At 61.8% G+C, this 55,197-nt stretch carries 55 protein-coding genes, 2 tRNA genes and 3 rRNA genes (2 of these 60 running past the window's edge); 25 read left to right on the top strand and 35 right to left on the bottom strand.

Annotated elements, in window-relative coordinates:
• The 4 genes in view from algC to C7A17_RS11790 are tightly spaced (at most 26 nt apart) and all read left to right on the top strand, a layout consistent with a single transcriptional unit that may run on beyond the window.
• Window positions 1-1,304 carry the 3' portion of a phosphomannomutase/phosphoglucomutase gene (gene algC / locus C7A17_RS26915; protein ID WP_199796448.1) on the top strand. 91 nt of this gene lie to the left of the window's left edge, so the window shows 1,304 of its 1,395 coding nt (coding positions 92-1,395); its start codon lies off the left edge, out of view; it ends in the stop codon at window positions 1,302-1,304.
• Window positions 1,305-1,330: 26 nt separating this feature from the next.
• A complete protein-coding gene (gene argB / locus C7A17_RS11800; protein ID WP_106738213.1) occupies window positions 1,331-2,236 on the top strand; it encodes an acetylglutamate kinase in 906 nt (301 codons plus the stop codon).
• A 25-nt stretch (window positions 2,237-2,261) separates the two neighbouring features.
• A complete protein-coding gene (locus C7A17_RS11795; protein WP_106738212.1) occupies window positions 2,262-2,450 on the top strand; it encodes a hypothetical protein in 189 nt (62 codons plus the stop codon).
• Window positions 2,447-2,896, top strand: a complete 450-nt coding sequence (locus C7A17_RS11790) for an acyl-CoA thioesterase (RefSeq protein WP_106738211.1) — start codon at window positions 2,447-2,449, stop codon at window positions 2,894-2,896. Before C7A17_RS11795 ends, C7A17_RS11790 begins: the two co-directional genes overlap by 4 nt.
• A 95-nt stretch (window positions 2,897-2,991) precedes the next feature.
• Here the strand turns inward: C7A17_RS11790 and C7A17_RS11785 are convergent, their stop codons facing one another.
• Complete coding sequence (locus tag C7A17_RS11785) at window positions 2,992-3,582, bottom strand: DUF4124 domain-containing protein (protein ID WP_106738210.1); 591 nt, start codon at window positions 3,580-3,582, stop codon at window positions 2,992-2,994.
• A gap of 20 nt (window positions 3,583-3,602) precedes the next feature.
• Complete coding sequence (gene pyrE, locus C7A17_RS11780; RefSeq protein WP_013717752.1) at window positions 3,603-4,244, bottom strand: orotate phosphoribosyltransferase; 642 nt, start codon at window positions 4,242-4,244, stop codon at window positions 3,603-3,605.
• A gap of 80 nt (window positions 4,245-4,324) precedes the next feature.
• Here pyrE and C7A17_RS11775 point away from each other — a divergent pair, with 80 nt between their 5' ends.
• A complete protein-coding gene (locus C7A17_RS11775; RefSeq protein ID WP_106738209.1) occupies window positions 4,325-5,104 on the top strand; it encodes an exodeoxyribonuclease III in 780 nt (259 codons plus the stop codon).
• 52 nt (window positions 5,105-5,156) lie between these two features.
• Here C7A17_RS11775 and C7A17_RS11770 read toward each other — a convergent pair whose 3' ends face one another.
• The 3 genes from C7A17_RS11770 to rph are packed head-to-tail and all read right to left on the bottom strand — an operon-like array spanning window position 5,157 to window position 7,020.
• Window positions 5,157-5,843 (bottom strand): tetratricopeptide repeat protein, encoded by a 687-nt coding sequence (locus C7A17_RS11770; protein ID WP_106738208.1) that lies wholly within the window; start codon window positions 5,841-5,843, stop codon window positions 5,157-5,159.
• Between the two features lie 58 nt (window positions 5,844-5,901).
• Window positions 5,902-6,273 (bottom strand): DUF4870 domain-containing protein, encoded by a 372-nt coding sequence (locus C7A17_RS11765; protein ID WP_106738207.1) that lies wholly within the window; start codon window positions 6,271-6,273, stop codon window positions 5,902-5,904.
• Between the two features lie 27 nt (window positions 6,274-6,300).
• Window positions 6,301-7,020, bottom strand: coding sequence for a ribonuclease PH (rph, locus tag C7A17_RS11760; RefSeq protein ID WP_106738206.1), 720 nt, complete (start codon window positions 7,018-7,020; stop codon window positions 6,301-6,303).
• 139 nt (window positions 7,021-7,159) lie between these two features.
• Between rph and C7A17_RS11755 the strand changes: the two genes are divergently transcribed.
• The 6 genes from C7A17_RS11755 (at window position 7,160) to C7A17_RS11730 (ending at window position 12,608) form a co-directional block, all read left to right on the top strand.
• Complete coding sequence (locus C7A17_RS11755; protein WP_106738205.1) at window positions 7,160-8,023, top strand: YicC/YloC family endoribonuclease; 864 nt, start codon at window positions 7,160-7,162, stop codon at window positions 8,021-8,023.
• Window positions 8,024-8,076: 53 nt separating this feature from the next.
• Window positions 8,077-8,697: a guanylate kinase gene (gene gmk, locus C7A17_RS11750; protein ID WP_106738204.1), complete on the top strand. Its 621-nt coding sequence runs from the start codon at window positions 8,077-8,079 to the stop codon at window positions 8,695-8,697.
• 94 nt (window positions 8,698-8,791) lie between these two features.
• Complete coding sequence (rpoZ, locus tag C7A17_RS11745; protein WP_003242550.1) at window positions 8,792-9,055, top strand: DNA-directed RNA polymerase subunit omega; 264 nt, start codon at window positions 8,792-8,794, stop codon at window positions 9,053-9,055.
• 63 nt (window positions 9,056-9,118) lie between these two features.
• Window positions 9,119-11,230 (top strand): bifunctional GTP diphosphokinase/guanosine-3',5'-bis pyrophosphate 3'-pyrophosphohydrolase, encoded by a 2,112-nt coding sequence (gene spoT / locus C7A17_RS11740; RefSeq protein ID WP_106738203.1) that lies wholly within the window; start codon window positions 9,119-9,121, stop codon window positions 11,228-11,230.
• 68 nt (window positions 11,231-11,298) lie between these two features.
• On the top strand, window positions 11,299-11,679 hold the full coding sequence (locus tag C7A17_RS11735) for a RidA family protein (protein ID WP_013717760.1): 381 nt from the start codon (window positions 11,299-11,301) through the stop codon (window positions 11,677-11,679).
• Window positions 11,680-11,876: 197 nt separating this feature from the next.
• On the top strand, window positions 11,877-12,608 hold the full coding sequence (locus C7A17_RS11730; protein ID WP_106738202.1) for a hypothetical protein: 732 nt from the start codon (window positions 11,877-11,879) through the stop codon (window positions 12,606-12,608).
• Between the two features lie 17 nt (window positions 12,609-12,625).
• Here C7A17_RS11730 and C7A17_RS11725 read toward each other — a convergent pair whose 3' ends face one another.
• Complete coding sequence (locus C7A17_RS11725) at window positions 12,626-13,243, bottom strand: LysE family translocator (protein WP_106738201.1); 618 nt, start codon at window positions 13,241-13,243, stop codon at window positions 12,626-12,628.
• Window positions 13,244-13,318: 75 nt separating this feature from the next.
• On the opposite strand from C7A17_RS11725, the gene C7A17_RS11720 reads away from it, so the two are divergent.
• Complete coding sequence (locus C7A17_RS11720; RefSeq protein ID WP_106738200.1) at window positions 13,319-13,894, top strand: AAA family ATPase; 576 nt, start codon at window positions 13,319-13,321, stop codon at window positions 13,892-13,894.
• Here C7A17_RS11720 and C7A17_RS11715 read toward each other — a convergent pair.
• Together C7A17_RS11715 and C7A17_RS11710 are read right to left on the bottom strand one after the other, a co-directional pair.
• Window positions 13,857-14,657, bottom strand: coding sequence for a helix-turn-helix transcriptional regulator (locus C7A17_RS11715; protein ID WP_106738199.1), 801 nt, complete (start codon window positions 14,655-14,657; stop codon window positions 13,857-13,859). The two genes, C7A17_RS11720 and C7A17_RS11715, sit on opposite strands and share 38 nt — an antisense overlap.
• Window positions 14,658-14,669: 12 nt before the next feature.
• Entirely contained in the window at window positions 14,670-15,527 is an 858-nt protein-coding gene (locus tag C7A17_RS11710; RefSeq protein ID WP_106738198.1) for an NAD-dependent epimerase/dehydratase family protein, read from the bottom strand.
• A 198-nt stretch (window positions 15,528-15,725) separates the two neighbouring features.
• Here C7A17_RS11710 and exbB point away from each other — a divergent pair, with 198 nt between their 5' ends.
• The 6 genes from exbB (at window position 15,726) to C7A17_RS11680 (ending at window position 22,417) form a co-directional block, all read left to right on the top strand.
• On the top strand, window positions 15,726-16,661 hold the full coding sequence (gene exbB, locus C7A17_RS11705; protein WP_106738197.1) for a tonB-system energizer ExbB: 936 nt from the start codon (window positions 15,726-15,728) through the stop codon (window positions 16,659-16,661).
• 3 nt (window positions 16,662-16,664) lie between these two features.
• Window positions 16,665-17,084: a TonB system transport protein ExbD gene (exbD, locus tag C7A17_RS11700; RefSeq protein ID WP_106738196.1), complete on the top strand. Its 420-nt coding sequence runs from the start codon at window positions 16,665-16,667 to the stop codon at window positions 17,082-17,084.
• Window positions 17,084-17,821 carry an energy transducer TonB gene (locus C7A17_RS11695; protein ID WP_106738195.1) on the top strand — a complete coding sequence of 246 codons (738 nt, stop codon included), beginning with the start codon at window positions 17,084-17,086 and terminating at the stop codon, window positions 17,819-17,821. The genes exbD and C7A17_RS11695 overlap by 1 nt, the downstream gene beginning before the upstream one ends.
• An 87-nt stretch (window positions 17,822-17,908) precedes the next feature.
• A complete protein-coding gene (locus C7A17_RS11690; RefSeq protein WP_106738194.1) occupies window positions 17,909-18,835 on the top strand; it encodes a hydrogen peroxide-inducible genes activator in 927 nt (308 codons plus the stop codon).
• Window positions 18,836-18,843: 8 nt separating this feature from the next.
• Entirely contained in the window at window positions 18,844-20,919 is a 2,076-nt protein-coding gene (gene recG / locus C7A17_RS11685; protein WP_106738193.1) for an ATP-dependent DNA helicase RecG, read from the top strand.
• Window positions 20,920-21,010: 91 nt separating this feature from the next.
• Window positions 21,011-22,417 carry an aminoacyl-tRNA deacylase and HDOD domain-containing protein gene (locus tag C7A17_RS11680; protein ID WP_106738192.1) on the top strand — a complete coding sequence of 469 codons (1,407 nt, stop codon included), beginning with the start codon at window positions 21,011-21,013 and terminating at the stop codon, window positions 22,415-22,417.
• A 143-nt stretch (window positions 22,418-22,560) separates the two neighbouring features.
• Here the strand turns inward: C7A17_RS11680 and C7A17_RS11675 are convergent, their stop codons facing one another.
• From C7A17_RS11675 to C7A17_RS11585, 19 genes are all read right to left on the bottom strand, one after another.
• Window positions 22,561-23,316, bottom strand: a complete 756-nt coding sequence (locus C7A17_RS11675) for a hypothetical protein (protein ID WP_199796422.1) — start codon at window positions 23,314-23,316, stop codon at window positions 22,561-22,563.
• Between the two features lie 81 nt (window positions 23,317-23,397).
• A complete protein-coding gene (locus tag C7A17_RS11670) occupies window positions 23,398-23,796 on the bottom strand; it encodes a helicase (protein WP_106738190.1) in 399 nt (132 codons plus the stop codon).
• Window positions 23,797-24,005: 209 nt separating this feature from the next.
• On the bottom strand, window positions 24,006-24,278 hold the full coding sequence (locus C7A17_RS11665; protein ID WP_003242571.1) for an HU family DNA-binding protein: 273 nt from the start codon (window positions 24,276-24,278) through the stop codon (window positions 24,006-24,008).
• A gap of 188 nt (window positions 24,279-24,466) precedes the next feature.
• Window positions 24,467-25,615: an NAD(P)/FAD-dependent oxidoreductase gene (locus tag C7A17_RS11660; RefSeq protein ID WP_106738189.1), complete on the bottom strand. Its 1,149-nt coding sequence runs from the start codon at window positions 25,613-25,615 to the stop codon at window positions 24,467-24,469.
• Between the two features lie 386 nt (window positions 25,616-26,001).
• Window positions 26,002-26,757, bottom strand: coding sequence for an outer membrane beta-barrel protein (locus C7A17_RS11655; protein WP_106738188.1), 756 nt, complete (start codon window positions 26,755-26,757; stop codon window positions 26,002-26,004).
• Window positions 26,758-26,993: 236 nt separating this feature from the next.
• A complete protein-coding gene (locus C7A17_RS11650; protein WP_106738187.1) occupies window positions 26,994-28,334 on the bottom strand; it encodes a hemolysin family protein in 1,341 nt (446 codons plus the stop codon).
• A gap of 333 nt (window positions 28,335-28,667) precedes the next feature.
• Complete coding sequence (gene phoR, locus C7A17_RS11645; protein ID WP_106738186.1) at window positions 28,668-29,987, bottom strand: phosphate regulon sensor histidine kinase PhoR; 1,320 nt, start codon at window positions 29,985-29,987, stop codon at window positions 28,668-28,670.
• A 42-nt stretch (window positions 29,988-30,029) separates the two neighbouring features.
• A complete protein-coding gene (gene phoB / locus C7A17_RS11640; RefSeq protein WP_106738185.1) occupies window positions 30,030-30,719 on the bottom strand; it encodes a phosphate regulon transcriptional regulator PhoB in 690 nt (229 codons plus the stop codon).
• Window positions 30,720-30,805: 86 nt separating this feature from the next.
• Window positions 30,806-31,699, bottom strand: coding sequence for a 4-hydroxybenzoate octaprenyltransferase (ubiA, locus tag C7A17_RS11635; RefSeq protein ID WP_106738184.1), 894 nt, complete (start codon window positions 31,697-31,699; stop codon window positions 30,806-30,808).
• A 164-nt stretch (window positions 31,700-31,863) separates the two neighbouring features.
• On the bottom strand, window positions 31,864-32,415 hold the full coding sequence (locus tag C7A17_RS11630; protein ID WP_106742880.1) for a chorismate--pyruvate lyase family protein: 552 nt from the start codon (window positions 32,413-32,415) through the stop codon (window positions 31,864-31,866).
• A 78-nt stretch (window positions 32,416-32,493) separates the two neighbouring features.
• The gene (flgN, locus tag C7A17_RS11625; RefSeq protein WP_106738183.1) at window positions 32,494-32,940 is read right to left on the bottom strand and encodes a flagellar export chaperone FlgN; all 447 of its coding nucleotides are present in this window, start codon (window positions 32,938-32,940) and stop codon (window positions 32,494-32,496) included.
• A complete protein-coding gene (flgM, locus tag C7A17_RS11620; protein WP_106738182.1) occupies window positions 32,937-33,218 on the bottom strand; it encodes a flagellar biosynthesis anti-sigma factor FlgM in 282 nt (93 codons plus the stop codon). Before flgM ends, flgN begins: the two co-directional genes overlap by 4 nt.
• Window positions 33,219-33,427: 209 nt before the next feature.
• A complete protein-coding gene (locus tag C7A17_RS11615) occupies window positions 33,428-33,853 on the bottom strand; it encodes a flagellar FliJ family protein (protein ID WP_106738181.1) in 426 nt (141 codons plus the stop codon).
• Window positions 33,850-35,166, bottom strand: coding sequence for a flagellar protein export ATPase FliI (fliI, locus tag C7A17_RS11610; protein ID WP_106738180.1), 1,317 nt, complete (start codon window positions 35,164-35,166; stop codon window positions 33,850-33,852). Before fliI ends, C7A17_RS11615 begins: the two co-directional genes overlap by 4 nt.
• A gap of 6 nt (window positions 35,167-35,172) precedes the next feature.
• Window positions 35,173-35,865 carry a flagellar assembly protein FliH gene (gene fliH / locus C7A17_RS11605; protein WP_106738179.1) on the bottom strand — a complete coding sequence of 231 codons (693 nt, stop codon included), beginning with the start codon at window positions 35,863-35,865 and terminating at the stop codon, window positions 35,173-35,175.
• 1 nt (window position 35,866) lies between these two features.
• On the bottom strand, window positions 35,867-36,931 hold the full coding sequence (locus tag C7A17_RS11600; RefSeq protein ID WP_106738178.1) for a FliG C-terminal domain-containing protein: 1,065 nt from the start codon (window positions 36,929-36,931) through the stop codon (window positions 35,867-35,869).
• Window positions 36,906-38,591 carry a flagellar basal-body MS-ring/collar protein FliF gene (gene fliF, locus C7A17_RS11595; RefSeq protein ID WP_106738177.1) on the bottom strand — a complete coding sequence of 562 codons (1,686 nt, stop codon included), beginning with the start codon at window positions 38,589-38,591 and terminating at the stop codon, window positions 36,906-36,908. The genes C7A17_RS11600 and fliF overlap by 26 nt, the downstream gene beginning before the upstream one ends.
• Before the next feature lie 20 nt (window positions 38,592-38,611).
• Window positions 38,612-38,947: a flagellar hook-basal body complex protein FliE gene (gene fliE, locus C7A17_RS11590; RefSeq protein ID WP_106738176.1), complete on the bottom strand. Its 336-nt coding sequence runs from the start codon at window positions 38,945-38,947 to the stop codon at window positions 38,612-38,614.
• A 22-nt stretch (window positions 38,948-38,969) separates the two neighbouring features.
• Entirely contained in the window at window positions 38,970-40,379 is a 1,410-nt protein-coding gene (locus C7A17_RS11585) for a sigma-54 dependent transcriptional regulator (RefSeq protein WP_106738175.1), read from the bottom strand.
• A 476-nt stretch (window positions 40,380-40,855) separates the two neighbouring features.
• On the opposite strand from C7A17_RS11585, the gene C7A17_RS11580 reads away from it, so the two are divergent.
• The 7 genes from C7A17_RS11580 to flhA are packed head-to-tail and all read left to right on the top strand — an operon-like array spanning window position 40,856 to window position 47,126.
• A complete protein-coding gene (locus tag C7A17_RS11580) occupies window positions 40,856-41,695 on the top strand; it encodes a FliM/FliN family flagellar motor switch protein (RefSeq protein ID WP_106738174.1) in 840 nt (279 codons plus the stop codon).
• Window positions 41,692-42,063 (top strand): flagellar motor switch protein FliN, encoded by a 372-nt coding sequence (fliN, locus tag C7A17_RS11575; RefSeq protein ID WP_106738173.1) that lies wholly within the window; start codon window positions 41,692-41,694, stop codon window positions 42,061-42,063. Before C7A17_RS11580 ends, fliN begins: the two co-directional genes overlap by 4 nt.
• Window positions 42,060-42,815, top strand: coding sequence for a flagellar type III secretion system pore protein FliP (gene fliP, locus C7A17_RS11570; RefSeq protein ID WP_106738172.1), 756 nt, complete (start codon window positions 42,060-42,062; stop codon window positions 42,813-42,815). Before fliN ends, fliP begins: the two co-directional genes overlap by 4 nt.
• A 13-nt stretch (window positions 42,816-42,828) precedes the next feature.
• On the top strand, window positions 42,829-43,101 hold the full coding sequence (locus tag C7A17_RS11565) for a flagellar biosynthetic protein FliQ (protein ID WP_106738171.1): 273 nt from the start codon (window positions 42,829-42,831) through the stop codon (window positions 43,099-43,101).
• Between the two features lie 4 nt (window positions 43,102-43,105).
• Window positions 43,106-43,900 carry a flagellar biosynthetic protein FliR gene (fliR, locus tag C7A17_RS11560; protein WP_106738170.1) on the top strand — a complete coding sequence of 265 codons (795 nt, stop codon included), beginning with the start codon at window positions 43,106-43,108 and terminating at the stop codon, window positions 43,898-43,900.
• On the top strand, window positions 43,893-45,026 hold the full coding sequence (gene flhB, locus C7A17_RS11555; RefSeq protein WP_106738169.1) for a flagellar biosynthesis protein FlhB: 1,134 nt from the start codon (window positions 43,893-43,895) through the stop codon (window positions 45,024-45,026). The genes fliR and flhB overlap by 8 nt, the downstream gene beginning before the upstream one ends.
• Window positions 45,027-45,029: 3 nt before the next feature.
• Window positions 45,030-47,126 (top strand): flagellar biosynthesis protein FlhA, encoded by a 2,097-nt coding sequence (flhA, locus tag C7A17_RS11550; protein ID WP_106738168.1) that lies wholly within the window; start codon window positions 45,030-45,032, stop codon window positions 47,124-47,126.
• Between the two features lie 54 nt (window positions 47,127-47,180).
• Here the strand turns inward: flhA and C7A17_RS11545 are convergent, their stop codons facing one another.
• The 8 genes from C7A17_RS11545 to C7A17_RS11510 all read right to left on the bottom strand — a co-directional run.
• Window positions 47,181-47,522, bottom strand: a complete 342-nt coding sequence (locus tag C7A17_RS11545; protein WP_106738167.1) for a PilZ domain-containing protein — start codon at window positions 47,520-47,522, stop codon at window positions 47,181-47,183.
• A 512-nt stretch (window positions 47,523-48,034) separates the two neighbouring features.
• Window positions 48,035-48,150: ribosomal RNA gene (gene rrf, locus C7A17_RS11540) — 5S ribosomal RNA — on the bottom strand.
• Window positions 48,151-48,291: 141 nt separating this feature from the next.
• Window positions 48,292-51,186 (bottom strand): 23S ribosomal RNA (locus C7A17_RS11535).
• 253 nt (window positions 51,187-51,439) lie between these two features.
• Window positions 51,440-51,515, bottom strand: a tRNA-Ala gene (locus C7A17_RS11530).
• Between the two features lie 20 nt (window positions 51,516-51,535).
• Window positions 51,536-51,612: transfer RNA gene (locus tag C7A17_RS11525), tRNA-Ile, on the bottom strand.
• A gap of 85 nt (window positions 51,613-51,697) precedes the next feature.
• Window positions 51,698-53,234 (bottom strand): 16S ribosomal RNA (locus C7A17_RS11520).
• The 16S, 23S and 5S rRNA genes sit together here with 2 tRNA genes alongside, the layout of an rRNA operon.
• Window positions 53,235-53,756: 522 nt before the next feature.
• Window positions 53,757-54,980 (bottom strand): CaiB/BaiF CoA transferase family protein, encoded by a 1,224-nt coding sequence (locus C7A17_RS11515; RefSeq protein ID WP_106738166.1) that lies wholly within the window; start codon window positions 54,978-54,980, stop codon window positions 53,757-53,759.
• A gap of 58 nt (window positions 54,981-55,038) precedes the next feature.
• A protein-coding gene (locus tag C7A17_RS11510; RefSeq protein WP_106738165.1) for an acyl-CoA dehydrogenase crosses the window boundary here: on the bottom strand, window positions 55,039-55,197 show its end. 1,020 nt of this gene lie beyond the right edge of the window; only the last 159 of its 1,179 coding nucleotides appear in the window; its start codon lies off the right edge, out of view; its stop codon occupies window positions 55,039-55,041.

The raw sequence follows: 55,197 nt of genomic DNA, 5'->3' as shown, positions 1-55,197 counted from the left end.
AGTATGCCTACTGGATCGGCCGTGCCATCGGCTCGCAGAGCCTGGCTCAGGGCGAACCCAAGGTCATCGTCGGCCGTGATGGCCGCCTGTCCGGCCCCGAACTGCTGCAACAGCTGGTACAAGGCCTGCTCGACTGCGGCTGCGAAGTCACCGATATCGGTATGGTGCCGACCCCGGTGGTGTACTTCGCTGCCAACGTGCTGGAAGGCCGCTCGGCGGTCATGCTCACCGGCAGTCACAACCCGCCGGACTACAACGGATTCAAGATCATCATCGCCGGCGACACCCTGGCCAACGAACAGATCCTCGCGCTGAAGACGCGCCTGGATAACAACGACCTGGCCAGCGGCGTTGGCAGCGTGCAGCAGGTCGACGTCCTGCAACGCTACTTCAAGACCATCCGTGACGACATCGCCCTGGCCAAACCGCTGCGCGTGGTAGTCGACTGCGGCAACGGCGCCGCCGGCGTGATCGCCCCGCAACTGATCGAAGCCCTGGGCTGCAGTGTGATTCCATTGTTCTGCGAAGTGGACGGCACCTTCCCCAACCACCACCCGGATCCGGGCAAACCGGAGAACCTGGTCGACCTGATCGCCCGCGTCAAATCCGAGAACGCCGACCTGGGCCTGGCCTTCGACGGCGACGGCGACCGCGTCGGCGTGGTGACCAACACCGGCAACATCGTCTACCCCGACCGCCTGCTGATGCTGTTCGCCAAGGACGTGGTCTCGCGCAACCCCGGCGCCGACATCATCTTCGACGTCAAATGCACCCGTCGCCTGACCCCGCTGATCAGCGGCTACGGCGGTCGCCCGGTGATGTGGAAGACCGGTCACTCGCTGATCAAGAAGAAGATGAAGGAAACCGGTGCCCTGCTGGCTGGCGAAATGAGCGGCCACATCTTCTTCAAGGAGCGCTGGTACGGTTTCGACGACGGCATCTACAGCGCGGCCCGTCTGCTGGAAATCCTCAGCCTTGAAAAGCGCAACGCCGAGCAGGTGTTCAGCGCCTTCCCCAACGACATTTCCACGCCGGAAATCAACATCAAGGTCACCGAGCAAACCAAGTTCGGCATGATCGAACGCCTGCAGCGCGAGGGCCAGTGGGGCGAGGCGAACATCACCAGCATCGACGGTGTACGCGTCGACTATCCCAAGGGCTGGGGCCTGATCCGCGCCTCCAACACCACGCCGGTGCTGGTGCTGCGCTTCGAAGCCGAAACCCAGGAAGAGCTGGAGCGCATCCAGGATGTGTTCCGCGCGCAACTGCTCAAGATCGTCCCCGACCTGCAACTGCCCTTTTGACCGATTTGTTCCAGGAGCCCCCCTGCATGACCCTCGAGCGTGACGCCGCCGCACAGGTTGCCAAGGTACTGTCCGAAGCCCTGCCCTACATTCGCCGCTTCGTCGGCAAGACCCTGGTGATCAAGTACGGCGGCAACGCCATGGAAAGCGAGGAGCTCAAGCAGGGCTTCGCCCGCGACATCGTGCTGATGAAGGCTGTCGGCATCAACCCGGTGGTGGTGCACGGCGGCGGCCCGCAGATCGGTGATCTGCTCAAGCGCCTGAGCATCGAGAGCCACTTCATCGACGGCATGCGCGTCACCGATACCGCCACCATGGACGTGGTGGAAATGGTTCTCGGCGGTCAGGTCAACAAGAGCATCGTCAATCTGATCAACCAGCATGGCGGCAGCGCCATTGGCCTGACCGGCAAGGACGCTGGCCTGATCCGCGCGAAGAAGCTCAAAGTCAGCCGCCAGACGCCGGAGATGACCCAGCCGGAAATCATCGACATCGGTCATGTCGGCGAGGTCACCGGAGTCAACACCGACCTGCTCAACATGCTGGTCAAGGGCGACTTCATCCCGGTCATCGCGCCCATCGGCGTCGGCCCGGACGGTGAGTCCTACAACATCAACGCAGATCTGGTGGCCGGCAAGGTGGCCGAGGCGCTGAAAGCCGAGAAGCTGATGCTGCTGACCAACATCGCCGGCCTGATGAACAAGCAGGGCGACGTGCTCACCGGCCTGAACACCGAACAGGTCAACGAGCTGATCGCCGACGGCACCATCTATGGCGGCATGCTGCCGAAGATCAAATGCGCCCTGGAAGCGGTGCAGGGTGGCGTGACCAGCTCGCACATCATCGATGGCCGTGTGCCCAATGCGGTGTTGCTGGAAATCTTCACCGATATCGGCAACGGCACCATGATCAGCAATCGCAAGCGCCCTTGAACAGCGGCCGCTACGCGGCCTTCTGATGACCCTCTCCCTCTGGGAGAGGGTATTGCAAGCGCACCGTCAAAGCAGTGCGCACGGCGCACCCTACGAGATGACGCCGGCCATCGAGCACGTTTATCGCAGGCCATCCGCGCGCCAACTCGGACTTGCCGCAATCCTGCCCAACACGCACGCCCGCCAGGCAACCTTCATCGAGGAAAGCCCATGAGCAGCCTGCCCGAGGCCAGCCAGTTCACCTTCTTTCACGCCTTGCGTGTGCGCTGGGCCGAAGTCGATCCGCAGAGCATCGTCTTCAACGGCCACTATCTGACCTACGCCGACGTTGCCATCACCGAGTACTTCCGCGCGCTGGGCGTCGCCTATCCGGGCGATCTGGCACAGGACGGCGGCGACTTCTTCGCCATTCGCACCCTGCTCGAATACCGTGCGCCAGCGCGCTTCGACGACCTGTTGCAGATCGGTATCCGCAGCGCGCGCCTGGGCCGCTCGAGCCTGACGTTCGCCCACGGCATCTGGCGCAACGGCGAATTGCTGACCAGTAGCGAGATCGTCTACGTGCACGCTGACGGCGCAACACGCAGCAGCGCACCGCTGCCGCAGTGGCTCAGGGAAAAGATCCTGGGGTTCGAAGGGACGACACCGGACGGCGCGTAAGCCGGACTCGCGAAGCAGTACACCGTGAAATGGCGGTGGACACCGAACCGGCGGGCTGTTCGCTACGCTACGAGCGGCCGGCGTCCCGGTACGCCCTATTGCTCGCCGAACAACTCAGCCAGGCGCGCGCGATCCGCGGCAAAACCGGCCTCGGCCTGAGTGCGTGCTTCTTTATAACGGGCGATATCACGCAGCAGGCGCTGCTGCTCGTCCTTGAGGTTGTTGATCTGCGCCAGCAGCTGTTCCGGCACCTGGCGCCCGGCACGCTCGTGATCGGCGGCCTGGCTCTGCAGGTTGGCCTGCTGGGTGCGCACCGACTGCAGGTTGCCACGCGCGACGCTGGTGACGCTGTCGAGCTCGGCCAGCTTGCGTTCGCGGGCGCGGTCGACATCATCGAGGTTGGTGTACAGGCGCAGCAGTTGGGCATCGCTGCTGGCGCGGGCCTTGTCCGCCTGCATACGAGCGAATTCTTCCGGCGTCGGCGCAGGCGGAATCACCCGCACCACACGGCCCTGATCGTTGAGCACCTCGTAACCCTTGCCGATGAACTCAGGCGGCACGCCCTGGCGACTGAGCACCGTCACACCCTTGTCGTCGACGTAGCGATACAGTTCGGCAGCCACTCCAGACAACGGCAGCAGCAGGCTACAGAGCAGCGTACAGCGGGTCAGGAGCGGTGCAGGCATAGGACTACCTTGTGCTAGGGCTAGATTCCGTACTCGGCACGATAGGCTTCGACGGCCGGCAGATATTGCTTCAGTTCAGCATCCCCTGCCAGATATTCCAGTACCTGTTCGAGTGACACGATGCTCACTACCGGCATGCCGAAATCGCGCTCGACTTCCTGAATGGCGGACAGCTCGCCCTGACCACGCTCCTGGCGGTTCAGCGCAATCAGTGTGCCGGCAGCCTGGGCGCCCTGGCCCTGGATGATCTGCATGACCTCACGAATCGCGGTGCCGGCAGTGATCACGTCATCGACGATCAGTACGCGGCCCTTGAGCGGCGCACCGACCAGGGTGCCACCTTCGCCATGATCCTTGGCTTCCTTGCGGTTGAAGCACCAGGGCAGATCACGCTGATGATGCTCGGCCAGCGCCACTGCAGTGGTCGCCGCCAGCGGAATGCCTTTGTAGGCCGGGCCGAACAGCACGTCGAAGTCGATGCCGCTATCGACGATGGCAGCCGCATAGAAGCGCCCCAGTTGCGCCAGTGCCAGACCACTGTCGAACAGACCGGCATTGAAGAAGTAGGGGCTGGTACGCCCGGACTTGAGGGTGAACTGGCCGAAACGCAGAACCCCGCGCTCGATGGCAAAACGGATGAAATCACGCTGGTACGCTTGCATGAAAAGTCTCGGGCGGCACGGATTTAGCTAATTGAGGTGAGCTCGGGTATCATACATGCATGTGTTTTTGGGGGCCATTTATGCGGATCATCAGTGTGAACGTGAATGGTATTCAGGCTGCGGCCGAGCGAGGTTTGCTCAGCTGGTTACAAGCCCAGAATGCCGACGTGATCTGCCTGCAGGACACCCGCGCCTCCGCCTTTGAACTGGACGACCAAGCCTTCCAACTGGATGGCTATTTCCTCTATGCATGCGATGCAGAAGTACCCAGCCAAGGCGGCGTGGCACTTTACTCGCGGTTGCAACCCAAGGCGGTAATCAGCAGCCTCGGCTTTGAAATGGCCGACCGCTACGGGCGCTACCTGCAGGCCGATTTCGACAAGGTAAGTATTGCCAGTCTGCTCCTGCCATCGGGCCGGGACGGTGACGAGAGCTTGAATCAGAAATTCAAGTTCATGGACGACTTCACCCACTATCTGGACAAGCAACGGCGCAAACGACGCGAGTACATCTACTGCGGCTCGCTGCACGTGGCACACCAGAAGATGGACGTGAAGAACTGGCGCGACTGCCAGCAATCACCCGGCTTCCTGGCACCTGAGCGCGCCTGGATGGATGAGGTGGTCGGCAACATGGGCTATGTCGACGCCCTGCGCGAAGTCAGCCGCGAAGGCGACCAGTTCAGTTGGTGGCCGGATAACGAGCAGGCGGAAATGCTCAACCTGGGCTACCGCTTCGACTACCAGTTGCTCACTCCGGGCATGCGCCGCAGCGTTCGCAGCGCCCGCCTGCCGCGTCAGCCGCGCTTCTCCCAGCATGCGCCGCTGATCGTCGACTACGACTGGATTCTCAGCGTCTGATCGACACCCATGAAAAAGCCGGCATTTCGCCGGCTTTTTTGTATCCGCCGCGTCACTCTTGCATCTGAGCCAAACCCGCCTCCGCTTGCGCCAGCAGGTGCTGCACATGCTCGTCGTCGGCGTAACGCTGGTTCAAGTCGAGCAGATGGGTTCTGGCCTGCTCGTACTCCTGCAAGGCAAGCAGGTTCCGCACGAGGACGATCTCGGTGATGCGCCCCGGTTCGATCTCGTAGGCAGCCTGGTTGTAGATCAGCGCCTTGCGGTAGTCGACGTACTGCTCGCCGTTATCCCCGAGATAAACCAGCCCCAGCACATTGTTGGCCGCCAGATTGCGCGGCGCCAGGGCGATCGCCTGCTCCAGCCGCACCACCGCCTCAGGCACCTTGCCCAACATCAGCTCGGCATCCGCCATGTTCACCAGATAGTCGTAGGAACCCTCGGGATAGAACGCTGCAGCCTTGGCGGCGTATTCACCGGAACGCGGATAGTCACCCAGCTCGTAGTAACCCAGCGAGATATAGCGCAAGGCATAGGCCTTCTGCGCATCGCTCGCCGCCGGGCTCGCCACCAGCTTCTCGAACTTGGCGATCGCCTGCTCGGACTGCCCATCATCGTGGAGGCGCTCGGCTTCGACCCTCAGCACCTGCAACTGCGCCTGCTCGGCAAGGCCACCAGCGGCCTCGCCGCATCCGCCAATGGCCATGCACAGCAACGCGGCGAGCAGAACCCGTACATTCATTGTCTTTCACCTTCCCTGTTCAGATCAGAGGGCCGTAGACCCTCTCGATGTACATGTCCTACTTCACCAGCCGCCAACTGAATGGGTAGCGATAATTCTGCCCTTCGTTGGCCTTGATCCCGGCAATGATGGTCAGAACCAGCGCAGCCAGCCCCAACAGCATCAGTAGCGGGAAGCCAATCACCACCACCATCAGGATGAAGCAGACGACGGCGGCCAGCGCCACGCTGATCTGAAAGTTCAACGCTTCCTTGCCCTGCGCGTCGACGAAGGGATCCAGATCCTTCTTGATCTGCCACACGATCAGCGGGCCGAGCAGATTGCCGAAGGGGAACACCAGCCCAAGAAAGGCGGCGAAGTGACAGAACATCGCCCACTGACGCGCCTCATGGCTGGGCGTCGGAACCGGGTTTTGCATATCGTCGTTCATGCGGGTGCTCCTTGCGCGGTTTAAGGCTCAGTCGACCAGAGCGGCCTTCTGCAGTTCAAAGATCTCGTTCATGCCCTTCTGCGCCAGGGCCAGCATGGCGTTGAACTCATCAGGCTGGAACGGTGCGCCTTCGGCGGTGCCCTGCACTTCGATGAAGCCGCCGGCATTGGTCATCACCACGTTGAGGTCGGTCTCGGCGGTAGAGTCTTCCAGGTAATCCAGATCCAGCACCGGCTCGCCCTGGTAGATGCCGACCGACACCGCCGCGATCATCTGCTTGAGCGGCTCGCCCTTCAATGCGCCACGCTTCTTCAGCACTTTCAGGGCATCGATCAGCGCCACCATGGCGCCAGTGATCGAAGCGGTGCGAGTGCCACCGTCAGCCTGGATCACGTCACAATCGACGTACAGGGTGTTCTCGCCCAGCTTGCTCATGTCCAGTGCCGCGCGCAGCGAACGGCCGATCAGGCGCTGAATCTCCAGGGTACGGCCACCCTGCTTGCCACGGCTGGCTTCGCGCTGGTTACGCTCGCCGGTGGCGCGCGGCAGCATGCCGTACTCAGCGGTCAGCCAACCCTGGCCCTGGCCCTTGAGGAAGCGCGGCACGCCCGACTCGACGCTGACGGTGCAAATCACCTTGGTATCGCCGAACTCCACCAGCACCGAGCCCTCGGCGTGCTTGGTGTAGTTGCGGGTGATGCGAATCGAGCGCAACTGATCGGCGGCGCGGCCACTGGGACGTTTCATCGAGCGATACCTACTTCATTAAGTGAAAACAGTCCGCATTATAGGGGCGGGGCGGCTGCGGCGACATGCCGAATTGGGTAGGGTCGGTTCACTGCGCTACAATCCTGCGTTTTTCGAGCCGACTTCCGCGAGGTATCCCATGGTTCACAGCATGACGGCCTTTGCCCGCAACGAGCAGGCAACCGCCCACGGCACCCTGAGCTGGGAACTGCGCTCGGTCAATCATCGCTACCTGGAGCCGCACCTGCGCCTGCCGGAAGCCTTCCGCGACCTCGAAGGCGCCGTACGCGAAGCCCTGCGCCAGGGCCTGTCGCGCGGCAAGGTGGAATGCACCCTGCGCTTCGCCGAAGAAAGTGCCGGCAAGCCACTACAAGTCGACAGCGAGCGCGCGCGCCAACTGATCACTGCGGCCGAGCAGGTCGCTGCACTGATTCAGCAGCCAGCACCCCTCAACCCGCTGGAAGTGCTGGCCTGGCCCGGCGTGCTGGTCGCCGACTCGGCTGATCCACAGGCGCTGAATGCCGCCGCACTGAAGCTGTTCGATCAGGCGCTGGACGAACTCAAGGCCGGCCGCGCCCGTGAAGGCGCGGAGCTGGCCAAGCTGCTCAACGAGCGCCTCGACAGCATCCTCGACGAAGTCGCTGCCCTGCGCCAACTGGTGCCGCAGATGCTCGCCGGGCAACGCCAGAAGATCGAAACCCGCTTTGCCGAGATGCAGGCCGAACTCGACCCGCAACGCCTGGAGCAGGAGCTGGTTCTGCTCGCGCAGAAGAGCGACGTGGCCGAAGAGCTGGATCGTCTCAGCACTCACGTCAGCGAAGTGCGTCGCGTGCTCAAGGCCGGCGGCGCCGCCGGTCGGCGCCTGGACTTCCTGATGCAGGAACTCAACCGCGAAGCCAACACCCTCGGCTCCAAGGCCTTCGACCCGCGTAGCACGCAGGCCGCCGTCAACCTGAAAGTGTTGATCGAGCAGATGCGCGAGCAGGTTCAGAATATCGAGTAATGCCAGCCAGACGGCTGCTATCTTTCGTCCACCGCTTTTCCAGGATCGTTTTCATGGCCACCACGACCGGCACCCTCTATATCGTTTCCGCACCCTCCGGCGCCGGCAAGACCAGCCTGGTCAAAGCCCTGATCGACAGCGAACCGCAGATTCGCGTCTCGGTCTCGCATACCACCCGCGCCATGCGCCCGGGCGAGGTGGATGGGGTCAACTACCACTTCGTCGATCATGCGCAGTTCAACGCCATGCTCGAACGCAGCGAATTCCTTGAGCACGCTCAGGTCTTCGACAACCTTTACGGCACCTCGCAGAAGTGGCTCGAGCAGACGCTGGCCGAAGGCTTCGACCTGATCCTCGAGATCGACTGGCAAGGCGCGCAGCAGGTGCGCAAGCTGATGCCACAGGCCAAGTCGATCTTCATCCTGCCGCCGACCCAGGAGGCGCTGCGCCATCGCCTGACCAACCGCGGCCAGGACAGCGGCGAGATCATCGAGCGGCGCATGCGCGAAGCGGTCAGCGAAATGAGCCACTACGTCGAGTACGACTACCTGGTGATCAACGACGACTTCAACCATGCCCTGAGCGACCTCAAGGCGATCTTCCGTAGCAACCAGTTGTCGCAAACTCAGCAACAGCAGCGCCATGCCGGCCTGCTCAGCGAACTGCTGGCGTAAAACAGCGCTTCCATTGTCGCTGGTGATTTTTTAGACTATTCAGTCCGCTCGCCCGCTCGGGCCAAGCTTATCCGCACAAGTTACGAGGAACACCATGGCTCGCGTTACCGTCGAAGATTGCCTGGACAACGTTGATAACCGCTTCGAACTGGTCATGCTCGCGACCAAGCGTTCGCGCCAGCTGGCCACCGGCGGCAAAGAGCCGAAAGTGGCTTGGGAAAACGACAAGCCCACCGTAGTAGCCCTGCGCGAAATCGCCGCTGGCCTGGTGGACTATGAAGTCGTCGCCCAGGAAGACATCGTCGAAGAAGAACCGCTGTTCGCTGCCTTCGAGGAAGAGGCCAACGAGCCTCTGTAAGTCGATGATGCCGGGTCGAAGTCGCACGGCGCAGGGCCACAGCTGCCAACGGGGGAACCACCCATGGCTGGCATAGACGCTCTCGCCGACCGACTTTCGGCCTACCTCGGCCATGACCAGGTCAACCTGGTTCGCCGAGCCTACTTCTACGCCGAACAGGCGCATGATGGCCAACGCCGCCGCAGTGGCGAAGCCTACGTGACCCATCCGCTGGCCGTGGCCAGCATCCTCGCCGAAATGCACATGGATCATCAGAGCCTGATGGCTGCCATGCTGCACGACGTCATCGAAGACACCGGCATCGCCAAGGAAGCGCTCAACGCGCAGTTCGGCGAAACCGTGGCCGAACTGGTCGACGGGGTCAGCAAACTGACCCAGATGAACTTCGAGACCAAGGCCGAGGCGCAGGCCGAGAACTTCCAGAAGATGGCCATGGCCATGGCCCGCGACATCCGCGTGATTCTGGTCAAGCTCGCCGACCGTCTGCACAACATGCGCACCCTCGATGCCATGCCGCACGAGAAGAGCCGGCGCATCGCCAAGGAAACCCTGGAAATCTACGCCCCCATCGCCAACCGGCTGGGCATGCACAACATGCGCGTGGAGTTCGAAGACCTGGGCTTCAAGGCCATGCACCCGATGCGCTCCGAGCGCATTCGCGCCGCAGTGCGCCGCGCCCGGGGCAACCGCAAGGAAATCGTCGCCAAGATCGAAGAATCGATCCAGATGTGCCTGCAACGCGAGGGCATGGAAGGCGAAGTGATCGGCCGCGAGAAACACCTCTACAGCATCTACCAGAAGATGCGCGGCAAACGTAAGGCGTTCAACGAGATCATGGACGTCTACGCCTTCCGCATCATCGTCGACAAGGTCGACACCTGCTACCGCGTACTCGGCGCCGTGCACAACCTGTACAAGCCACTGCCCGGGCGCTTCAAGGATTACATCGCGATTCCCAAGGCCAACGGCTACCAGTCGCTGCACACCACGCTGTTCGGCATGCACGGCGTGCCCATCGAGATCCAGATCCGCACCCGCGAGATGGAAGAGATGGCCAACAACGGCATCGCCGCACACTGGCTGTACAAGTCCAACGAGGACGAAGTACCGAAGGGCAACCACGCCCGCGCGCGGCAATGGGTCAAGGGTGTGCTGGAACTGCAGCAACGCGCCGGCAACTCGCTGGAATTCATCGAGAGCGTGAAGATCGACCTGTTCCCGGACGAGGTCTACGTGTTCACGCCCAAGGGCCGCATCATGGAGCTGCCCAAAGGCTCCACCGCGGTCGATTTCGCCTACGCGGTGCACACCGACGTCGGCAACACCTGCATCGCCTGCCGCATCAACCGCCGCCTGGCGCCGCTGTCGCAGGCTCTGGAAAGCGGCTCGACGGTGGAAATCGTCACCGCACCGGGCGCCCGCCCCAATCCGGCCTGGCTCAATTTCGTGGTCACTGGCAAGGCGCGTACGCACATCCGCCACGCCCTCAAGCAGCAACGCCGCTCCGAATCCATCAACCTCGGCGAGCGCCTGTTGAACAAGGTGCTGGCCAGCTTCGACACGCACCTGGAAAAGATTTCCCCCGAGCGCATTCAGGCAGTGCTGAGCGAATACCGCCAGGAAGTCATCGAAGATCTGCTCGAAGACATTGGCCTGGGCAACCGCATGGCCTACGTCGTGGCCCGCCGCCTACTGGCCGAGAGTGGCGACGACACCCTGCCAAGCAGCGAAGGGCCACTGGCGATTCGCGGCACCGAAGGCCTGGTGCTGAGCTACGCCAAATGCTGCACACCGATTCCCGGCGACCCCATCGTTGGCTACCTGTCGGCCGGCAAGGGCATGGTGGTACACATGGAAAGCTGCCGGAACATCGTCGACATCCGCCACAACCCGGAAAAATGCATCCAGCTCAACTGGGCCAAGGACGTTACCGGCGAATTCAACGTCGAACTGCGCGTCGAGCTGGAACACCAGCGCGGCCTGATCGCGCTGCTGGCCAGCAGCGTCAATGCCGCCGATGGCAACATCGAGAAGATCAGCATGGACGAACGCGACGGCCGTATCAGCGTGGTGCAACTGGTGGTCAGCGTGCATGACCGCGTGCACCTGGCTCGCGTGATCAAGAAACTGCGCGCACTCAAGGGCGTGATGCGTATCACCCGAGTACGCGCCTGACACAATTCCCCTATTTCCAGTCTGTAGGCTGGGTGCTCGACCCAGTCAGTTCTCACAAGGAGCGATTCATGAGCAAGACCGTCATCACCAGCGACAAGGCCCCCGCCGCCATCGGCACCTACTCCCAGGCGATCAAGGCCGGCAACACCGTCTACATGTCCGGTCAAATTCCGCTGGATCCGGTGAGCATGGAGCTGGTCGAGGGTTTCGAAGCGCAGACCGTGCAGGTGTTCGAGAACCTCAAGGCCGTCGCCGAAGCCGCCGGCGGTTCGTTCAAGGATATCGTCAAGCTGAACATCTTCCTCACCGATCTCTCGCACTTCGCCAAGGTCAACGAGGTCATGGGCCGCTACTTCGAACAGCCCTACCCGGCGCGCGCCGCCATCGGCGTTGCCGCCCTGCCGCGTGGCGCGCAGGTGGAAATGGACGCCATCCTGGTCATCGAGTAAGAGCCTGCTCACGATCTCGCGAGCTAAAGCCAGGCAAGGCGAAATCAGGCGAAAAACGCTCGGAGTCGCGTTCGACTTTACGAGCTGTAAGCCTGGTTTCAACGCAGCATGGCCGACGCGCAGCAGATCGTGAACAGGTTCTAAGCCGTTCGGGCGGGGCACTGCCCCGCTCTCCCTCCTCCAGCATGGAGATCGCCATGCGTCTGCTTCCTCTGCTGCTATGCGGCGCCTTGCTCACTGGCTGCGCCAGCACGCCGAACAATGACCCGAGTGGTACCTGGATCAACCAGGCAGCCATCGATGCCGCTGTGGAAAGCGGTCGCCTGCGCGAAGCACTGACCGCCTATGGGCCGAACCTGGAGTGGCAGGTCGATCCGCAGCGCCAGCAGGCCGACTACAGCAACGGCTTCGAGCTGGCCGAAGGGCGTCTGCAAGCGCTCGACGAAGGTCGCTGGCAAGTCACCTTCTACGGCGACTACAAGGAGCAATTGCAACTGCAAGGCGCAAAGCTGACTCAGGTTGCCAGCGATTACTGGCCTGAGCAGCAATTCGTCCGCGTGCCCCAGACAGGAGAGAAGCTGCCGCTGGGCAGCAGTTTCGAACAGGCGCTGTACCGCAGTTACCTGGGCGGTGACTGGCTGATCGAAGAAGGCCTCGGCCAGGGCGGCCTGGTGCGCTTCGCACCCACTGGCGAGGTGCAGGGCCTACCGGGCGCCGAACGCTATGCGCTGTGCCTGGCCGGCGACTGCGCCGCCATGAGCGGCGAGCATGACAGCCTGTGGCTGCAGCTGGGCGATCAAGGCCAACCCTGGCTGTTCGTCCACGAGGGCAACCAGCTACGCATCTTCGAAGCGCAGAATCGCGCTCAGTTCGACGAGATGCCCCAATATCAGCCAGGCCCGCAGCGCTGGCTGCTGAAACGTCGTTGAGACGAGCCTGAAAAGGCTCACCAGGCGCCGAGCAACAGCCACAAGCCCAGGGCCAGTAGCAGCGCACCGCAGCCACGATCCAGCCAGCGCACCCGACGCTGCAGCCAGGTGCGCCAGCGCGGCTGATCGAGCAGGCGCACCAGGGCCAGATCCCAGCACAGCACCACCAGGGTCATCCACGCCATCACCAGCCCCAATCCCCAGCCCGGCATCGCCGCCTCACGCAACACGCCGAACAGACCCGCATAGAACAGCGGCAACTTGGGATTGAGGCTGCTGGCCAGCACTCCCTGGCGTAGCCCCTGCCACCTACTTCCCAGCAGAACCTGATCGCCCTGCGGCAGCGCCAGATCGCGCCGGGAGGCCAGCGCCTGTGCGCCGACCCAGACAAAGTAAAGCCCGCCAAGCCCCTGCACTCCATGCCACAGCCAGCCACCTTCACCCGGCAGCAAACCCAATACGAACAGCACCAGCAACATGCTCAGCAGATTGGCCAGGGCGATCCCCCAGGCACAGCCATCCGCCTGGCGTCGCCCCTTGGCCAGCGCAGTGCGAATCAACAAAAAGAAATCCGGCCCCGGCGAGAGCAGGGCTGCGAAATGGGTACCGGCCACCAGCAGAAACAACGCGAACATGACACCTCCGTTTGGCGGAGGCAGTGTCGGCAAGGCGGGAGCCGGTGTATTGGAAAAAACTCAGAGGTACCAGTCATGCAACTTCCGCCATTCCACGTACTGACCGGCGGCCCCGGCAGCGGCAAAAGCAGTTTGCTGACGGCATTGGCACAAGCCGGCCACAACGTCGTCGAAGAGACCGGGCGGGCAATCATCCGCGATCAACAGGCCATCGACGGCCATGGCCTGCCCTGGCGAGAACCGCAGTTGTTCGCCGAACTGATGCTGGCCTGGGAACTGCGCGCCCATCGTCAGGCACTGGCACTGAGGGAGCCGGTATTCTTCGATCGCAGCCTGATGGACGTGATCGGCTACCTGCGCCTGAGCGGCCTTCCGGTAGCCCGCCACCTGCTGCGAGCGGCACGTCAGCTACGTTACCAACCGCAGGTGTTCCTGCTGCCGCACTGGCCACAGATCTACTGCAATGATGCCGAGCGCCGCCAGGATGCTGCCGAGGCCGAGCGAACCGCCGAGGTGATGCGGGAGGTCTATGCGGACTTCGGCTACCAGCTCATCGACGTGCCACCGGCCAGCCTGGAGCAACGCCGCGATTTTGTCCTGCAGCACTGCGGCCTCACTCCTCGGCCAAGGAGCGGAAACGCCCCGGCGTGACACCGGTGAAGCGGCGAAACACGCCACTGAAGTGAGCCTGGTCGTAGAACCCCAGATCCAGTGCCACCTCGGTGAGGGCTCGCCCCTCCAGCAGCCTGCGCTTGGCTTCACGTACCCTGCATTGCAGCAGATAGGTGTGCGGCGGCACGCCATAGGCGCGGCGGAAGGCCTCGATCAGGTGGCGCGGGTGGCGCTGTACCAGAGCGGCCAGGTGCTCCAGGCTGACGGCCTCGGCGTAATGCGCCTCCAGGTAGTCGCGCAGCTGGACCGTGACACCGCCGTCGCGCGCCGTTGGACGTGCCTCGCGCAAGCCGCCGTGACGCACGAACACCAGCTCCAGCAGTGCCAGCAGTTCACTCTCCAGCGCCAGCGCATCGCCCCCTTCGAACTGGCCGGCCAGACGCGCCAATCCCGCCGCCACACGCCCGTCATCGTGAGGATTGAGGGTACGAAAGCCACTGGGCAGGCTCTTGCGCCCAAGCAGAGCAGGCAATCGCGACTCCTCGACGTAGAGCATGCGGTAGATCAGCCGCGGCGACTCGGCGTGCCCGGTGTGCGGCTCCTCGGGATTCATCAGCGACAGGGTTCCCGCTGGCAGCGCATGGCGCTGACCGCGGCACTGGTAGCCGCCCACCCCCTGCACGATCGCCCCAACGGCAAACGCATCGTGACTGTGACGGCCGAACGGCTGACCGGAAAAATCGGCGTGGAACAGCTCGATTCCCGGTAGCCAGGGCTTGGCCAGAAGGCGATTGGCATCCATTGGTAGCGCGACTCAGCGATCCGCCAGGATCGCCGTGTAGCCCTCGCGATAGCTGGGATACTTCGGCGCCCAGCCCAACGCACGGGCGCGGATATTGCGACAACGCTTGCTGCCGGCGCGGCGTACCCGCTGCTCGTCACTCCAGTGAGTGACGCCCAACTGTCCGCGCAGCCAGCCCACCACCTCGTGCAGGGGCGCCGGCTCGTCGTCGACGCCCAGGTAGCAATCGGCCAGAACCTCGCCTCGTGCATCGGCCTGCAACAGGGCTGCCAGCAAGCCGGCGGCATCATCGACGTGAATACGGTTGCCGTAGAGTGGCGGCTCCTCGCTGACCCGGTAACCTGCCTGCACCTGCCCCAGCAACCACTCGCGCCCTGGGCCGTAGAGGCCGGTCAAACGCACCGTGGTTGCCGGTAACCCACTGTCCAGAGCCACACGTTCAGCCTCACGCATGATGACCGCCGAATAGCTCTGCGCCTCGGCAGGCGAGTCTTCGTCGATCCATTCCCCCTCCTGCTGGCCATAAACGCCGCTGCTGGAAGTGAACAACAGGCGCTTCGGGCGCTGCCCGTGCTGCGCCAGCCAGCCCAGTACACGCTGCAAGCCCTCGACGTATGCCGCCCGATAACCGGCCTCGTCATGCTGCGTCGCGGCCGCGGCGTAAACCACATAATCCACCTCCCCCACAGGCCAGGCCGCCGGACAGGCATCGGTCTGCAGATCACCAGCCAGGGGCAGAATCCCTTCAGGCAAGGCGCTGGTGTTACGCCGCAGGCCATGCACCGTCCAGCCCAGTCGATGCATCTGCAGGGCAAGGCGGCTACCGACATCGCCGCAACCGGCGACCAGAAGTGTTGGAGAGGCTGTCATGGAAGACTCCGGCAAGACTCAGGAATGGGCACGACCAATTATCGCCAACCACAGCGACGAACAGGGATCGGATTAGCGGCGTGACTCGAAAAATAGTTATATGTTACATTCTCAAACAATAATGAATCTCAACAGTTACCAGGGTGATGCCTCCGCATCGCCCTACCGGCACATTTCCCTCTATTTCAGGACCGTCTCATGAAGTCCGTAATCCGCGATGTCTCTCCCCTGCGCCTGCTGGCCACCCTGCTGCTCGGCCTGACCCTGGCCACTTCCGCAGTCGCCGATGAAGCCACCCCCACCGCTACCGCCACGCCGCCGACAACCAGTGAGGCCAGCAGCGACGCCACCGCTGCCCCGGCGGAGCAGGCCGAAATCGCCCCAGCGCCGCCCGAGACCGCGCTCGAAGAAGCCGAAATGAGCGAAGTCCTGGCCGGCCATGACTTGTCTCCCTGGGGCATGTATCAGAGCGCCGATGTGGTGGTGAAGTCGGTCATGATCGGCCTGCTGCTGGCCTCGGTTCTGACCTGGACCATCTGGCTGGCCAAGAGCATCGAACTGTTCGTCGCCAAGCGCCGCCTGCGTCGCGAAATGCCGATTCTGAAGGCCGCGCGCACGCTCAAGGATGCCGGCAACAGCATGGATGGCGAAGCGTGCATTTCCCATCGCCTGGTTCAGGACGCCCTCGAAGAAGTGAAGCTGACCGGAAGCGTGCGTGAAGCCGACGGCCTCAAGGAACGCGTCAGCTTCCGTCTCGAACGCATGGTCGCGGCCAGCGGCCGGCAGATGAGCCAGGGCACCGGCATGCTCGCCACCATCGGCTCTACTGCGCCCTTCGTCGGCCTGTTCGGTACCGTCTGGGGCATCATGAACAGCTTCATCGGTATCGCCAAATCGCAGACCACCAACCTCGCCGTCGTCGCTCCAGGCATTGCAGAAGCCCTGCTGGCCACTGCCCTGGGTCTGGTCGCGGCGATTCCTGCCGTGATCATCTACAACGTCTTCGCCCGCTCCATTACCGGCTACAAGGCACAGGTAGCGGACGCTTCGGCGCAGGTGCTGCTGCTGGTCAGCCGTGACCTCGACCACCTGCCAACTGAGCGTCAGGCTCCGCACATGGTCAAGGTGGGGTAAGCCATGGGCATCCATCTGCACGATAGCGATGAGCTGCAGGAAAGCCACGAGATCAACGTCACGCCCTTCATCGACGTGATGCTGGTGCTGCTGATCATCTTCATGGTCGCCGCACCATTGGCAACGGTGGACATCAAGGTGGATCTGCCCGCCTCCACCGCCAAGCCTGCGCCGCGCCCGGACAAGCCGATCTACGTCAGCATCAAGGAAGACCTCAGCCTGTACCTGGACAACGACGCGATCAGCGACGAACAGCTCGGCGCCACCCTGGACAAGCTGACCCAGTCCGACAAGGACAAGACCATCTTCGTCCGTGGCGACAAGAAGGTCGAGTACGGCCGCCTGATGGAAGTCATGGATGCCCTGCGCAGCGCGGGCTATCTGAAAGTCGGCCTGGTAGGTCTGGAGACGGTCGGGAACTGATGGCCAACGTACGCAAGTTGTCCGGCTGGGGCATCAGTCTGCTGGTGATCCTCGGCCTGCATGTGGCAATCGGACTCTGGGCGATGTACTGGACGGTCAAGGCAGAACCGCTGGAACTGCCGCCTGCCGCCATGATGATCGAACTGGAACCGCTGCCAGCACCGGCGCCTGCCCCGGCACCTCCGCCGCCCCCGCAGGTGCAGCCGGAACCGGAGCCATTGCCCAAGCTGGCCGAAGCGCCCAAGGCGAAGATCGCCCTGCCGCCCAAACCCAAGCCGCAGCCCAAACCCCAGCCGCCCAAGCCAAAACCGCCTGAGCCGGTTCCGCCCAAGCCGCAGGAAACCGAGAGCGTCAAGGAAAGCGTTGCCCCGGCCAATGAAACGCCCAGCGAGAACAAGCCGGCTGCACCGCAACTGGCCGCGCCCAGTGTTCCCAGCGCCGCCGAACGCACCTGGCAGAGCGAGTTGTTCAATCATCTGGCGCGCTACAAGCGCTACCCGGAAGATGCACGCCGCCGTGGCCTGAAGGGCACCAACCGACTGCGCTTCGTGATCGACGGCAACGGCATGGTGCTGTCCTACGAACTGGTGGGCAAGACCGGCAGCGCATCGCTGGATCGCGCCACGCTGCAAACCATCCGCCGCGCCCAGCCGCTGCCCAAGCCGCCCGCTGAGTTGCTGAAGAACGGCACGCTGGAAATCGTCGCGCCTTTTGTCTACTCGCTGGAACAACGCTGAAAACAAGTGCCCTCGGTGTAGAGCCGCGGGCGCTTGGTTCCATTGACTACACCCGCTATGCTTGTGGCAGTTCAATGGAAAAAGACTATGACCCTCACCGAACTGCGTTACATCGTCACCCTTGCCCAGGAGCAGCATTTCGGCCGCGCCGCCGAACGCTGCCACGTCAGCCAACCGACCCTCTCCGTCGGCGTGAAGAAGCTGGAGGACGAGCTCGGCGTACTGATCTTCGAACGCAGCAAGAGCGCGGTACGCCTGACTCCGGTCGGCGAGGGCATCGTCACCCAGGCACAGAAGGTGTTGGAGCAGGCTCAGGGCATCCGTGAGCTGGCCCAGGCCGGCAAGAATCAGTTGGCTGCGCCACTGAAGATCGGCGCCATTTACACCGTCGGCCCCTACCTGTTCCCGCACCTGATTCCGCAGTTGCACCGGGTCGCACCGGACATGCCGCTGTACATCGAGGAAAACTTCACCCACATCCTGCGCGACAAGCTGCGCACCGGTGAACTGGACGCGATCATCATCGCGCTGCCCTTCCAGGAAGCCGATGTACTGACCAAGCCGTTGTATGACGAGCCGTTCTACGCCCTGCTGCCGACCGGCCATCCCTGGGCGACGATGGAAACCATCGATACCAAGCTGCTCAACGACAAGAGCCTGCTGTTGCTCGGTGAAGGCCACTGCTTCCGCGATCAGGTGCTGGAAGCCTGCCCCACCCTGCGCAAGGGCGGCGACGACCACGGCAAACACACCACCGTAGAGTCCAGCTCGCTGGAAACCATCCGCCACATGGTCGCTTCCGGCCTTGGCGTGTCGATCCTGCCGTTCTCGGCGGTGGACAGCCACCACTACGCACCCGGCGTGATCGAAGTACGTCCGCTCAGCGCACCGGTGCCCTTCCGCACCGTGGCCATAGCCTGGCGCGCCAGCTTCCCGCGGCCCAACGCCATCGAAGTGCTGGCCGACTCCATTCGCTTGTGCTCGGTGGCCCGTCCCCAGGCCAAGAGCGCCTGAGAGCAAGCGTGACCGAACTGGCCAGCGTTCCCGTTACCACGCTCAAGGGCGTGGGCGCGGCGCTGGCTGAAAAACTGGCCAAGGTCGGCCTGGAGAACCTGCAGGACGTCCTCTTCCATCTGCCCCTGCGCTACCAGGATCGCACGCGTATCACACCCATCGGCGCCCTGCGACCAGGCCAGGATGCAGTGGTCGAAGGCACGGTCGCCGGTGCCGACGTCGTCATGGGCCGGCGACGCAGCCTGCTGGTGCGCCTGCAGGATGGCAGCGGCACGCTGAGCCTGCGTTTCTTCCACTTCAGCCAGGCGCAGAAGGAAGGGCTCAAACGCGGCACCGCGTTGCGCTGTTATGGCGAAATACGCCCTGGCGCCACTGGCCTGGAAATCTACCACCCGGAATACCGCGCGCAGAGCGGCGACGAACCGGCACCGGTGGAGCAGAGCCTGACGCCCATCTATCCGACCACCGAAGGGCTGACCCAGCAGCGCCTGCGCCAACTCAGCCAGCAGGCGTTGGCGCGCCTCGGGCCACACAGCCTGCCGGACTGGCTGCCGAGCGAACTGGCCCGCGACTATCGCCTGGCCCCACTGGACGAAGCGATTCGCTACCTGCATCGGCCACCGCCGGATGCCGATGTCGAAGAACTCGCCGAAGGCCGCCACTGGGCTCAGCATCGTCTGGCTTTCGAAGAACTGCTGACGCACCAGTTGTCCCTGCAACGCCTGCGTGAGCAGGTGCGCCGGCAGCAGGCACCGGCCCTTCCTGCGGCAAAGAAACTGCCGCAGCTGTATCTGCAGAACCTCGGCTTTGCTCCCACTGGTGCGCAGCAACGGGTCGGCGCCGAGATCGCCTACGACCTGGCGCAAAGCGAACCCATGCTGCGCCTGGTACAAGGCGATGTCGGTGCCGGTAAGACGGTGGTCGCCGCCCTGGCCGCCCTGCAGGCACTGGAAGCGGGCTATCAGGTGGCGCTGATGGCGCCGACCGAAATCCTCGCCGAGCAGCATTTCCTCAACTTCAGCAAATGGCTGGCACCGCTCGGCCTGGACGTCGCCTGGCTGGCCGGTAAGCTCAAGGGCAAAGCACGCGCGTCGGCACTGGAACAGATCGCTGGCGGCTGCCCGATGGTGGTCGGCACCCATGCGCTGTTTCAGGACGAGGTGAGGTTCAAGCGCCTGGCACTGGTGATCATCGACGAGCAGCACCGCTTCGGCGTCCAGCAGCGCCTGGCCCTGCGCCAGAAGGGCATCGACGGCCGCCTCTGCCCGCACCAGTTGATCATGACCGCCACGCCCATCCCGCGCACCCTGGCGATGAGCGCCTACGCCGACCTGGATACCTCGATCCTCGACGAGCTGCCCCCCGGCCGCACGCCGGTGAATACCCTGGTGATCGCCGACAGCCGCCGCGATGAGGTGGTCGAGCGTGTGCGCAATGCCTGCCAGCAGGGCCGCCAGGCCTACTGGGTGTGCACGCTGATCGAAGAATCCGAGGAACTCACCTGCCAGGCGGCGGAGACCAGCTTCGAGGAGCTCTCGGCGGCACTCGGCGAGCTGCGCGTCGGCCTGATTCACGGACGCATGAAGCCGGCCGAAAAGGCCGCGGTGATGGACGAATTCAAGCAAGGCCACCTGCAATTGCTGGTGGCCACCACGGTGATCGAAGTCGGCGTCGACGTGCCCAATGCCAGCCTGATGATCATCGAGAACCCCGAGCGTCTGGGCCTGGCGCAGTTGCACCAGCTACGCGGGCGCGTCGGCCGGGGCAGTGCAGCCAGCCATTGCGTGCTGCTCTACCACGCGCCGCTGTCGCAGCTGGGACGCGAGCGCCTGGCGATCATGCGTGAGACCACCGATGGTTTCGTCATCGCCGAGAAGGATCTGGAACTGCGCGGCCCGGGCGAAATGCTCGGCACCCGTCAAACCGGCCTGCTGCAATTCAAGGTGGCGGATCTGATGCGTGACGCCGATCTGCTGCCAGCCGTTCGCGATGCGGCGCAGGCACTTTTGGAACATTGGCCACAACATGTGGCTCCATTATTGGAACGCTGGTTGCGTCACGGCCAGCAATACGGTCAAGTGTGAACCTGGTCACAGGACAACTGCCGCCACGAACCTTTGCGCAACTGCCCGCTGGTTATACTCCGAAACAGATGCGCCAACGCCGGATACCGATATGACTGAAGCCGCCCTCGCCCCCAACGACAACCCGCAGGCCCCTGCCGTGATCGTGCAACTGCTGGAGAAACTCGCCGTGCCCTACCAGGTACGCGCGGAGCGACCGGGCCTGCCGAACGAGACGCGCCTGCAAGCCGTGCTGGTGGATGACGCTGTCGGCGCCCTGCTGGTGCTCTACCCACGCAGCCACCTGCTGGATCTTTCGCGTCTGGCGGAGCTCACCGGGCGTCAGCTCACTGCGGTCAAGCCGGAGCGCCTCGAACGCATGCTCGGCAAGCACAACCTGGCCGCCCTGCCGGGCCTGCCGCCGCTGACCAGCTCGCCCTGCCTGTATGAAGAACGCCTGCTGCAAGTGCCGAAGCTACTGATCGAGTCCGGCCAGCCGGGCGTTCTACTGGAGATTCCTACCGAGGCCTTCAAGGGGCTGCTGAGCAAAGCCAGCGCCGCACGCTTCGGCGAACCGGTCAGCGCTATCCGCCTGAACCTTGACCGCCCCGATGACGACCGCGCGGAAATCACCCAGGCGGTACAGGCCTTCACCGCGCGCCGTATCCAGCAGCGACTGGAAGAAACCATCGAGATTCCGCCACTGCCGGAAACCGCGCAGAAGATCATCAAGCTGCGCGTCGACCCCAATGCCACGGTGGACGACATCACTGGCGTGGTCGAAACCGACCCGGCACTGGCCGCGCAGGTGGTCAGTTGGGCTGCCTCACCCTACTACGCCGCCCCCGGCAAGATTCGTTCGGTCGAGGATGCCATCGTCCGTGTGCTGGGCTTCGATCTGGTGATCAACCTGGCACTTGGCCTCGCCCTGGGCAAAACCCTCAGCCTACCCAAAGATCAGCCACAACAGGCCACACCCTATTGGCAGCAAGCGATCTACACCGCCGCCGTGATCGAAGGCCTGACTCGCGCCATGCCGCGCGCGCAGCGCCCGGAAGCGGGCCTGACCTACCTGGCCGGGTTGCTGCACAACTTTGGCTATCTGGTGCTGGCTCACGTCTTCCCGCCGCATTTCTCGCTGATCTGCCGCCACCTGGAGGTCAACCCGCACCTGTCGCACAGCCATATCGAGCAGCATCTGCTGGGCATCACTCGCGAACAGATCGGTGCCTGGCTGATGCGCCACTGGGACATGCCCGAGGAGCTTTCCAGCGCTCTGCGCTTCCAGCAGGATCCGAGCTATGCCGGTGACAACGCCGCTTTCCCCAACCTGGTGTGCCTGGCCGTCAGCCTGCTGCGCAATCGCGGTATCGGCGCCGGCCCGCAAGGCGAGGTCGACGATGAACTGTTCGAAGCCCTGGGCCTGAGCCGGGAAAAGGCCGAAGACGCGGTGAACAAGGTGCTTAGCGCCGAAGTCGCCCTGCGCGAGCTGGCCGCACAGTTCCAGCACCCACACTGAACGACCAACCCGGGCTGAACCCGCCCTACGGCTGCCCCCATGCCGTCGTAGGGCGTGCTCACGAAGCAGTACGCCGCTGAATGGAGTGGCACAGCAGAACGGCTGTTCGCTCGCACTACGAACGATCGGCGTTCCGATCCGCCCTACGGCTTGCTCACTGCCTTGCGCAGTTGTTCACGGCGCTCGCCGAACAGCTGCGGCACAACCTCGATACTGGCGCTGAGCAGTTGGCTGACGCTGGCATGCTCGTACAGCGTCGCATACTCGGCCAATTGGTCGCTGGGCATCTGCCGATAGGCATACAGCATGAACGACTCGACCGCCTGGGCGCTGGACTGGCGGATGGCTTGCGCCTGCTCTTGGGTACGGGCCTGTAACTCGGCCTCATCGAGGTTCTCACCACGCGCCCTTAGTGCCAGCAGCGCTTGGGTCTTGCCCACCTCATAACGCAGCAGGCTGGCCAGGGCCGTGGTTTGCGCCGCCGCGTCGAGACGCTTGACCAGCTCCAGACGCACGCCACGGGGCGGCTGCTCGCTCAAGCGCTGGCGATATTCGGCCAGCCCTTCGGGTTGCTCACCCACTGCGCGCTCGGCGGAAGTGAACCGCTGCGCCAACGGGCTGTCGAGACGCTCACGTATTTCCGCCAGCTGTTCGGCCTCGAAGCGCGCGCTCACACGCTCAGCCAGATCCAGACAAAACGCCTCACCTGCAAATAGCTGGGCGAGGCGCTTCTGCTCAACTTCCTCCTGGCCGCGCTGCAACAGCGGCAGGCTCTGCTCGCAGAGCAGATGAATCCCGGCAAGTTCGAATAACGGCAACAGGGCTTTCGGCTCTGCAGGCTCGGCACGCACCGAGGCGGCCGCCAGCAGCGATAAGAGGGACAACAGGAAAAGACGCATGGCCGGGCTTTCCACAAGAACGTGTGGGGAGCCTAACCAAAGCGAGGCGTGGCGGCCAGTCGTGCCACGCTCACAGGTGAATCAGGCGGCCTTTTTCGGCGCCTCGGCCTTCTTCTTTTTCGGCATCAGGTACTTCGTCAGACCCTGGAACCACATGACCAGCGCCGGGTTGCCCTGGATCTGGATGTCCTTGTTCTGGATACCCTGCATGAAGGCCAACTGCTTGTTCTTCGCGGTCATGGTGGCGAAGCCGTAAGCTGCATCCTTGAAGCCAATGGCGAACGCCGGCTCGCTGGCCACACCGCGCTTGCTGCTGACACGCTGGCCAGAGACGATGAAATGACGGGCGACCTTGCCGTCGAGGGTGTGCAGCTGGAACACCATGTCGCGGCCTTCGAGCTGCTGACGAAACGCAGGGTTTTCACGGCTGGCTTTGGCCATCAGACGGCCCAGCATCCATAGGAGAAAACGGAATTTCATGCACAGGCCCTCGTGATCGAAGATGATGGCCGCGCATTGTAGTGGTTTTCTAGCAAGACTACAGCCTGCCAAAAGCATGGCCGTGGGATTGAAAATGCGGCGCGCTGTACATAACGAAGGCTGCGCTCGTCAGGGAGCATGCAATCCGGGCGACGCAAGATACCTTAACGGGTGGGAAGCCCGGAGCCGAACGGCTCCGGGCAACGGGCTCAGTTGACCGCGTCTTTCAGGGACTTGCCCGGTTTGAAGGCGACGGTGTTGCTGGCCTTGATCTTCACCGGTTGACCGGTTTGCGGGTTCTTGCCAGTACGGGCACCACGGTGGCGCTGGACGAAAGTACCGAAGCCCACCAGGGTCACACTGTCCTTGCGGTTCAGTGCACCGGTGATTTCTTCCAGTACGGCGTTGAGTACACGATTGGCCTGATCCTTGGTCAGATCAGCCTTTTCGGCGATGGCGGCGGCGAGTTCCGGTTTACGCATAGATGCCTCTTTGACGGTTTTTTGTTGTTGTGTCCGTGCTGTTCTTCCAGAACAGCGCCCAAGGCGCCGCAACAGCTCTGCGCTGCGGCAGACCCAAGGGAGAATGGCATGCCGCATCGCACTGCGCCAGTCTCGTCCGACAGTTTAACCAGGCAATTTCGTGGCGTATCCGACAGAACGACGGGCAATCATGCCAGCAGGGGCGGTAATTCCTTGTTCAGGGCCAGTTTCTCCTGCACGGCCGTACCGGTCAGGGCGTAGCCCAGCAGCGCCCCGGACGCGTCACGGCAGAGCGCCTTGATGTCACCGGCAGCCCCCTCGACAGTCCACTCACCCTGGCTGCCACGCGGCGGCGGCGATACCACCAACGGACAAACCGGGGTCTTCACCGTAACCGGCATTGGCCCGTAGCTCACGGCAGTGGGCTCACCGGCCAGGGTCTTGGCCAGGGCACGGGCGCACGCCATCAGCGGCATCACGTAGAGCAGATTGAGGCCATCGACCTCGGCGCAGTCGCCCAGCGCATAGATATTGGCGTGGGAAGTGCGCAGCTCACGGTCGACCATCACGCCACGGTTGACGTCAAGCCCGGCAGCAGCGGCCAGGTCGATGCGCGGACGCAGGCCAACGGCCGAGACCACGGCGTCGCAATCGACCTGGCAGCCGTCGGACAGCAGGGCCTGCAGGGCATCGCCCTGATGATTGAGGTTGGCCAGCACAGGGCCCAGATGGAAACGTACACCGAGACCTTCAAGACCAGCCTGCACGGCGGCGGCGGCGGCCGGATGCAACAGCCCAGGCATCACCTGTTCGCAAGGTGCCAGCACTTCGACCTGGTAACCGCCCGCGGTCAGGTCATTGGCGAATTCGCAGCCGATCAGGCCGGCACCGAGGATCAGCACCCGACGCTTGCCAGCCGCAGCAGCGCGGAAGCGAGCGTAGTCCTCCAGGTCGTTGATCGGGAAGATCGCGTCCTGGGCATCGCCTTCCACCGGCACGCGGATGGGCTCGGCGCCCCAGGCCAGCACCAGATCGCGGTAGGCCACGGCTTCCTCACCGATCCACAGACGCTTGTGACCGGGGTCGATGCCAGTGATACGGGTGTGGGTGCGAATCTCTGCGTTGAGCTGCTCGGCCATGGCGCCAGCCTCGGCCATGGCCAGACCATCGGCGTCCTTGTTCTTGCCGAAGCCAGTGGAAAGCATTGGCTTGGAATAAGAGCGTCCATCATCGGCGGTGATCAGCAGCAGAGGCGTCAGGGTGTCGAGCTTGCGCCACTCCTTGGCCAGGTTGTAACCGGCCAGGCCGGTACCGATGATCACGACAGGTGCACTCATGCGCTCTTTCCTCGCAATGAAAAACGATACGACGGCCCACAGGCCGCCTCCCGAGATGGCGGGATGACACCCTACTGGATCGGGCAAGCGCTGGCCAGATGACGTTCAGTCGGCCAGTCGGAGGTTGGGGAAAGAGGGAATTGGCGGGGCTATCGATAAAGGCAAACCGCCTGGCGAGCCAGGCGGTCTACGAGGCGCTTAGAACCTGTTTTACGATCTCGCGAGCTAGAGCGATACAACACCGATAGCGGCCCCGCAAAAACAAGCGAGGAACGGTCGGAGTCGCGGGCGACTGTACTTTTGTACATGAGCATTTCGACCGGGCTGGCGCTCCAGCTTGTTTTTAACGCAGTAGCGCCGACGCGCAGCAGATCGTAAACAGGTTCTTAGAACGCCAGACCAACGCGCAGGCCTACTTGCTCCTGCTTGAGCTTGCTGCGCTCGGCGATGGCACTGTTGCTATCGAGTTCATAGCGCGTCTGGGTGTAATACAGACTGGTGCTGATCGGCAGGTTGTTGATGCCCTTGTTCCACAGCATGGTCAGTTCGCCGTAAGGATTGACCTTGTCTTTCAGATCCACCGAGTCGCTGTCACCGTCGATCTTCAGGCGCGCTTCGGAGTTGATCGAATAGCGCGCTCCCACCTCCAGACGCAGGGTGTAATCCGGGGTCAGGTAGTTGTAACCGAGCCCGGCCTTGGCGAACGGCGATTTGCTGGTCAGCTTGACGTTACTGTCGAAGGGACCGACGTCATCCTGCTCGATGCGTCCCCAGTCGTAACCACCACCGATGATCACGTCGACGTAGTTGTTGGTGCTCAATGCGGCACGCAGACCGAGGTCGATGTCGGCGCGCGCGGACTTGTATTCCACATCGTCCTTGTCTCGGTACTGGCCCTCGATACCGGCCTGATAGATGAAGCCTTCCTGCCCCGTCAGCTTGTTGCCGAAGTGGTAGAACAGACCGCCCTGGTTGAGACGCTCCTTGTCGCTCTCGTCGTCCACGGTCAGCTTGTACTGGTTGTGCGAGGCGATCACACCAAACGTCGAGATCGGGTCGGTGACCGAGTCTGCATAGGCTTGGGAAGCGCCCGCCAGGCACAGGGCGAGAGTGGTTTTTGGGATTATTCTGGTCAGTTGCATGGCTTTATCCTTGGCAATTGGGGGTGGATAACGCCGTTCACCAAAATGGTGCGACGCAGGTTCCTAGACTGCGTCTACCCCGCGCGATTCGGTAAAACCGATGAACGGTCTCGAAACTGAACGAGGGCTGAATAAGGCTGCGTTTGGCGAGAAAATCCTGACCGATCGGTCACCTCAAGCCATCGGCTCGTGCACAGGCGGCCGAGTCGTTGCGAGCTCGGCCGCTGACGGGCTCATCAGGTGATCCTGAGTACCTTGGCCAGGACGACCTTCGGACCTTTCATCTTCTTGACGATGATGCGCAAGCCATCGGTCTCCAGCACCTCATCTTCCTCGGGCATGCGCTTGAGGCTGTCATAGATCAGCCCCGCCAGAGTTTCGGCCTCGATGTGATCGAGATCGATACCGAGCAGGCGCTCGATCTTCGCCAGCGGTGTATCGCCGCGTACCAGCAGCTTGCCTGGCTGGTACGCGAGAATGCCGCGCTCGGCCTTTCTGTGTTCATCCTGAATATCGCCGACCAGGGCCTCGAGTACGTCTTCCATGGTCAGGTAGCCGATCACCTTGCCATCGGCCTCTTCGACCAGGGCGAAGTGCGAGCCACCCTGACGGAACTGCTCGAGCAGCTGGGTCAACGGCATGTGCCGGTTGACCCGCTCCAGCGGATGCATCAATTCGCCGAGCTTGATCGCCGAAGGCAGCATCTCCAGCAGCGACAGGTGCAGCAGCAGATCCTTGATATGCAGCACGCCGACGAACTCGCCAATGCTCTCGTCGAAGATCGGGTAGCGGCTGTACTTGTGCCGGCGGAAAACGGCGAATACTTCATCAAGGCTGGCATTGAGTTCGAGGAACACCAGATCCTCGCGGGAATTAGCCCAGTCCACCACCTCCAGCTCGCTCAGCTCCACGGCCGATGCCAGCACGCGCATGTCCTGATCGTTGTCGGCACTGGCGCGGCTGGAATGCAGGATCAGCTTCAGTTCTTCACGGCTGTAATGGTGCTCATGGTGCGGCCCCGGCTCGCCTTGACCGGCGATGCGCAGGATGGCATTGGCGCTGGCGTTGAGCACGAAGATCGCCGGATACATCAGCCAGTAGAAGGCGTACAGCGGCACAGCCGTCCACAGCGAAAGCAGCTCGGGCTTACGGATCGCCCAGGACTTGGGCGCCAGCTCACCAATGACGATGTGTAGGTAAGAGATGATCGAGAACGCGGTGAAGAAGGCGATGCCATGGATCAGCTTCGGCGATTCGATGCCGATGGCCGCGAGCAGCGGCGTGAGCAGTTCGGCGAAAGCCGGTTCACCCACCCAGCCAAGGCCCAGAGACGCCAGGGTGATGCCCAGCTGGCAGGCGGACAGATAGGCGTCCATCTGGTTGTGTACGGTACGCAGGATGCGCCCACGCCAGCCATGTGCTTCGGCCAGGCCGTCGACCTTGGTGGCGCGCAGACGAACGATGGCGAACTCGGCGGCCACGAAGAAGCCGTTGAGCAGTACCAGAAAAAGGGCGAACAACATGAGGCCGATATCGGCCCAAAAGACGGAAGCGGAAAGACTCGTGGAGGGATCCATGAACGTGTGAGATAGCCAATGACCGACTAAGGTTGGGGGCTGCGCGCCGCGATTGCAAGCAGGCAGAACCTGCTCAAAGTTTCGCGAGCTAGAGTCATGCAAGGCGCAACGACCAACGGGAGTAACAGCCGAAGGCTGGCCCGAAGGGAGAGCGCCAGCGAATCAAACAGGCGAGGACGCGGAGTTTACGAGCTGTAAATGAGCAGTACTCGCTTCGCTCGCCCTTCGGGCCGCGCTGAAGCGCGTTAGCCGCAAGCGGCTTCCGACCGGGCTGGCGCTCCAGACTGTTTTTAACGCAGCAGGGCCGACGCACAGCAAACTTTGGGGAGGTTCTCAACGAGCGCGCTGAACTACCTGGGCCGGGGCGAAATGGCAGGTGAAGGTACTACCGCGCCCCAACTCGCTGACGATCCCCAGATGACCACGGTGGCGCAGCAGGACGTGCTTGACGATGGCCAGCCCCAATCCGGTGCCACCAGTGTTGCTGGCGCGACTGGAATCGACTCGATAGAAACGCTCGGTCAGACGCGGCAGGTGCTTGGCTTCGATACCGATTCCGCTGTCCTGCACCGACAGGTGTGCCCCCTCCTCGTTGCCCCACCAGCGGATGTGGATCTCGCCGCCAGCCGGGGTGTATTTCACCGCATTGAACACCAGGTTGGAGAAGGCGCTGCGCAGCTCAGCCTCGCTGCCTTTGAGCTTGAGATGCGAATCCGCCTCCAGGGTGATGCGGTGATCCTGGGCAGCGGACAGCGCCTGAGCATCGTTCTTGATCGACAGCAGCATCAAATCGACCGCGACCGGCTGGTTGTCCGAGGGATAGTCTGTCGCCTCCAGCTTGGCCAGCAGCAGCAGGTCGTTGAGCAGCGTCTGCATACGCGCGCCTTGCTGCTGCATCTGCTGCAGCGGTCGCAACCAGCGCGGGTTGACCGCCTCGACGTTGTCCAGCAGCGTCTCCAGGTAGCCGGAGATCACCGTCAACGGCGTACGCAGCTCGTGGGAGACGTTGGCGACGAAGTCCTTGCGCATCTGCTCCAGCTGATGGAGCCGGGTGACATCACGCACCAGCAACAGGTGCTCACGATTGCCGTACTGGGTGATGTGCACCTGCAGCCGGCGGCGATCGCTGACTGGCGAAGGAATTTCCAGGGCATCGGCATAATTGCCGCGCTCGAAGTAATCCTTGAAACGCGGATCGCGAACCAGGTTGGCAATCGGCTGGCCGCTGTCCTGCGGCGTTTTCAGCCCGAGCAAGGTTTCCGCCGCGCGATTCCACCACTCCAGATTGCCCTGGCTGTCGAGCATCACCACGGCATCCTTGAGCGCCGCGGTCGACTCCTGCACCCGGTCTATGACGGCCTGCAGACGTCCGCGGGCCTTCTGATTGCGTCGCTGCAGGTGGTAGATGCTGTCGAACACCTCGCCCCACAGCCCGTAGCCGTCCGGCGGCGGCTCATCCGGCCGGTGTTCGCGCAACCATTTGTGCAGACGCAACAGTTGACTGAGCGTCCAGCCGAGATGGACAGCCAGGCCGGCGGCCAAGGCCCAGCCGTATTCACCACTCACGAAGCCGAGCAGCAGGCAGGCACCGATCAACAGCAGCAGACGGCGCACGACGGCGCCACGCCAGTCTTGGTTCACGATGCAGCGCATCCTTGTATGAAGAGTGAGTGCGCAGAAACGCCGCGCCAGCGATCAACCTTTGGTGGAGAAACGATACCCAGTGCCGCGTACGGTTTGCACCAGATTTTCGTAGGCATCACCCAACGCCTTGCGCAGACGACGGATGTGCACGTCGACCGTGCGTTCCTCGACATAGACATTGCCGCCCCAGACCTGGTCGAGCAACTGGCCACGGGTATAGGCGCGTTCCTGGTGGGTCATGAAGAATTGCAGCAGGCGGTATTCGGTAGGCCCCATCTCGGCCGGCTTGCCGTCGATGGTGACGCGATGGCTGACCGGGTCGAGCAGCAGGCCACCGACCTCGATCGGCGCCTCGCTGTCGCTGGGGCCGGCACGGCGCAGCACGGCCTTCAGACGCGCCACCAGCTCGCGCGGGGAGAACGGCTTGGTGATGTAGTCATCAGCACCGACTTCCAGCCCCTGGATCTTGTTGTCCTCTTCACCCTTGGCGGTGAGCATGATGATCGGGATATCACTGGTCAGCTCATCACGCTTGAGGCGGCGCGCCAGCTCGATACCACTGGTGCCGGGCAACATCCAGTCGAGCAGGATCAGATCGGGCTTGCGATCCACGATCACGGCATGGGCCTGCTGGGTATTCTCCGCTTCCAGGCACTCGTACCCGGCCATCTCCAGGGCCACCGCGATCATCTCGCGGATCGGTGCTTCGTCATCGACGATCAGGATGTTCTTGCCAACCATGGGCCTGCGCCTCTGTTCATTTAGCTGTCGTGCGCCGCATTAGATAACGGAATTATTGCAGCGATATGACAGGCGCGCGGCAGCGATCAAGCAGCCAGGGCGTAATCCAGCACGATGCCGACGAATATCGCCAATCCCGCCCAGTGGTTATGCAGGAAGGCGTTGAAGCACACCATCGGCTCGCGCCGGCGGGTCACGTGGAACTCCCAGGCGAAACAGGCCGCCGCGACCAGCAGGCCGAGGTTGAAGTACAGCCCCAGCTCGAAGCGCGCGCCAGCCAGCAGCAGGCACAGCAACGTCAGGCCCTGCAGGATGGCGATGATCAGGCGGTCGGCATCGCCAAAGAGGATGGCGGTGGATTTCACCCCGATCTTCAGGTCGTCCTCACGATCAGCCATGGCGTAGTAGGTATCGTAGGCCACCGTCCACAGCAGGTTGGCGATGTACAGCAGCCAGGCTTCAGGTGGCAGGCTGCCGGTTTCGGCGGTAAAGGCCATCGGCATGCCCCAGGAGAATGCCGCCCCGAGCACCACCTGTGGGTAGAAGGTGTAGCGCTTCATGAAGGGGTAGCAGGCGGCCAGGGCCAGGCCGCCGAACGACAGCCAGACGGTGGTGGCGTTGGTGAACAACACCAGCACGAAGCTCATCGCCACCAGCACGGCGAACAGCACCAGCGCCTCGCGCGGCTTGACCTTGCCACTGGCCAGCGGGCGCAACTGGGTACGGCTGACGTGACCGTCGAAGTTGCGGTCGGCGTAGTCGTTGATCACGCAACCGGCGGCGCGCATCAGGATCACGCCAACGACGAAGATGAACAGGTTTTTCACACTCGGCACACCTTCGGCGGCCACCCACAGCGCCCACAACGTCGGCCAGAGCAGCAGGTAGATACCGATGGGTTTGTCCAGCCGCATCAGCTGGATGAAATCCCAGGCGCGAGGGTGCAGGCGGGTGGTCGATTGCAGCAGGCGGGTGTACATCGAAGCGTCTCCGTGCAGGTTGCGCGGATTATACGAGGAAGCGGGTGTGGGAGGCGCTTTAGCGGCGATGCTCACCGCCGCAGGCGGTTCAGCGCCTATGGCGTACTTGCGAAGCAGTACACCATAGGCCCAACAGACAACAGGTATAGCCTGAGTAGCGAACTCTAGGCCTCGGTGCCTGCCGCCAGCCAGAAGGCCGGCAGAAATACCTCGGCCACCAGTACGCCGAGGGCGCCACGGCTGAAGCAGGAACGGCGGCCCCACAGGCGCTCTTCACGTACCTCGGCCGGCAGCCAGGCGGCAGGATAACGACAGACCTGCAGCTCACCACGGTCGAAAGCGCGGTCGCTGAACAACAACTCGCCCAGCGAACGACTACCCAGCTCCGCCAGGTTCAACCCGGAGCCCTCCAACGCACTGCGCGCGGCGACGCTACGGGCGAATACCCAGGGCTGGTCATGCCCACGCAGGTACACCTCGCGCACCCAGCCCTGGCTGCCATCGGCAACACCGAGCGCGGCGCACTCGTCACTGCGCAGGCGCTGCCAGCCCTCGACCAGCGGGGTGACGGAAAAACCGTCATGGGACAGTGCGGTCAATCGACGGGTCAACGAATCCTCGTTGAACAACCACTCGCGCACATCGGCAGCCGGTTGCGGATGCAACTGGGCACAGGTCAGCCAGCGGGGTGGATGAGCGAGAGCAGCGTGGGGCACGGCAGAAATCACCACAGATCGAAAGCGCGCGAGTCTAGCACGGCGCAACCGCTGGATTGGATCAGGGCACCCGGCGGGTCAGTACGGCTGCGGGGCGTAGAGCTGGGCAGAGCCTGGCTCGCCGAGCAATTGCTCGAGAATCTCGTGATGCATGGCCAGCAGTTTGCCGTTGCGCTCGTTGAGGCGCTTGCACTGACCGGCCAACTGACCGAGCTGCTGCCAGGTAAGCTGGAGATGATCACGCTGGGCCTGGGGGAAGCGCTGTAGCAGTTTTTCCATGGCGCTGTGGCCACTTCCCAGCTGAAAGGCCGCCAGCACCTTGCTGCGCCGTTCGGCGCGAACGCGGGCCTGGTCGACCAGTGGCACGATCTGCTCGTTGAGCAGGTCGATCTGCTGGCTGTCGCGGCGTAGCAACTGCTGATACAACTCCTGCATGAAACCACGCAGCGCCAGGTAGCCGGCGCAGTCCTGCTGCAAATCCTGTTCGATCACCTGGAGCAGCTGTTGCTCACGTGCCGTGGTCACGCATCGCTTCCGCTGTGGTAGGTCAGCATGCTGCCGGCCAGGGCCTGCGGATCGCTGATCAACTCGCCACGGGCCAACGCAGCCTTGAGCGTCGCGACCTTGTCCAGGTCGACTTCGGGCAGGCTGCGCAGGGTCGACTGCAGTTGCTCCAGACGCGGTTCGTCGCTGGCGGCGCTACGCGCAGTGCCGGCATGCGGCTGCGGACGCGCACTCTGTACCGGCGCCGGGGCGTCGCTGGGCAGGTTGAGGCTGGGCTTGAGATGCCTGCTGATTTCCATGATTCGAATCCAACTCGTGGTGTTATGGCCAATAAGCGACCGCCCCAGGCCAGTACTTAAATCCCATGCGGAAAAAACCTGCCGCCTGGCCAAACTGCCGATTTGCAGGGTGCGCCGTGCGCACCGCTGCTACCCGCGCCAGGATTTCGCTGCGCACGGCGCACCCTAAATATCCATCTCCTGAGATCCAACGGACTGGCGTTAGCTGCCTAGCCCACCTGCGCTCGCCACCAGGCCTGTGCGGCCAGGCCATCCTGAATCTTCTGCTCCTGACGGGCAAGCAGCTCCTGCCATTCACCCATCTTGCCCTCGAGAAACTGGGTGATGACCTTCTCGCTACGCATCGCCGCCAGTAGTTCGCGCTGAATCCGCGCCAGGTTTTCCTCAGCCAGCGCCAGCTCGCGACGCTGCAATTCCACCATCTTGTACAGCGTGGCCTTGTAGCGCTGCTGATTGTCGCGCTGCAGCGGTGTGGTCATCGGCACGGTGAAACCGCACAGGCGGCTGAGCCCGGCGATGTTGTTGCGATAACGCTGACACAGGTTCTGCTGGTAACTGACCCGGCCGAGCATCTGCTGCACCCGGTTGCCGCGCAGGCTGGCCAGACGACCGAGGACTTCTATCTGCTCTTTCATTTGATGATGCTCTGCAGGGTGGCGATGCTGGCACCGAGCTCGGCGCTGGCACCGACCTCCTGGCGCAGGAAGCGTTCGAGGCTGGGCGCCAGTTGCACGGCGCGGTCAGTCTTGGCGTCCATGCCCGGCGTATAGCCGCCCAGCGGGATCAGTTCCTTGATCTTCTCGAAAGTGCTGTAGAACTCCTTGAACTGGCGACCAGCGGCCAGGTGCGAGGCCTCACCGACCTGGCTCATGCAGCGGCTGACCGACGCAGAGATATCGATGGCCGGGTAGTGGCCGACATCGGCCAGGCGCCGCGACAACACGATATGGCCATCGAGGATGGCACGCGCGCAATCGACGATGGGATCCTGATGGTCATCGCCCTCGGCCAGCACGGTGTAGATCGCGCTGAGGCTGCCACTGCCGCTTTCGCCGTTGCCAGCACTTTCCACCAACTCCGGCAGCATGCCGAACACCGAGGGCGGGTAGCCCTTGGTGGCCGGCGGCTCGCCCAGTGCCAGGGCGATCTCACGCTGGGCCATGGCGTAGCGGGTCAGCGAATCGACCAGCAGCAGCACGTCCTGGCCCTGGTCACGGAAATAGGCGGCGATGCTGTGACACAACTCGGTGGCCTTCAGGCGCATCAGCGGCGATTCGTTGGCCGGCGCCACCACCACCACGGCCTTGCGCAGCCCTTCTTCGCCGAGCGAGTGAAGGATGAATTCCTGCACTTCGCGGCCCCGCTCGCCGATCAGCCCGACCACCACCACGTCGGCCTTGGTCTGCCGGGTGATCATCCCCAGCAGCACGCTCTTGCCCACTCCGCTTCCGGCGAACAGGCCGACGCGCTGGCCCTTACCGAGGGTCAGCAGGCCATTGATGGCGCGTACACCGACGTCCAGCGCTGCCTCGACCGGGCGGCGCTTGAGCGGGTTTACCGTGGGCAGCTCGACCGGCAGCGGATCGCGACCGGACAGCTTGCCGCGCTCATCCAGCGGCTCGCCAAGGCCATTGACCACACGCCCCAGCCAGGACTCGTCGATCTGCAGCACCGCCTCGTCCTTGGCGGGAAATACCCGAGAGCCGGCCGCCAGGCCCACCGGCTTCTTGAATGGCATCAGGTAGGTGATATCACGATTGAAGCCGACGACCTGGGCATCGAGCAGACTGCCATCGGCCTGCTCGACACGACAGCGCTGGCCGGTGCTGCGCTGGCAGCCGAGGCTTTCCAGGAGCATGCCGGACACCCGCACCAGACGCCCGGCCACCTTGGCCAGTTGCACGCCATCCAGTGAGCGCAGCGCTTCGTCGAGTTTGTAATCCAGCATTCAGGCTCAGGCCTCGGTCAGATGCAGGTGTTCGGCCAGGGTGTCGATGCAGGCGTCGAGACGCTGCTGGCAACCGACATCGGCCTCGGCCTGCGGCGTGATCACCCGGCATTCGCCCAACGCCAGGCGCTCGTCGGCCACCAGTCTCCAGTTGGCGGCGCGCTCCGGTGCCACCGCCTTGATACGTGCGTATTCCTCGGGGCTGAGCAACACCTGCACGTCATCCGGCTCGCCCGGCATGCTGGTCAGCGCCTCCTCGACCAGCGCCAGCAGTTGCGTGGGGTGCAGCGTCAGCTCACAGCGGATGACCTGCTGCGAGACCTTCTTCACCAGCTCCAGCAGCTCCTGGCGGCGCTTGTGCTCCAGCTCGCCCAGGTACTGCTCGACGCGCTCGCTGATCTGCTGCAACGGCTGCGCGGCCAGCTCGAACTCACGGCGTCCTTCGCTGCGGCCTTCCTCGCGGCCCTGGCGCAGGCCTTCACCACGGCCCTGGTCGAAGCCAGCCTGGCGCCCAGCTTCCTCGCCCTGCAACAGACCGTCCTGATAGCCCTTCTCGATGCCTTGCTGGAAGCCATCGGCCATGGCCCGCTGCAATCCGGCCGGGTCGGCGCTCCAGTCCGTGCCGGCCGGCATGCTACGAGGCGGGAAGCGGTAGGCGCGCCATTGCCGGGCATCACCCTTGAGCAGCTTGGTCGTCATGTCATTCCACCGTCTGTTCGCGGAACAGCTGTACCTGCAATTCACCGTTGGCCGACATCTCGCGTACCACCGCCATGATGTCCTTGCGCACCTGCTCGATGCGGCTCAGCGGCACCGGGCCCTGGCGCCGGTTGATCGACTCCATCTGCTGCGCCTGACGCTTCGGCATGGCGCTCTGGATAGCACGCACCAGCTCGGGCTCAGCCCCCTTGAGGGCGACCACCCATTCTTCCAGCGGGATGGCTTCGAGCAGGCTCTGCAGCACGTCCTGGTTCTGCCGCGAGAGGATGAAGAAGTCGTACATTTCATCTTCGATGCGCTCGACCAGTTGATCGTCGTGCGCGCGCAGCAGCTCGAACATCTGGTTTCGGTCGCCCTTGAAGCGGTTCATGATGTCCGCCGCCTGCTTCACCCCACGTACCTGCGAGCCCTGGGTGCTGAGCACCGCCAGGCTGCGTTCGATCAACTGCTCCAGTTCGGAGATGACGTCGCTGTTGACCTCGCTGAGGTTGGCGATGCGGTAGAGCAGCTCATCCTGGCGCTCGGCCGGCATGCACTCGAGCACCTCACTGGCCATGCCCGGCGGCAGGAAGGCGAGGAACACCGCCTGCATCTGCGCGTGCTCCTTGGCGATCAGCGCAGCGAACTGCTTAGGATCGAGCCATTCCATCTTGGCCATCTTGGCGCGAATTTCCTCGCCGTAGATGCTGTCGAGCAGCGAACGGGTGATTTCACCGCCCAGCGCCTTGCTGAGCATGCCGTCGAGGTAGCCGCGCGAGGCGCCCTTGATGCTGCTCTGCTCCTTGTAGTCCTCGAAGAAGCGACCGATGACGTCGGAGACCATTGGCTGCTTGACGTTGGACAGACGCGCCATCGCCTGACTGATGGAGACGATTTCCTCGCGCGAGAAGTGCTTGAGCACCCCAGCGGAAATCTCGTCGCCCATGCTCAGCATCAGAATGGCAGCCTGCTCGGACGAGCTCAGCGAGCGCTTCTGCACGCGCATGCGCATTTCCTTGGCGGTGGAGCCGCCACGGCCGTCAGGCTGGGTTGAGGTCTCGTTCATTGCGCCCTATCCATTGCTTGATGACTTCCGAGACGCGCTCGGGATCGTTCTTGGCCAGCATCTGCAGGTGTTCGATCTGTAGTTCCAGGCCCGAGCCTGGCGCCGGTAGGCGGATTTCCGACAGCGGACTCAGTTCGCCGAGCACCGTGGCCCCCGGATGATCGTCCCCGACCCGCGCCAGCAGGCGCTCGGCGGCACGCTCGGCGTGCAACGCAAGTTGCGCATCGCCCTCTGCTGGCGGCGGCGTCGGCTGACTACGCTGACTCAGGCTGCGAATCGCCGGGCGTACCACCATCAACAGCAGCAGCAGGCTGATCAGGGCGAACACCGCGAGCTTGGCCAGGTCATGCACCTTGGGGTTTTCCCACCAGGGCAGCAGATCGCCGCCGGCCTCGGCCAGGCCATCGGCAGTGAACGGAAACACGCTAAGCGTCAGCAGATCACCACGCGCCTGGTTGAAGCCCACCGCACTCTTGATCATCGCCTCCATCTCGGCACGCGCTTCGGGCGTCCAGCCGCCCTCCGGTGCCACGGCCGCATTGAGTACCACTGCGATGCTCTGCTGACGCAGGCTGAAAGGCGCATGCTTGACGTGGGTGATGCTCTGGTCGTAATCCAGCTGGCGGTTGGATTCCTTGCGCAGCGAGGTCGCCGCCTGGTTGGCGTTGTCCGCCTGAGCGCCTGCCTGGGCCTGGCCGGCCGGTGGCGGGGTAGGAGCCGGCGCAGGAGGACGGTTGGCCAGCGAACCCGGCACACCCAGGGCGAGCTGGTCGAGCACGCTCTCGTCACGCAGCACTTCGTTGCGCAGGCGCGGGCTCTCGCCGTACGCCTGGAAGGTCTCTTCCTTCTGGCTGAAATCGATATCGGCGGACACGCTGATGCGGTAATTGCCACCGCCAAGGATCGGCGCCAGTACGGCCTCGGCATTGGCCGCGGCCTTGTTCTGATAATCGTCGACCACCTGCCAGTTCTGCGCGGGCCCGCCCCAGGCATCGAGGCCACGAGACAGCAACGCGCCATACTGGTCGACCACCTGTACGTTGCTCGCATCCAGCTGCGGCACACTACCGGCCACCAGGTTGACGATGGCGCTGACCTGCTCCGGCGCCATCTTGTAGCCGGGCGCCAGTTGCAACATCACCGAAGCCTTGCCCGGCTCTCGTTTGCCCACCACGAACGAGCTGCTTTCCTGCAGCGCCAGGTGCACGCGGGCGCCCTCGACGCCTTTGAGTGCCATCACCGTGCGCGCCAACTCGCCCTCCAGGCTGCGCTTGAGGCGCACATCCTGGACGAACTGACTGGTGCCCAACGGCTCGTCCTTGTCGAACAGCTCGTAGCCGGCCGGCACCTTGACCTGCACGCCCTTGGCCGCCAGCAACATGCGCGCGCGGCCAAGCTGATCGTCGCGTACCAGCACCTGACCACTTTGCGGATGCAGGCGATAGGCGATGGCATCACCATCGAGCACCTGCATCACCTCGGCAGCCGGATAGGCCTCGCCAGTGCCGTACAGCGGACGGAAAGAGCCCTGATCCCGCCAGAGATAGAACACCACGCCAACCGCCAGCAAGGCAGCGATCACCGCGAGACCGATCAGGGTCATGCGTGGATCGAGTTTCAGCCCGCCAGTGGGCAGTTTGCTTCTTATGGTCTGCAGCACGCGTCAGGCCCCCGATCCGCTTACAGCGGCATCTTCATGATGTCGTCGAAGGCCGAGGCCAGCTTGTTGCGTACCTGCAGCAGGGCGCTGAACGAGACACTGGCCTTCTGGCTCTCGATCATCGCGCCGACCAGGTCGTCGCTCTGCCCGCTGTCCACCGCGGCCATCGCGGCACTCGAGCTGTGTTGCTGGGTATCGACCGCACGCACCACGTCGTTGAAGGCGCTGGCGAAACCGGCCTCGCCAGGTTGCGCGGCGAACGCCTGCGCCGGCTTGATCACGGTCGCGTCGCTCAAACCCTTGAGTTGTTCCATGCGGCCCAGCAGATCCTGCTGCACCTGGGTGATCGAGTTCATCGCTATGGCTCCTGGCCGGTTCTTAGACGGGAATCTGCACGCCCTGCTCGCGCATGGCGTTGAGTCGGTAGCGCAATGCGCGAGGGGTCATCCCCAGGCTCTCGGCTGCCCTGGTCTTGTGCCCGCCGAAACGGCGGATGGTGTCGATCACGTGCTGGTACTCGGCCCACTTCCCACTGGCGCGCAGAGCCGCCTTGCCACCCTCGAGGACTTGCGGCTGCAAGCGCGGCACCACCTCGACAGGGACTCCCTGTGGCAACGCCAGGCCCAGATCCTGCGCCTGGATATACAGGCCGTTGCGCAGAATCAGCGCACGTTGCAGGCAGTTCTCCAGCTCGCGCACATTGCCCGGCCAGTCGTAAGCCAGCAGCGCGCGGCAGGCATCCTCGGTGAGCAGTTCGTGGCGGGCGTCCTGCGCGGCGTACTGGCGGATGAAACGACGCGCCAGCGGCAGTACGTCATCCTTGCGTTCACGCAGTGGACTGATGTGCAGTGGCAGCACGTCGAGACGAAACATCAGGTCGGCACGGAAGCGGCCCTCGGCCACTTCCTGCTGCAGGTCGCGGTTGGTGGCGGCGATGATGCGCACGTCCAGGGCGATCTCCTTGCGGCCGCCCAGGCGCTCGACGCACTGCTCCTGCAGCACCCGCAACAGCTTGGCCTGCAGCCCCAGCGGCAACTCACCGATTTCATCGAGCAGCAGCGTGCCGCCGTTGGCCAGTTCGAACTTGCCCGGTTGGGCATTGACGGCACCGGTGAAGGCGCCCTTCTCGTGGCCGAAAAGGATGGACTCGAGCATCTGCTCGGGAATCGCCGCGCAGTTCACCGCGATAAAAGGCGCGTCGTCCTGGGCGGAAAACCGATGGATGTAGCGCGCCATCAGCTCCTTGCCAGTCCCCGTTTCGCCGGTAATCAGGATCGGTGCACGGGTCATGGCCACGCGCTGAGCCATGGCCAACAGGCGACGCCCGGCCTGCGAGCAGGACACGAAGGCTTCCTCGCCGGTACTGGCCGATTCCTGGCGGCGCAGCAGGGCGCTGAGCTGGGCTTCGCTGAACGGTGCCAGCAGATAATCGACGCAACCCAGCTCGAGCAGAGCGGCGGCCTTCTCCTGATCGGCGTACTCCACCACCGGCACCACACCTGCACGACCGGCCTGACGCAGAATGGCGCCGACCTGCGCATAAAGGGTGTTGCCGGCCAGGCTGCTGACGAACACCAGCACCAGGCTGGCGTCGGTCAGCACGGCGGGATCGAGCTCCAGGCAACTGGCAAAGCGTTGCACCTGGAAACCCTGGCGCTGCAGCCCACCGGTGAGCAGGCGCTCGCTGGCCGCATCGGCCTGACCGACCACGACAATATGGCGCTGCCCGCACTGCTCAGTGAACAGTGCATTGCAGGCGTAACTTACCGTTTGAGTTGAATGCTTCAAGGTAAATCATCCGTTGTCTTTATCTGCCAGCTGGCCTAATCGATCCGGAGTTTCAAACTGCCAACTAGATGACAGATTTTTTTCACTCGGCCCCTTAATCTTTTGAAACTTTCCGTCGCCCTTGTCAGTCAATACGGCGGTGATCGAATGCGTGCTTCATATAGTTGCGATGGATCACGCCGCGAACGTTAACAAGCGCACAGAATTCCGCCGAATTACTTAGCGTTAATTGCTATCAATGCTAGCCAGCCGCTATCAAAAACAGCATTTGATATCTATTGATTTAATTTCCCGCCCCCTCGCCCCCTAGACTCCCCCTCGTCATCACTGGCCTGCAGCGCTGCGCCGGGATGCTTTCTTGGCGCCATGGCCGTCTTCTCTCACAGCGGCCCGTCGGCATCTTTCAAGTCGCCTGCAACGTCCGCCAGCTCCACTGCGGCGCCCGTGCAGTTACAACCAGGAATACAGCCCACAACATGACTGGCATTAAAAAAGTCCATCATGGCGTGCCCGCCGACAGTCTGACCCGGTTGAAACCGCAGAAACTTGGCCGGCATTACCACAAGATTCCGCACTACATTCGCGAGCTCTCCAACAAGTACCCGCGAATCATCAGCGACTACTTTCTGCGCAACTACCGAATCAATCTCGAGTTGCTCAAGGTCGATGTACACGAACAGGTGCAGCAGGAAGCCGAATGCGTCTATCGCTCGCCATTCGGCAAGGTCGGTTTTTCCATGGATCGCTCGCTGCTGACCGAAGCACTCGAGTGCTACTACGGCGGTACTTGCCTGCCGAACCACGAAGCGCCACCGATCAGCACCTCAGAACAACGCATGCGCAACCGCCTGGGAGTGGACGTCACTCAGCTGTTCGCCCGCTCGATTCTCGCCGGCAGCACCTTCGGCAAGCTGGAACCACATGACAACGCCTATGACGAGGCGGTCTGGGAGTACGTGGCCGAATTCCATTTCACCAGCCACATCACCGGTAGCCAGGCCTCGATCTTCATCTACCTGGATACGCAACTGGTCGATGAGCTGACCAGCCGCCTGACCAGCCCACCGCCCAGCACGCCAGTCGGCAGTTCGCTGAATCAGATCCGCCAGCTTCCGGTGCGCCTGGACTGTGTGGTCGCCAGTTTGCAGATGCCGCTGTCGCAGGTGCTCGCCCTGCGTCCCGGCGACATCCTCAGCATGCGCCTGACGGAGCGCTGCGACGTGCAGATCAACCAGCAGAAGCTGTTTCGCGGCGTCATCTTCGAAGAAGAAGGCTCCCTGTTTCTGACATCTCTAGAGAGCGTGAAGACCCCATGAGCAGCTCCATTTCCGATAACGATTTCGACAGCCTGATCAACGATGCCGGTCTTTCCAGCGATGAACCGCTGAGCGAGTCGGTGATCAGCGAAGCACCCATGGCGCAACCGCATCAGGATCTGAGCTTCTTCGGCAAGATTCCGGTCAACGTCACCCTGGAAGTCGCCTCCACCGAGATATCCCTCAAGGAACTGATGGACGTCGATTCCGGCAGCGTGATCGTGCTCGACAAGCTGGCCGGCGAGCCGCTGGACGTGAAGGTCAACGGCGCCCTGTTCGCCAAGGCCGAGGTGGTGGTGATGAACGGCAACTACGGCCTGCGCATCGTCGAGCTGTCCGGCACCGGCCTCAGCGGAATCGGCGCATGACCCTGCGCCGCCTGCTGCACACGGCCCTGCTGCTGGCGGCGCTGTGCTGTCCGCTGCTGGCCCAGGCGGCTGGCGGCGACATCACCCTGTTCAACTTCAACGACACCGAAGACGGCCAGACCCTCAGCGTCAAACTGCAGATTCTGCTGATGATGACCCTGCTGGGCTTTCTCCCGGCCATGTTGATGATGATGACCTGCTTCACCCGCTTCATCATCGTGCTGGCCATCCTGCGCCAGGCCATCGGCCTGCAGCAGAGCCCGCCCAACCCGATCCTCATCGGCATTGCCCTGTGCCTCACCCTGCTGGTGATGCGCCCGGTCTGGCAGGAGCTCTATACCCAGGCCTACGTGCCGTTCGAAGCGGATCAGATCAGCCTCGAACAGGGCCTCGGCGAGGGCAAGCGCATCATCAGCCAGTTCATGCTCGCGCAGACCAGCAAGAACTCGCTGGAGACCATGGTCACCCTGGCCGGCGAGGAGATGCCTGACGATCTGGCCAAGCTGGACTTCTCCCTGCTGCTGCCGGCCTTCGTGCTCAGTGAGCTGAAGACCGCCTTCCAGCTCGGCTTCATGATCTTCGTGCCGTTCTTGGTGATCGACCTGGTGGTGGCCAGCGTGCTGATGGCGATGGGCATGATGATGCTGTCGCCGATGATGATCTCGCTGCCGTTCAAGCTGATGGTGTTCGTGCTGGTGGACGGCTGGACACTGCTGGTCGGCACCCTCACCACCAGTATCCAGCCGTATTAGCGAGGCCTTCGCGATGCTCACGCCCGAACACGCCGCCGAGCTGGTGGCCCATGCTGTCTACGTCACCGGCATCATCGTTTGCGTGCTGGTGGTGCCGAGCCTGCTCGGTGGCTTGCTGGTGAGCATCTTCCAGGCCGCCACGCAGATCAACGAGCAGATGCTCAGCTTCCTGCCGCGCCTGCTGATCACCCTGGGCATGCTGATCTTCGCCGGCCACTGGATTCTGCGCACGCTCAGCGACCTGTTCATCGAGACCTTCCGGCAGGCCGGGCACCTGGTGGGTTGACCCTATGCCCGAGCCGCTGTTTGACGCCACCCGCTACCTTGCCAGCCTGCAGGTCTACTGGTGGCCGTTCTGTCGCATCCTCGCACTGTTCAGCATGGCGCCACTGTTCAACCACCGCGCGGTGTCGGTGCGGGTGCGCATCCTGCTCGCCCTGGCGCTGACCATCGCCCTCGGCGCAGCCCTGCCGGACATGCCGGAGATCGATCCACTGTCGCTCAAGGGCCTGCTCACCGCACTCGAACAGGTGGCCTTCGGCGTACTGCTGGGGCTCACCCTGCAGCTGGTGTTCACCATATTCATGCTGGTCGGCGAGGTGATCTCGACGCAGATGGGCATGAGCATGGCGCGCTACAACGACCCGGTGAACGGCGTCTCCTCGTCGTCGATCCTCTATCAGCTGTACTTCATCCTGCTGGCGTTGATGTTCTTCGCCATCGACGGCCATCTGGTCACCGTCAGCGTGCTGTATCAGAGCTTCCTGTTCTGGCCAGTCGGCAGTGGCCTGCATTACGTCGGCGCGGAAAGCTTCGTCCATGCCTTCGCCTGGGTACTGGCCGCCGCCGTGCTAGTCACCCTGCCCGTGGTGTTCTGCCTGACCCTGGTGCAGTTCTGCTTTGGCCTGCTCAACCGCATTTCACCAGCGATGAACCTGTTCTCCCTGGGCTTCCCCATCAGCATTCTCATGGGCCTGCTGTGCGTTTATCTGACCCTTCCGGATCTACCGGAGAGCTACCTGCGCCTGACGCGCGACCTGCTCAACGGCATCGGTGTGATCCTGCGGGAGGGCCAGAATGTCTGAGCAGAACAGCGCCCAGGAAAAGACCGAAGAGGCCTCTGCGCACAAGCTCAAGAAGAGCAAGGACGATGGCCAGGTCGCACGCTCGAAGGATCTGTCGACCACCATTTCGCTGCTCGCCACGCTGTTCATCCTCAAGTACAGCGCCGGGCTGTTCCTGGAAGGCCTGAACGACAGCTTCCGCCTGTCCTACATTCAGTTCGGCCACAGCGAAATCGGCCTGGACGACCTCGACACCCTGCTCGGCTACAACATGCTGGTGTTCATCAAATTGCTGGCGCCACTGCTGCTGACCTCGGTGCTGGTGGTGGTGCTGTCACTGATTCCCGGTGGCTGGGTGTTCTCCTCGAAGAACTTCAGCCCCAAGCTGAGCAAGCTCAATCCCATCACCGGAATCGGGCGCATCTTTTCCGCACAGAACTGGAGCGAACTGCTCAAGTCGATCCTCAAGGTCGTGGTACTGCTCGGCGCCGGCTACTTCCTGGTGCGCTCGGCCCTACCCGATCTGATCGCCCTGCAGCGCAGCAGCGTGCTCGAAGCCATCGCCAGTGCGCTGAACCTGATGTTCGACCTCACCCTGATCCTGCTGCTGATCTTCGTGGTGTTCTCCTTCATCGACATTCCACTGCAGCGCTTCTTCTTCCTCAAGAAAATGCGCATGACCAAGCAGGAGCGCAAGGAGGAGCACAAGAACCAAGAAGGCCGCCCCGAGGTCAAGGCGCGCATCAAGCAGCTGCAGCGGCAGATGCTGCAACGACAGATCAGCAAGGTGATCAAGAATGCCGACGTGGTCATCGTCAACCCGGTGCACTTCGCCGTGGCGCTGAAGTACGACCCGAAGAAGGCCCAGGCACCGTTCGTGCTGGCCAAGGGTGTCGACGAGACCGCGTTGTACATGAAGCAGATGGCAGCCAAGCATGACCTCGAAGTGGTGGAAGCACCGCCACTGGCTCGCGCCATTTACTTCACCACCCAGGTCAACCAGCAGATACCGGCACCGCTCTATACCGCGGTGGCTCACGTGCTGACCTACATCCTGCAGCTCAAGGCCTGGCGCCAGGGCCGCAGAAGCAAGCCACAACTGGCGAGCAACCTCCCGATTCCCGAAAGCTTGGCCAACAGGGGCTGATTCATGAACCTATTGCAGCAACTCGCGCCCACCTTCCGCAGCGGTCGTATCGGCATCCCGATCCTGATCCTCTCGGTGCTGGCGATGGTCATCCTGCCGCTGCCGCCGTTGGTGCTGGACATCCTCTTCACCTTCAACATCAGCCTGGCGGTGCTGATCCTGCTGGTCAGCATCTCGGCCAAGAGCCCGCTGGACTTCTCCCTGTTTCCCACGGTGATCCTCATCACCACCCTGCTGCGCCTGTGCCTGAACGTCGCCTCGACCCGCGTTGTACTGCTCGAAGGCCATACCGGCACCGGGGCCGCAGGCAAGGTGATCGAGGCCTTCGGTGAGGTAGTCATCGGCGGCAACTTCATCGTCGGCATGGTGGTGTTCGTGATCCTTATGATCGTCAACTTCATCGTCATCACCAAAGGCGGCGAGCGCATCTCCGAGGTCAGCGCACGCTTTACCCTGGACGCCCTGCCCGGCAAGCAGATGGCCATCGACGCCGACCTCAACGCCGGCCTGATCGGCCCCGAGGAAGCCAAGCAGCGCCGCCAGGAAGTGGCCAAGGAAGCCGACTTCTACGGAGCCATGGACGGCGCCTCGAAGTTCGTCCGCGGCGATGCCGTCGCCGGCATCCTGATCCTGCTGGTGAGCATGTTCGGCGGCTTCGCTATCGGTGTGTTCGCTCACGACATGAGTGCTGGCGATGCCTTCCGTCAGTACGCCCTGCTGACCATCGGCGACGGCCTGGTCGCGCAGATTCCCGCCCTGCTTCTGGCGACTGCCGCAGCGATCATCGTCACCCGGGTCAACGAGTCAGCCGAGATCACCCAGCAGGTGCACCGGCAGATGCTCGGCTCGCCTTCGTTGCTCTACACCGTTGCCGGCATCCTGGTGGTGCTCGCGCTGGTGCCAGGCATGCCGCACCTGGCCTTCACCAGCTTTGCAGCCCTCGCTGCGCTGATCGGCTGGGCCGTCTCACGCAACGCGCCACCGGACGAAGCCGCCAGCCTGGAACAGGTGCAGGCACTGGGCAAGGCAATGGAACAGGAGCGCGTGCAGAACCTGGCCTGGGAAGACATCCCACTGGTCGAGCGCCTCTCGGTATCGCTTGGCTACAAGCTGGTCGGCCTGGTCAACGAAGCCGCCGGCGCTCCTCTGACCCAACGCGTACGTGGTGTACGCCAGACCTTGTCGGAGAGCCTGGGCTTTCTCCTGCCAGAAGTGCACATCCGCGACAGCCTGCGCCTGAAGGCATCGCAGTACAGCATTCATATCAATGGCGAGAAGATCGATGGCGCTGAACTGCATGCTGATCGCATGATGGCCATCCCCTCGCCGGAACTGTATGGCGAGATCGACGGCATTCTCGGTGTCGACCCGGCGTATCGCATGCAGGTAGTGTGGATTCAGCCCGAAGACAAATCGCGCGCGCTCAACCTCGGCTACCAGGTCATCGACTGTGCCAGTGTCATCGCCACGCACCTGAACAAGGTCATTCGCGAACACCTGCCTGACGTATTCAAGCACGATGACGTCGACCACCTGATGCAACGCCTGCAGGTACAGGCACCGAAGTTGGCGGAAAGCCTGAAGAACCAGCTCAGCTACACCCAACAGCACCGAGTCTACCGACAACTGCTGCAAGAGCAGGTGCCGCTGAAGGATATCGTGACCATTGCCACCACCCTGCTTGAAGCTGGCGAGTCGACCAAGGATCCGGTGTTGCTGGCCTCCGACGTGCGCTATGCCCTGCGCCGCAGCATCGTTGGCATGATCGCTGGGGAGCGCCAGGAGCTCTCCGTGTTCATCCTCGAGAATGCGCTGGAGAACACGTTGCTCAATGCCCTGGCCATCGCTCAGCAGGCTGGCCCGGTAAGCCTGGACAACATTCCGGTCGAGCCCAGCTTGCTCAACCAGTTGCAGAACACCATGCCAGTGGTGAAGGAGAAGCTGCGCAAGGATGGCCACCCGCCAATCCTCACCGTCATGCCGCAGCTGCGTCCGCTGCTGGCACGCTATGCACGGGTATTCAGTCCCGGCCTGCACGTACTGTCGCAGAACGAGATTCCCGACCGGGTCGGAGTGAATATCCTCGGCACGTTGGGCTAAACCCCACGGGGCTCTCCGCAAGCTTTTGACGAAGGCGCCTGATCGGCGCCTTTTTCATGCCTGCGTCTTACGCCTGTTGCGCATGCCCTCGACCAGCTCCACGTACTGCGACGACTCGCCAAGCAGAGACAGCCCTGCTTCAAAGAAGCCTGTACGGATGTTCTCCTGCGACCACTGACAGGCCATGTCCACATCGACCTGGCGCATTTCTCCTTCACGGTCGCGCATCCGTATACGCAGCTTGAGCTCGCTACCGGGTTCGACGAGCGTGTCGCCGAGCAACTTCATCCCGCATTCGGACAGATCACCGGCATAACCGATCAACGTGTCGCTCTCACGGTCGCTGATCTTGATACGAAAGGTGGAACGGAAAGTGATACGACTCGATTGACGCATAAGAGAATGCCTTGGTGCTCGCTACGCCTGAGTGGGATCGCAAGGATCAGGACTTATCAATCGCTGTCATCGAAGCAGATGACAACGCCCTGACAAGCTGTGATTCATCAAAGCAAGGCGACAGGATTCAATCAGCCGTTAAATCTCAAGGCGCAAATGCTTTGTGATCTATCCCATCGCCAGCGAACCCTGCGGCAACTGACTCCATCCCCAACGCCCAAAGGCCACCTGACGGTGGCCTTTTCGTTGCGGCACGATCCCCGTAGGGTGCGCCGCGCACAGCGGCCTGTCGGCGTGATTGGCGGTGCGCGCAGCGCACCGGTGCGACCGGTTTTCCTTGCCGCAAAGAAGAAACCCCAGACCGCTAGGCGATCTGGGGTTTCGTATAGGAGCTTGAGGATGATCCGGCCGGCGCTCCGGCGGCCGGCGCTCCGGGACTCTCACCGCCACGCGCTTTTGCGCACATAGAAGAACGCCCTGACCAGTTACCTGATCAGGGCGTTCGTATAGGAGCTTGACGATGACCTACTCTCACATGGTGAAGCACCACACTACCATCGGCGATGCGTCGTTTCACTACTGAGTTCGGGATGGGATCAGGTGGTTCCAACGCTCTATGGTCGTCAAGCAATTTGTTGCTGTCTCGGGTTTAACCGTTACAGCGAATTGGGTATGTGATTCGTAATTTGTAGTTCTTGCAAACTTTCGGCTTTCTGTCGACTTCACCATCGACACCCTCTGCTTTGAGGGCAGATTGTTTGGGTGTTATATGGTCAAGCCTCACGGGCAATTAGTATTGGTTAGCTCAACGCCTCACAGCGCTTACACACCCAACCTATCAACGTCGTAGTCTTCGACGGCCCTTTAGGGAGCTCAAGGCTCCAGTGAGATCTCATCTTGAGGCAAGTTTCCCGCTTAGATGCTTTCAGCGGTTATCTTTTCCGAACATAGCTACCCGGCAATGCCACTGGCGTGACAACCGGAACACCAGAGGTTCGTCCAACCCGGTCCTCTCGTACTAAGGTCAGCCCCTCTCAAATCTCAAACGTCCACGGCAGATAGGGACCGAACTGTCTCACGACGTTCTAAACCCAGCTCGCGTACCACTTTAAATGGCGAACAGCCATACCCTTGGGACCGGCTTCAGCCCCAGGATGTGATGAGCCGACATCGAGGTGCCAAACACCGCCGTCGATATGAACTCTTGGGCGGTATCAGCCTGTTATCCCCGGAGTACCTTTTATCCGTTGAGCGATGGCCCTTCCATACAGAACCACCGGATCACTAAGACCTACTTTCGTACCTGCTCGACGTGTCTGTCTCGCAGTCAAGCGCGCTTTTGCCTTTATACTCTACGACCGATTTCCGACCGGTCTGAGCGCACCTTCGTACTCCTCCGTTACTCTTTGGGAGGAGACCGCCCCAGTCAAACTACCCACCATACACTGTCCTCGATCCGGATAACGGACCAGAGTTAGAACCTCAAGGTTGCCAGGGTGGTATTTCAAGGATGGCTCCATGAGAACTGGCGTCCCCACTTCAAAGCCTCCCACCTATCCTACACAAGCAAGCTCAAAGTCCAGTGCAAAGCTATAGTAAAGGTTCACGGGGTCTTTCCGTCTAGCCGCGGATACACTGCATCTTCACAGCGATTTCAATTTCACTGAGTCTCGGGTGGAGACAGCGCCGCCATCGTTACGCCATTCGTGCAGGTCGGAACTTACCCGACAAGGAATTTCGCTACCTTAGGACCGTTATAGTTACGGCCGCCGTTTACCGGGGCTTCGATCAAGAGCTTCGCTTGCGCTAACCCCATCAATTAACCTTCCGGCACCGGGCAGGCGTCACACCCTATACGTCCACTTTCGTGTTTGCAGAGTGCTGTGTTTTTAATAAACAGTCGCAGCGGCCTGGTATCTTCGACCGGCATGGGCTTACGTAGTAAATACTTCACCCTCACCGGCGCACCTTCTCCCGAAGTTACGGTGCCATTTTGCCTAGTTCCTTCACCCGAGTTCTCTCAAGCGCCTTGGTATTCTCTACCTAACCACCTGTGTCGGTTTGGGGTACGGTTCCTAGTTACCTGAAGCTTAGAAGCTTTTCCTGGAAGCATGGCATCAACCACTTCGCATTCTAAAAGAACGCTCGTCATCAGCTCTCGGCCTTAAGATCCCGGATTTACCTAAGATCTCAGCCTACCACCTTAAACACGGACAACCAACGCCGTGCTGGCCTAGCCTTCTCCGTCCCTCCATCGCAGTAACTAGAAGTACGGGAATATTAACCCGTTTCCCATCGACTACGCATTTCTGCCTCGCCTTAGGGGCCGACTAACCCTGCGTCGATTAACGTTGCGCAGGAAACCTTGGTCTTTCGGCGTGCGAGTTTTTCACTCGCATTGTCGTTACTCATGTCAGCATTCGCACTTCTGATACCTCCAGCAAGCTTCTCAACTCACCTTCACAGGCTTACAGAACGCTCCTCTACCGCTCATCCAAAGGATGAACCCGTAGCTTCGGTGTATGGTTTGAGCCCCGTTACATCTTCCGCGCAGGCCGACTCGACTAGTGAGCTATTACGCTTTCTTTAAAGGGTGGCTGCTTCTAAGCCAACCTCCTAGCTGTCTAAGCCTTCCCACATCGTTTCCCACTTAACCATAACTTTGGGACCTTAGCTGACGGTCTGGGTTGTTTCCCTTTTCACGACGGACGTTAGCACCCGCCGTGTGTCTCCCGTGCTGACACTTGCTGGTATTCGGAGTTTGCATCGGTTTGGTAAGTCGGGATGACCCCCTAGCCGAAACAGTGCTCTACCCCCAGCAGTGATACACGAGGCGCTACCTAAATAGCTTTCGAGGAGAACCAGCTATCTCCGAGCTTGATTAGCCTTTCACTCCGATCCACAGGTCATCCGCTAACTTTTCAACGGTAGTCGGTTCGGTCCTCCAGTCAGTGTTACCTAACCTTCAACCTGCCCATGGATAGATCGCCCGGTTTCGGGTCTATACCCAGCGACTAAAGCGCCCTATTAAGACTCGCTTTCGCTACGCCTCCCCTATTCGGTTAAGCTCGCCACTGAATATAAGTCGCTGACCCATTATACAAAAGGTACGCAGTCACCCAACAAAGTAGGCTCCCACTGCTTGTACGCATACGGTTTCAGGTTCTATTTCACTCCCCTCTCCGGGGTTCTTTTCGCCTTTCCCTCACGGTACTGGTTCACTATCGGTCAGTCAGTAGTATTTAGCCTTGGAGGATGGTCCCCCCATGTTCAGACAAAGTTTCTCGTGCTCCGTCCTACTCGATTTCATTGATAAGAGATTTTCGTGTACGGGGCTATCACCCACTACGGCGGAACTTTCCAGAACCTTCCACTAATCTCAAATCAACTTAAGGGCTAGTCCCCGTTCGCTCGCCACTACTTAGGGAATCTCGGTTGATTTCTATTCCTCAGGGTACTTAGATGTTTCAGTTCCCCTGGTTCGCCTCTTGCACCTATGGATTCAGTACAAGATAACCAGCTTATGCTGGCTGGGTTCCCCCATTCAGAGATCTCCGGGTCATAACGGTTGTTTGCCACCTAACCGGAGCTTATCGCAGGCTACCACGTCTTTCATCGCCTCTGACTGCCAAGGCATCCACCGTATGCGCTTCTTCACTTGACCATATAACCCCAAGCAATCTGGTTACTGTCTCAATCGTGAAGACGACATTCGCCGAAAATTTGCGTCTTGAGAACTACAAATTTTACCTTGACCAGATCAATTGCCAGTGAAAGCAATTAATCAGTCACTTCTATCACATACCCAAATTTTTAAAGAACGATGTTTCGACTGATCAAAAGACCAGAAATCAACACTCTTCTGCTTCTGCAGGAATGCTCATTTCTGAACTCTTACGCTACGATCAAACTGTAAGTGGTGGAGCCAAGCGGGATCGAACCGCTGACCTCCTGCGTGCAAGGCAGGCGCTCTCCCAGCTGAGCTATGGCCCCGTAAGCATCTGCACCTGAATTGGTAGGTCTGGGCAGATTTGAACTGCCGACCTCACCCTTATCAGGGGTGCGCTCTAACCAACTGAGCTACAGACCTATAACAGGGTCGCGTTACAGCATCGTCTTCTACAATGAATCAAGCAATTCGTGTGGGAGCTTATGAGAAAGCTGAAGTCTTCGATTAAGGAGGTGATCCAGCCGCAGGTTCCCCTACGGCTACCTTGTTACGACTTCACCCCAGTCATGAATCACTCCGTGGTAACCGTCCCCCCGAAGGTTAGACTAGCTACTTCTGGAGCAACCCACTCCCATGGTGTGACGGGCGGTGTGTACAAGGCCCGGGAACGTATTCACCGTGACATTCTGATTCACGATTACTAGCGATTCCGACTTCACGCAGTCGAGTTGCAGACTGCGATCCGGACTACGATCGGTTTTATGGGATTAGCTCCACCTCGCGGCTTGGCAACCCTTTGTACCGACCATTGTAGCACGTGTGTAGCCCTGGCCGTAAGGGCCATGATGACTTGACGTCATCCCCACCTTCCTCCGGTTTGTCACCGGCAGTCTCCTTAGAGTGCCCACCATAACGTGCTGGTAACTAAGGACAAGGGTTGCGCTCGTTACGGGACTTAACCCAACATCTCACGACACGAGCTGACGACAGCCATGCAGCACCTGTGTCTGAGTTCCCGAAGGCACCAATCCATCTCTGGAAAGTTCTCAGCATGTCAAGGCCAGGTAAGGTTCTTCGCGTTGCTTCGAATTAAACCACATGCTCCACCGCTTGTGCGGGCCCCCGTCAATTCATTTGAGTTTTAACCTTGCGGCCGTACTCCCCAGGCGGTCAACTTAATGCGTTAGCTGCGCCACTAAGTACTCAAGGTACCCAACGGCTAGTTGACATCGTTTACGGCGTGGACTACCAGGGTATCTAATCCTGTTTGCTCCCCACGCTTTCGCACCTCAGTGTCAGTATCAGTCCAGGTGGTCGCCTTCGCCACTGGTGTTCCTTCCTATATCTACGCATTTCACCGCTACACAGGAAATTCCACCACCCTCTACCGTACTCTAGCTCGCCAGTTTTGGATGCAGTTCCCAGGTTGAGCCCGGGGCTTTCACATCCAACTTAACGAACCACCTACGCGCGCTTTACGCCCAGTAATTCCGATTAACGCTTGCACCCTTCGTATTACCGCGGCTGCTGGCACGAAGTTAGCCGGTGCTTATTCTGTCGGTAACGTCAAAATTGCAGAGTATTAATCTACAACCCTTCCTCCCAACTTAAAGTGCTTTACAATCCGAAGACCTTCTTCACACACGCGGCATGGCTGGATCAGGCTTTCGCCCATTGTCCAATATTCCCCACTGCTGCCTCCCGTAGGAGTCTGGACCGTGTCTCAGTTCCAGTGTGACTGATCATCCTCTCAGACCAGTTACGGATCGTAGCCTTGGTGAGCCATTACCTCACCAACTAGCTAATCCGACCTAGGCTCATCTGATAGCGCAAGGCCCGAAGGTCCCCTGCTTTCTCCCGTAGGACGTATGCGGTATTAGCGCCCGTTTCCGGACGTTATCCCCCACTACCAGGCAGATTCCTAGGCATTACTCACCCGTCCGCCGCTAAATCAGAGAGCAAGCTCTCTTCATCCGCTCGACTTGCATGTGTTAGGCCTGCCGCCAGCGTTCAATCTGAGCCATGATCAAACTCTTCAGTTCAATACTGCTTGGGTTTTGAGAAAACCCTAAACTTGGCTCAGCAATCGCAAATAAACTCTCGAATTCACGAGTGTTACTTGTGATGCTGATAATCAGTCGACTATCAGTCTTACCTCACAAGCACCCACACGAATTGCTTGATTCAGTTGTTAAAGAACATTCGGTTAAGTCTTTCGCCTCAACCAAGGCCGCGCATTCTACAGCAGCCTCTCTATCTGTCAAGCTGTTTTTCGAATTTGTTTCCGGAGAAACTTCTTTCTACTCAACAACCTAGAGCAACCTCAGCTTCATCTCTTCCGCTTCGGTGAGGCGAGCATTCTACAGCACCTCGCCACTCCGTCAAGTTGTTTTTGAAGAAATTTTCTTTCTATCTCAACAACTTAGCGCTTCGCCGAACCTGGGTTCGTCTCAGCGAGGCGCGCATTCTACATGAGCGCGGCGCGCTGTAAACCCCCAGAAAGGCAAAAAATGCGCATATAGCTCAAGAGACCTTCCGCCTTCTTATACAGAGGGCGGAAATACTTAGACCACTCCACCCTCACGTAACGCAGAGACCTGCGCTTCACTCATGCCCAGTAGCCGCTCCAGCAAGGCCTCGGTGTGCTGCCCCAGCAGTGGCGGCGCTGAACGGTACGCCACCGGCGTAGCAGACAGGCGCAGCGGACTGGCGACCTGCGGTGTATGACTCCCCAGCGCATTGGGCAGATCAAGGCGCAGCCCCCGCGCCTGCACCTGAGGATCAGCGAACACCTGCTGCAGATCATTGATCGGCCCACAGGGCACCCCAGCCGTTTCCAGCAGCTCGATCCACTGAGCCGTGGTCTTGAACACCGTTGCCTGGCGCAACAGCGGGATCAGCTCGGCACGGTGCGCGACACGCGCCTTGTTGGTGGCGAAGCGCGCGTCATCGGCAAGGTGCGCAACACACGCGACCTCACAAAACTTACGAAACTGACCGTCGTTACCCACCGCAAGGATGAAGTTGCCATCGGCGCTGGGGAAATCCTGGTAGGGCACGATATTGGGGTGAGCATTACCCAGGCGCTTGGGTGATACACCTGTCGTCAGGTAGTTCATGGCCTGATTGGCCAGGCAGGCGACCTGCACATCGAGCAGCGCCACATCTATGTGCTGGCCGATACCAGACTGTTCACGCTGATTGAGCGCCGCCAGAACACCTACGGTGGCATAGAGCCCGGTGAGTATGTCGGTCAGCGCCACACCGACCTTCATCGGCCCTGCGCCCTCCTCACCGTCCGGACGCCCGGTCAGGCTCATCAAGCCACCCAACCCCTGAATCATGAAGTCGTAGCCGGCACGCTTGGCATAGGGCCCGGTCTGACCGAAACCGGTTATGGAGCAGTAGATCAACCTTGGGTTGATCGCCTTCAGCGACTCGTAGTCGAGCCCATAGGCCGCCAGGCCACCGACCTTGAAGTTCTCCAGCAGCACATCGCACTGCGCGACCAGCTCACGCACCAGGCGCTGACCTTCGGGCTGGGTGAAATCGAGGGTCAGCGACTGCTTGTTGCGATTGGCACTTTGGAAGTAAGCCGCCTCGCGCGAGTCGTTGCCCTCGGCATCCTTTATATAGGGAGGCCCCCAATGCCGGGTGTCATCGCCCGAGCCCGGTCGCTCCACCTTGATCACCTCGGCACCGAGGTCACCCAGGATCTGCCCCGCCCAGGGGCCGGCGAGGACGCGGGACAGGTCGAGCACACGGATATGGGAAAGGGCGCCAGGCATGGAGGTTCTCCGTAGGGTGCGCCACGCGCACCAGGGATCGAAAGAAAGGCGTGTGCCCTTAGAAGAAGGCCTGGATGCCGGTCTGGGCGCGGCCGAGGATCAGTGCATGCACGTCATGTGTGCCCTCGTAGGTGTTGACCACTTCGAGGTTGACCAGATGCCGGGCGATGCCGAACTCATCGCTGATGCCGTTGCCGCCCAGCATGTCGCGCGCCAG

Source organism: Pseudomonas mendocina (assembly GCF_003008615.1).
In the GTDB taxonomy this organism is placed as follows: domain Bacteria; phylum Pseudomonadota; class Gammaproteobacteria; order Pseudomonadales; family Pseudomonadaceae; genus Aquipseudomonas; species Aquipseudomonas mendocina_C.
This window is presented reverse-complemented; position numbering and strand designations above follow the sequence as displayed.

What these genes read in the sequence shown, in the direction of transcription:
- argB (WP_106738213.1), top strand. Translation starts at nt 1,331, where the DNA reads ATGACCCTCGAGCGTGACGCCGCCGCACAGGTTGCCAAGGTACTGTCC.
- C7A17_RS11795 (WP_106738212.1), top strand. Translation starts at nt 2,262, where the DNA reads ATGACCCTCTCCCTCTGGGAGAGGGTATTGCAAGCGCACCGTCAAAGC.
- C7A17_RS11790 (WP_106738211.1), top strand. Translation starts at nt 2,447, where the DNA reads ATGAGCAGCCTGCCCGAGGCCAGCCAGTTCACCTTCTTTCACGCCTTG.
- C7A17_RS11785 (WP_106738210.1), bottom strand. Translation starts at nt 3,582, where the DNA reads ATGCCTGCACCGCTCCTGACCCGCTGTACGCTGCTCTGTAGCCTGCTG.
- pyrE (WP_013717752.1), bottom strand. Translation starts at nt 4,244, where the DNA reads ATGCAAGCGTACCAGCGTGATTTCATCCGTTTTGCCATCGAGCGCGGG.
- C7A17_RS11775 (WP_106738209.1), top strand. Translation starts at nt 4,325, where the DNA reads ATGCGGATCATCAGTGTGAACGTGAATGGTATTCAGGCTGCGGCCGAG.
- C7A17_RS11770 (WP_106738208.1), bottom strand. Translation starts at nt 5,843, where the DNA reads ATGAATGTACGGGTTCTGCTCGCCGCGTTGCTGTGCATGGCCATTGGC.
- C7A17_RS11765 (WP_106738207.1), bottom strand. Translation starts at nt 6,273, where the DNA reads ATGAACGACGATATGCAAAACCCGGTTCCGACGCCCAGCCATGAGGCG.
- rph (WP_106738206.1), bottom strand. Translation starts at nt 7,020, where the DNA reads ATGAAACGTCCCAGTGGCCGCGCCGCCGATCAGTTGCGCTCGATTCGC.
- C7A17_RS11755 (WP_106738205.1), top strand. Translation starts at nt 7,160, where the DNA reads ATGGTTCACAGCATGACGGCCTTTGCCCGCAACGAGCAGGCAACCGCC.
- gmk (WP_106738204.1), top strand. Translation starts at nt 8,077, where the DNA reads ATGGCCACCACGACCGGCACCCTCTATATCGTTTCCGCACCCTCCGGC.
- rpoZ (WP_003242550.1), top strand. Translation starts at nt 8,792, where the DNA reads ATGGCTCGCGTTACCGTCGAAGATTGCCTGGACAACGTTGATAACCGC.
- spoT (WP_106738203.1), top strand. Translation starts at nt 9,119, where the DNA reads ATGGCTGGCATAGACGCTCTCGCCGACCGACTTTCGGCCTACCTCGGC.
- C7A17_RS11735 (WP_013717760.1), top strand. Translation starts at nt 11,299, where the DNA reads ATGAGCAAGACCGTCATCACCAGCGACAAGGCCCCCGCCGCCATCGGC.
- C7A17_RS11730 (WP_106738202.1), top strand. Translation starts at nt 11,877, where the DNA reads ATGCGTCTGCTTCCTCTGCTGCTATGCGGCGCCTTGCTCACTGGCTGC.
- C7A17_RS11725 (WP_106738201.1), bottom strand. Translation starts at nt 13,243, where the DNA reads ATGTTCGCGTTGTTTCTGCTGGTGGCCGGTACCCATTTCGCAGCCCTG.
- C7A17_RS11720 (WP_106738200.1), top strand. Translation starts at nt 13,319, where the DNA reads ATGCAACTTCCGCCATTCCACGTACTGACCGGCGGCCCCGGCAGCGGC.
- C7A17_RS11715 (WP_106738199.1), bottom strand. Translation starts at nt 14,657, where the DNA reads ATGGATGCCAATCGCCTTCTGGCCAAGCCCTGGCTACCGGGAATCGAG.
- C7A17_RS11710 (WP_106738198.1), bottom strand. Translation starts at nt 15,527, where the DNA reads ATGACAGCCTCTCCAACACTTCTGGTCGCCGGTTGCGGCGATGTCGGT.
- exbB (WP_106738197.1), top strand. Translation starts at nt 15,726, where the DNA reads ATGAAGTCCGTAATCCGCGATGTCTCTCCCCTGCGCCTGCTGGCCACC.
- exbD (WP_106738196.1), top strand. Translation starts at nt 16,665, where the DNA reads ATGGGCATCCATCTGCACGATAGCGATGAGCTGCAGGAAAGCCACGAG.
- C7A17_RS11695 (WP_106738195.1), top strand. Translation starts at nt 17,084, where the DNA reads ATGGCCAACGTACGCAAGTTGTCCGGCTGGGGCATCAGTCTGCTGGTG.
- C7A17_RS11690 (WP_106738194.1), top strand. Translation starts at nt 17,909, where the DNA reads ATGACCCTCACCGAACTGCGTTACATCGTCACCCTTGCCCAGGAGCAG.
- C7A17_RS11680 (WP_106738192.1), top strand. Translation starts at nt 21,011, where the DNA reads ATGACTGAAGCCGCCCTCGCCCCCAACGACAACCCGCAGGCCCCTGCC.
- C7A17_RS11675 (WP_199796422.1), bottom strand. Translation starts at nt 23,316, where the DNA reads ATGCGTCTTTTCCTGTTGTCCCTCTTATCGCTGCTGGCGGCCGCCTCG.
- C7A17_RS11670 (WP_106738190.1), bottom strand. Translation starts at nt 23,796, where the DNA reads ATGAAATTCCGTTTTCTCCTATGGATGCTGGGCCGTCTGATGGCCAAA.
- C7A17_RS11665 (WP_003242571.1), bottom strand. Translation starts at nt 24,278, where the DNA reads ATGCGTAAACCGGAACTCGCCGCCGCCATCGCCGAAAAGGCTGATCTG.
- C7A17_RS11660 (WP_106738189.1), bottom strand. Translation starts at nt 25,615, where the DNA reads ATGAGTGCACCTGTCGTGATCATCGGTACCGGCCTGGCCGGTTACAAC.
- C7A17_RS11655 (WP_106738188.1), bottom strand. Translation starts at nt 26,757, where the DNA reads ATGCAACTGACCAGAATAATCCCAAAAACCACTCTCGCCCTGTGCCTG.
- C7A17_RS11650 (WP_106738187.1), bottom strand. Translation starts at nt 28,334, where the DNA reads ATGGATCCCTCCACGAGTCTTTCCGCTTCCGTCTTTTGGGCCGATATC.
- phoR (WP_106738186.1), bottom strand. Translation starts at nt 29,987, where the DNA reads ATGCGCTGCATCGTGAACCAAGACTGGCGTGGCGCCGTCGTGCGCCGT.
- phoB (WP_106738185.1), bottom strand. Translation starts at nt 30,719, where the DNA reads ATGGTTGGCAAGAACATCCTGATCGTCGATGACGAAGCACCGATCCGC.
- ubiA (WP_106738184.1), bottom strand. Translation starts at nt 31,699, where the DNA reads ATGTACACCCGCCTGCTGCAATCGACCACCCGCCTGCACCCTCGCGCC.
- flgM (WP_106738182.1), bottom strand. Translation starts at nt 33,218, where the DNA reads ATGGAAATCAGCAGGCATCTCAAGCCCAGCCTCAACCTGCCCAGCGAC.
- C7A17_RS11615 (WP_106738181.1), bottom strand. Translation starts at nt 33,853, where the DNA reads ATGAAAGAGCAGATAGAAGTCCTCGGTCGTCTGGCCAGCCTGCGCGGC.
- fliI (WP_106738180.1), bottom strand. Translation starts at nt 35,166, where the DNA reads ATGCTGGATTACAAACTCGACGAAGCGCTGCGCTCACTGGATGGCGTG.
- fliH (WP_106738179.1), bottom strand. Translation starts at nt 35,865, where the DNA reads ATGACGACCAAGCTGCTCAAGGGTGATGCCCGGCAATGGCGCGCCTAC.
- C7A17_RS11600 (WP_106738178.1), bottom strand. Translation starts at nt 36,931, where the DNA reads ATGAACGAGACCTCAACCCAGCCTGACGGCCGTGGCGGCTCCACCGCC.
- fliE (WP_106738176.1), bottom strand. Translation starts at nt 38,947, where the DNA reads ATGAACTCGATCACCCAGGTGCAGCAGGATCTGCTGGGCCGCATGGAA.
- C7A17_RS11580 (WP_106738174.1), top strand. Translation starts at nt 40,856, where the DNA reads ATGACTGGCATTAAAAAAGTCCATCATGGCGTGCCCGCCGACAGTCTG.
- fliN (WP_106738173.1), top strand. Translation starts at nt 41,692, where the DNA reads ATGAGCAGCTCCATTTCCGATAACGATTTCGACAGCCTGATCAACGAT.
- fliP (WP_106738172.1), top strand. Translation starts at nt 42,060, where the DNA reads ATGACCCTGCGCCGCCTGCTGCACACGGCCCTGCTGCTGGCGGCGCTG.
- C7A17_RS11565 (WP_106738171.1), top strand. Translation starts at nt 42,829, where the DNA reads ATGCTCACGCCCGAACACGCCGCCGAGCTGGTGGCCCATGCTGTCTAC.
- fliR (WP_106738170.1), top strand. Translation starts at nt 43,106, where the DNA reads ATGCCCGAGCCGCTGTTTGACGCCACCCGCTACCTTGCCAGCCTGCAG.
- flhB (WP_106738169.1), top strand. Translation starts at nt 43,893, where the DNA reads ATGTCTGAGCAGAACAGCGCCCAGGAAAAGACCGAAGAGGCCTCTGCG.
- flhA (WP_106738168.1), top strand. Translation starts at nt 45,030, where the DNA reads ATGAACCTATTGCAGCAACTCGCGCCCACCTTCCGCAGCGGTCGTATC.
- C7A17_RS11545 (WP_106738167.1), bottom strand. Translation starts at nt 47,522, where the DNA reads ATGCGTCAATCGAGTCGTATCACTTTCCGTTCCACCTTTCGTATCAAG.
- C7A17_RS11515 (WP_106738166.1), bottom strand. Translation starts at nt 54,980, where the DNA reads ATGCCTGGCGCCCTTTCCCATATCCGTGTGCTCGACCTGTCCCGCGTC.